Source organism: Nocardia sp. NPDC087230 (assembly GCF_044744725.1).
GTDB classification, from domain to species: Bacteria; Actinomycetota; Actinomycetes; order Mycobacteriales; family Mycobacteriaceae; genus Nocardia; species Nocardia canadensis.
Map to the genome: position 1 here is coordinate 1 of NZ_JBIUYV010000016.1, position 56978 is coordinate 56978.

54 protein-coding genes and 1 tRNA gene (1 of these 55 running past the window's edge) are annotated in these 56978 nt (G+C 71.1%); 21 read left to right on the forward strand and 34 right to left on the reverse strand.

Annotation, left to right across the window (positions count from 1 at the left end; all coding sequences use genetic code 11):
* Nucleotides 1-151: 151 nt before the first annotated feature.
* From ACIO52_RS30740 to ACIO52_RS30750, 3 genes are all read right to left on the reverse strand, one after another.
* Nucleotides 152-1309 (reverse strand): branched-chain amino acid ABC transporter substrate-binding protein, encoded by a 1158-nt coding sequence (locus ACIO52_RS30740; protein WP_218716852.1) that lies wholly within the window; start codon nt 1307-1309, stop codon nt 152-154.
* A gap of 272 nt (nt 1310-1581) precedes the next feature.
* On the reverse strand, nt 1582-2199 hold the full coding sequence (locus tag ACIO52_RS30745) for an ANTAR domain-containing response regulator (RefSeq protein ID WP_218716853.1): 618 nt from the start codon (nt 2197-2199) through the stop codon (nt 1582-1584).
* 237 nt (nt 2200-2436) lie between these two features.
* Nucleotides 2437-2523 (reverse strand) — tRNA-Leu (locus ACIO52_RS30750).
* A gap of 112 nt (nt 2524-2635) precedes the next feature.
* Between ACIO52_RS30750 and ACIO52_RS30755 the strand changes: the two genes are divergently transcribed.
* The 3 genes from ACIO52_RS30755 to ACIO52_RS30765 all read left to right on the forward strand — a co-directional run bounded on the left by ACIO52_RS30755 (nt 2636) and on the right by ACIO52_RS30765 (nt 4448).
* Nucleotides 2636-3145, forward strand: a complete 510-nt coding sequence (locus ACIO52_RS30755) for a monooxygenase family protein (protein ID WP_316574070.1) — start codon at nt 2636-2638, stop codon at nt 3143-3145.
* 185 nt (nt 3146-3330) lie between these two features.
* The gene (locus tag ACIO52_RS30760; protein WP_218716855.1) at nt 3331-3948 is read left to right on the forward strand and encodes a low molecular weight phosphatase family protein; all 618 of its coding nucleotides are present in this window, start codon (nt 3331-3333) and stop codon (nt 3946-3948) included.
* 131 nt (nt 3949-4079) lie between these two features.
* Nucleotides 4080-4448 carry a hypothetical protein gene (locus ACIO52_RS30765; protein WP_308248380.1) on the forward strand — a complete coding sequence of 123 codons (369 nt, stop codon included), beginning with the start codon at nt 4080-4082 and terminating at the stop codon, nt 4446-4448.
* 7 nt (nt 4449-4455) lie between these two features.
* On the opposite strand, the gene ACIO52_RS30770 is transcribed toward ACIO52_RS30765, so the two are convergent.
* From ACIO52_RS30770 to ACIO52_RS30820, 11 genes are all read right to left on the reverse strand, one after another.
* Nucleotides 4456-5364 carry an acyl-CoA thioesterase II gene (locus ACIO52_RS30770; RefSeq protein WP_308248381.1) on the reverse strand — a complete coding sequence of 303 codons (909 nt, stop codon included), beginning with the start codon at nt 5362-5364 and terminating at the stop codon, nt 4456-4458.
* 2 nt (nt 5365-5366) lie between these two features.
* Nucleotides 5367-6785 carry a pyruvate kinase gene (pyk, locus tag ACIO52_RS30775; RefSeq protein WP_218716857.1) on the reverse strand — a complete coding sequence of 473 codons (1419 nt, stop codon included), beginning with the start codon at nt 6783-6785 and terminating at the stop codon, nt 5367-5369.
* Nucleotides 6786-6928: 143 nt separating this feature from the next.
* A complete protein-coding gene (locus ACIO52_RS30780; protein WP_255587146.1) occupies nt 6929-7600 on the reverse strand; it encodes an amino acid ABC transporter permease in 672 nt (223 codons plus the stop codon).
* A 3-nt stretch (nt 7601-7603) separates the two neighbouring features.
* Nucleotides 7604-8356, reverse strand: coding sequence for an amino acid ABC transporter substrate-binding protein (locus tag ACIO52_RS30785; protein ID WP_402648877.1), 753 nt, complete (start codon nt 8354-8356; stop codon nt 7604-7606).
* A gap of 167 nt (nt 8357-8523) precedes the next feature.
* The gene (locus tag ACIO52_RS30790) at nt 8524-9066 is read right to left on the reverse strand and encodes a TM2 domain-containing protein (protein ID WP_342801716.1); all 543 of its coding nucleotides are present in this window, start codon (nt 9064-9066) and stop codon (nt 8524-8526) included.
* Between the two features lie 224 nt (nt 9067-9290).
* Complete coding sequence (gene lgt, locus ACIO52_RS30795; RefSeq protein ID WP_402648800.1) at nt 9291-10442, reverse strand: prolipoprotein diacylglyceryl transferase; 1152 nt, start codon at nt 10440-10442, stop codon at nt 9291-9293.
* Between the two features lie 191 nt (nt 10443-10633).
* On the reverse strand, nt 10634-11446 hold the full coding sequence (gene trpA / locus ACIO52_RS30800) for a tryptophan synthase subunit alpha (RefSeq protein WP_218716860.1): 813 nt from the start codon (nt 11444-11446) through the stop codon (nt 10634-10636).
* Nucleotides 11443-12705 carry a tryptophan synthase subunit beta gene (gene trpB / locus ACIO52_RS30805; RefSeq protein WP_316574066.1) on the reverse strand — a complete coding sequence of 421 codons (1263 nt, stop codon included), beginning with the start codon at nt 12703-12705 and terminating at the stop codon, nt 11443-11445. The genes trpA and trpB overlap by 4 nt, the downstream gene beginning before the upstream one ends.
* On the reverse strand, nt 12702-13523 hold the full coding sequence (gene trpC / locus ACIO52_RS30810; protein ID WP_218716862.1) for an indole-3-glycerol phosphate synthase TrpC: 822 nt from the start codon (nt 13521-13523) through the stop codon (nt 12702-12704). Before trpC ends, trpB begins: the two co-directional genes overlap by 4 nt.
* Before the next feature lie 124 nt (nt 13524-13647).
* Nucleotides 13648-14337: a TIGR02234 family membrane protein gene (locus ACIO52_RS30815; protein WP_218716863.1), complete on the reverse strand. Its 690-nt coding sequence runs from the start codon at nt 14335-14337 to the stop codon at nt 13648-13650.
* A complete protein-coding gene (locus ACIO52_RS30820; protein ID WP_218716864.1) occupies nt 14334-15872 on the reverse strand; it encodes an anthranilate synthase component I in 1539 nt (512 codons plus the stop codon). Before ACIO52_RS30820 ends, ACIO52_RS30815 begins: the two co-directional genes overlap by 4 nt.
* A gap of 134 nt (nt 15873-16006) precedes the next feature.
* On the opposite strand from ACIO52_RS30820, the gene ACIO52_RS30825 reads away from it, so the two are divergent.
* The 6 genes from ACIO52_RS30825 (at nt 16007) to ACIO52_RS30850 (ending at nt 21128) form a co-directional block, all read left to right on the forward strand.
* Nucleotides 16007-16282, forward strand: coding sequence for a hypothetical protein (locus ACIO52_RS30825; protein WP_218716865.1), 276 nt, complete (start codon nt 16007-16009; stop codon nt 16280-16282).
* Between the two features lie 118 nt (nt 16283-16400).
* Nucleotides 16401-16871: a peroxiredoxin gene (locus ACIO52_RS30830; RefSeq protein WP_218716866.1), complete on the forward strand. Its 471-nt coding sequence runs from the start codon at nt 16401-16403 to the stop codon at nt 16869-16871.
* A 61-nt stretch (nt 16872-16932) separates the two neighbouring features.
* Nucleotides 16933-17502 carry a permease gene (locus ACIO52_RS30835; protein ID WP_218716867.1) on the forward strand — a complete coding sequence of 190 codons (570 nt, stop codon included), beginning with the start codon at nt 16933-16935 and terminating at the stop codon, nt 17500-17502.
* A gap of 77 nt (nt 17503-17579) precedes the next feature.
* Nucleotides 17580-18758, forward strand: coding sequence for a 4-hydroxybenzoate 3-monooxygenase (locus ACIO52_RS30840; RefSeq protein WP_402648806.1), 1179 nt, complete (start codon nt 17580-17582; stop codon nt 18756-18758).
* A gap of 14 nt (nt 18759-18772) precedes the next feature.
* Nucleotides 18773-20443, forward strand: a complete 1671-nt coding sequence (locus ACIO52_RS30845) for a methyltransferase (RefSeq protein WP_218716868.1) — start codon at nt 18773-18775, stop codon at nt 20441-20443.
* A gap of 217 nt (nt 20444-20660) precedes the next feature.
* Nucleotides 20661-21128, forward strand: a complete 468-nt coding sequence (locus ACIO52_RS30850) for a MarR family winged helix-turn-helix transcriptional regulator (RefSeq protein WP_218716869.1) — start codon at nt 20661-20663, stop codon at nt 21126-21128.
* Here the strand turns inward: ACIO52_RS30850 and hisI are convergent.
* Together hisI and ACIO52_RS30860 are read right to left on the reverse strand one after the other, a co-directional pair.
* Nucleotides 21125-21469, reverse strand: coding sequence for a phosphoribosyl-AMP cyclohydrolase (hisI, locus tag ACIO52_RS30855; protein ID WP_218716870.1), 345 nt, complete (start codon nt 21467-21469; stop codon nt 21125-21127). The genes ACIO52_RS30850 and hisI overlap by 4 nt on opposite strands.
* Nucleotides 21466-22788 carry a CdaR family transcriptional regulator gene (locus ACIO52_RS30860; protein ID WP_218716871.1) on the reverse strand — a complete coding sequence of 441 codons (1323 nt, stop codon included), beginning with the start codon at nt 22786-22788 and terminating at the stop codon, nt 21466-21468. Before ACIO52_RS30860 ends, hisI begins: the two co-directional genes overlap by 4 nt.
* Before the next feature lie 134 nt (nt 22789-22922).
* On the opposite strand from ACIO52_RS30860, the gene ACIO52_RS30865 reads away from it, so the two are divergent.
* From ACIO52_RS30865 to ACIO52_RS30895, 7 genes are all read left to right on the forward strand, one after another.
* A complete protein-coding gene (locus ACIO52_RS30865; protein WP_402648811.1) occupies nt 22923-23681 on the forward strand; it encodes an ABC transporter ATP-binding protein in 759 nt (252 codons plus the stop codon).
* On the forward strand, nt 23678-24478 hold the full coding sequence (locus tag ACIO52_RS30870) for an ABC transporter ATP-binding protein (RefSeq protein ID WP_402648814.1): 801 nt from the start codon (nt 23678-23680) through the stop codon (nt 24476-24478). The genes ACIO52_RS30865 and ACIO52_RS30870 overlap by 4 nt, the downstream gene beginning before the upstream one ends.
* Nucleotides 24475-25353, forward strand: coding sequence for a branched-chain amino acid ABC transporter permease (locus ACIO52_RS30875; RefSeq protein WP_218716873.1), 879 nt, complete (start codon nt 24475-24477; stop codon nt 25351-25353). The genes ACIO52_RS30870 and ACIO52_RS30875 overlap by 4 nt, the downstream gene beginning before the upstream one ends.
* Nucleotides 25354-25412: 59 nt before the next feature.
* On the forward strand, nt 25413-26387 hold the full coding sequence (locus ACIO52_RS30880; protein WP_308248382.1) for a branched-chain amino acid ABC transporter permease: 975 nt from the start codon (nt 25413-25415) through the stop codon (nt 26385-26387).
* The gene (locus ACIO52_RS30885) at nt 26377-27627 is read left to right on the forward strand and encodes an ABC transporter substrate-binding protein (RefSeq protein ID WP_218716874.1); all 1251 of its coding nucleotides are present in this window, start codon (nt 26377-26379) and stop codon (nt 27625-27627) included. Before ACIO52_RS30880 ends, ACIO52_RS30885 begins: the two co-directional genes overlap by 11 nt.
* A 66-nt stretch (nt 27628-27693) precedes the next feature.
* Nucleotides 27694-28443, forward strand: a complete 750-nt coding sequence (locus ACIO52_RS30890; protein ID WP_402648819.1) for a hypothetical protein — start codon at nt 27694-27696, stop codon at nt 28441-28443.
* 85 nt (nt 28444-28528) lie between these two features.
* A complete protein-coding gene (locus ACIO52_RS30895) occupies nt 28529-29686 on the forward strand; it encodes an acyl-CoA dehydrogenase family protein (protein WP_218716876.1) in 1158 nt (385 codons plus the stop codon).
* A 41-nt stretch (nt 29687-29727) separates the two neighbouring features.
* Here ACIO52_RS30895 and ACIO52_RS30900 read toward each other — a convergent pair whose 3' ends face one another.
* The 5 genes from ACIO52_RS30900 to ACIO52_RS30920 form a co-directional block, all read right to left on the reverse strand.
* The gene (locus ACIO52_RS30900) at nt 29728-30666 is read right to left on the reverse strand and encodes a TIGR03564 family F420-dependent LLM class oxidoreductase (RefSeq protein WP_402648823.1); all 939 of its coding nucleotides are present in this window, start codon (nt 30664-30666) and stop codon (nt 29728-29730) included.
* A 176-nt stretch (nt 30667-30842) separates the two neighbouring features.
* Nucleotides 30843-31658 carry an imidazole glycerol phosphate synthase subunit HisF gene (hisF, locus tag ACIO52_RS30905; protein WP_218716878.1) on the reverse strand — a complete coding sequence of 272 codons (816 nt, stop codon included), beginning with the start codon at nt 31656-31658 and terminating at the stop codon, nt 30843-30845.
* Nucleotides 31659-31663: 5 nt separating this feature from the next.
* Complete coding sequence (locus tag ACIO52_RS30910) at nt 31664-32485, reverse strand: inositol monophosphatase (RefSeq protein ID WP_316574062.1); 822 nt, start codon at nt 32483-32485, stop codon at nt 31664-31666.
* A gap of 8 nt (nt 32486-32493) precedes the next feature.
* A complete protein-coding gene (gene priA / locus ACIO52_RS30915; RefSeq protein ID WP_218716880.1) occupies nt 32494-33225 on the reverse strand; it encodes a bifunctional 1-(5-phosphoribosyl)-5-((5-phosphoribosylamino)methylideneamino)imidazole-4-carboxamide isomerase/phosphoribosylanthranilate isomerase PriA in 732 nt (243 codons plus the stop codon).
* 76 nt (nt 33226-33301) lie between these two features.
* Nucleotides 33302-33904 (reverse strand): maleylpyruvate isomerase family mycothiol-dependent enzyme, encoded by a 603-nt coding sequence (locus ACIO52_RS30920; protein ID WP_255587157.1) that lies wholly within the window; start codon nt 33902-33904, stop codon nt 33302-33304.
* 237 nt (nt 33905-34141) lie between these two features.
* Between ACIO52_RS30920 and ACIO52_RS30925 the strand changes: the two genes are divergently transcribed.
* The 4 genes from ACIO52_RS30925 (at nt 34142) to kstD (ending at nt 39529) form a co-directional block, all read left to right on the forward strand.
* Nucleotides 34142-35404, forward strand: coding sequence for a DUF2786 domain-containing protein (locus tag ACIO52_RS30925; RefSeq protein ID WP_402648828.1), 1263 nt, complete (start codon nt 34142-34144; stop codon nt 35402-35404).
* An 80-nt stretch (nt 35405-35484) separates the two neighbouring features.
* The gene (locus ACIO52_RS30930; protein WP_402648831.1) at nt 35485-37068 is read left to right on the forward strand and encodes an alpha/beta hydrolase; all 1584 of its coding nucleotides are present in this window, start codon (nt 35485-35487) and stop codon (nt 37066-37068) included.
* A 157-nt stretch (nt 37069-37225) separates the two neighbouring features.
* The gene (locus tag ACIO52_RS30935; protein ID WP_316574059.1) at nt 37226-37819 is read left to right on the forward strand and encodes a helix-turn-helix domain-containing protein; all 594 of its coding nucleotides are present in this window, start codon (nt 37226-37228) and stop codon (nt 37817-37819) included.
* Nucleotides 37820-37849: 30 nt separating this feature from the next.
* On the forward strand, nt 37850-39529 hold the full coding sequence (gene kstD, locus ACIO52_RS30940) for a 3-oxosteroid 1-dehydrogenase (protein ID WP_342802027.1): 1680 nt from the start codon (nt 37850-37852) through the stop codon (nt 39527-39529).
* Nucleotides 39530-39560: 31 nt separating this feature from the next.
* Here the strand turns inward: kstD and ACIO52_RS30945 are convergent, their stop codons facing one another.
* The 12 genes from ACIO52_RS30945 to ACIO52_RS31000 form a co-directional block, all read right to left on the reverse strand.
* The gene (locus ACIO52_RS30945; RefSeq protein WP_218717281.1) at nt 39561-40055 is read right to left on the reverse strand and encodes a nitroreductase family deazaflavin-dependent oxidoreductase; all 495 of its coding nucleotides are present in this window, start codon (nt 40053-40055) and stop codon (nt 39561-39563) included.
* A 58-nt stretch (nt 40056-40113) separates the two neighbouring features.
* Nucleotides 40114-40746 (reverse strand): imidazole glycerol phosphate synthase subunit HisH, encoded by a 633-nt coding sequence (gene hisH / locus ACIO52_RS30950; protein ID WP_218717282.1) that lies wholly within the window; start codon nt 40744-40746, stop codon nt 40114-40116.
* Nucleotides 40743-41357 (reverse strand): imidazoleglycerol-phosphate dehydratase HisB, encoded by a 615-nt coding sequence (hisB, locus tag ACIO52_RS30955; RefSeq protein WP_030203827.1) that lies wholly within the window; start codon nt 41355-41357, stop codon nt 40743-40745. The genes hisH and hisB overlap by 4 nt, the downstream gene beginning before the upstream one ends.
* 17 nt (nt 41358-41374) lie before the next feature.
* Nucleotides 41375-42502: a histidinol-phosphate transaminase gene (locus tag ACIO52_RS30960; RefSeq protein ID WP_218717283.1), complete on the reverse strand. Its 1128-nt coding sequence runs from the start codon at nt 42500-42502 to the stop codon at nt 41375-41377.
* The gene (hisD, locus tag ACIO52_RS30965; protein ID WP_218717284.1) at nt 42499-43836 is read right to left on the reverse strand and encodes a histidinol dehydrogenase; all 1338 of its coding nucleotides are present in this window, start codon (nt 43834-43836) and stop codon (nt 42499-42501) included. The genes ACIO52_RS30960 and hisD overlap by 4 nt, the downstream gene beginning before the upstream one ends.
* A gap of 164 nt (nt 43837-44000) precedes the next feature.
* Nucleotides 44001-45599, reverse strand: a complete 1599-nt coding sequence (locus ACIO52_RS30970) for a serine/threonine-protein kinase (protein ID WP_316574056.1) — start codon at nt 45597-45599, stop codon at nt 44001-44003.
* Nucleotides 45600-45687: 88 nt separating this feature from the next.
* On the reverse strand, nt 45688-47382 hold the full coding sequence (locus tag ACIO52_RS30975) for a penicillin-binding transpeptidase domain-containing protein (protein WP_402648880.1): 1695 nt from the start codon (nt 47380-47382) through the stop codon (nt 45688-45690).
* 93 nt (nt 47383-47475) lie between these two features.
* Nucleotides 47476-49536 (reverse strand): acyltransferase family protein, encoded by a 2061-nt coding sequence (locus tag ACIO52_RS30980; RefSeq protein ID WP_316574055.1) that lies wholly within the window; start codon nt 49534-49536, stop codon nt 47476-47478.
* Nucleotides 49537-49690: 154 nt separating this feature from the next.
* Nucleotides 49691-50563: an arylamine N-acetyltransferase gene (locus tag ACIO52_RS30985; RefSeq protein ID WP_342801512.1), complete on the reverse strand. Its 873-nt coding sequence runs from the start codon at nt 50561-50563 to the stop codon at nt 49691-49693.
* Between the two features lie 82 nt (nt 50564-50645).
* Nucleotides 50646-51638: an alpha/beta hydrolase family protein gene (locus ACIO52_RS30990; protein ID WP_402648837.1), complete on the reverse strand. Its 993-nt coding sequence runs from the start codon at nt 51636-51638 to the stop codon at nt 50646-50648.
* A gap of 139 nt (nt 51639-51777) precedes the next feature.
* Entirely contained in the window at nt 51778-52767 is a 990-nt protein-coding gene (locus tag ACIO52_RS30995; RefSeq protein ID WP_402648839.1) for a TAXI family TRAP transporter solute-binding subunit, read from the reverse strand.
* Nucleotides 52768-52817: 50 nt separating this feature from the next.
* Nucleotides 52818-54920 carry a TRAP transporter fused permease subunit gene (locus ACIO52_RS31000; protein ID WP_218717287.1) on the reverse strand — a complete coding sequence of 701 codons (2103 nt, stop codon included), beginning with the start codon at nt 54918-54920 and terminating at the stop codon, nt 52818-52820.
* Between the two features lie 191 nt (nt 54921-55111).
* Between ACIO52_RS31000 and ACIO52_RS31005 the strand changes: the two genes are divergently transcribed.
* Entirely contained in the window at nt 55112-56293 is a 1182-nt protein-coding gene (locus ACIO52_RS31005) for a winged helix DNA-binding domain-containing protein (RefSeq protein ID WP_402648842.1), read from the forward strand.
* Between the two features lie 137 nt (nt 56294-56430).
* Here ACIO52_RS31005 and ACIO52_RS31010 read toward each other — a convergent pair whose 3' ends face one another.
* Nucleotides 56431-56978: the 3' portion of an aminoglycoside phosphotransferase family protein gene (locus ACIO52_RS31010; protein WP_218717289.1), read on the reverse strand. The gene runs 223 nt beyond the window's last position; 548 of the gene's 771 nt are visible here — the last part of the coding sequence; its start codon lies beyond the right edge, outside the window — the gene reads right to left on this strand; its stop codon occupies nt 56431-56433.

Here is a 56978-nt window from a genome sequence, read left to right on the forward strand (position 1 = left end):
GTCCCGCCCCCCGCCGTCGGCTTCCACCGCCCCCCCCCCGCCCCCCCGCCCCCCCCCCGGGGGCCCCGGGGGGGGGGGGGGGGCCCGCGGCGGGGGGGGGGGGGGGGGGGGCCCCCCCCCCCCCCCCCACCGCTACACGCTTTCGTGGGGACTACTTGACCTGGTACATCCAGATCTGGATGTTGGCCAGCTCGCCGGTCTCGCCCCACTTGTACTGGCGGGCGACGCCGGTGCCGTCGTAGTTACGGACGTAGTCCAGGAGCTCGGCGCGGGTCAGCTTGCCCGAGTCGATGCCCTTGAGCAGGATCGTGGTCAGGTCGTAGCCCTCGACGGAGTAGACGCCGGGCGCCTGGCCGTTGAGCGCCTTGTACTCGGTCGCGAACTTCTCCGGCGCCGGGCTGCACGGGCACGACAGCAGCGCGTCCTTGGACGAACTGCCCGCCTGCCGCACGAACTCGGGGTCGTTGCTGCCGTCGGCGGAGACGAAGGTCGCGGTCACGCCGCCGGAACGCAGCTGCTGCACGAACGGCGCCGCCTCCGCGTAGTAGCCGGCATAGAAGATCGCGTCGGGCTTGGCGGCGGACAGCTTCGACACCGCGGCCGAGAAGTCCTTGTCACCTTCCTTGACGCTGACCGCGCAGGAGGCGTCGGCGGCCGGGCCCGCGGCGGTGATGAACGCCTGCGCCAGACCGGCACCGTAGTCGGTGTTGTCCTGCACGACGCAGATCTTCTTGTAGCCCTTCTCGCCGGTCAGGTAGTTCGCGACGGCCGGGCCCTGCGAGTTGTCGTTGCCCAGGCCGCGGAAGAAGGTCTTCCAGCCGTTCTGGGTCAGCGTCGGGTTGGTGGCCGAGGCGGTCAGCGTGGGCATGCCCGCCTCGCTGAGGATCTGGCCGGTCGCCTTGGTCTCGCCCGAGAAGGTCGGGCCGACCAGCGCCACGATGCTGGGATCGCTGACGATCGTCGGGATCACCTGGCTCGCGATCTGCGGCTTACCCTCGGTGTCGAACTGCTTGACCGAGACCTGACAGTCCGGGTTGGCTTTGTTGTGCTTGTCGAGGGCGAGCTTGACGCCGTCGATGATATTGATGCCGAGCGCGGCGTTGCCACCGGTCAGCGGGCCCGCCATCGCGATGGTCTGGGGCGCGCACTTGGCCTTGCCGTCGCCCGCGGGGTCGGCGGCCGTGCCCGCGTCGGTCGCCGCGACAGCCTTGCCCTGGGTGTCGAGCTGGACGACCGGCTGGATGGAGAGATCGGTGTTGCCGCCACCGCCGCCGTCGGACGACTTGTCGCTGCATCCGGACAACACCAACGACGCGGCAGCTCCGATTACCAGAACTCCTCGCGTCGAACGACTGCGCCATGTCGAACTGAGCACGTCTCACCTCTATGTCCTGTGCTCCCCGGGGTCACCGAGGGGGCCGACCACGTTCAGCCCGGACAGAACATATCGCCGGTTTGTTAGATCCGCATCACATTCGCATCATGTCGGACGCTCCGTGTCCAGTCGTAGTTCACATTATTGTTTCGCTTACGTAAAGTTTTTCGGCTTTCGACGCGAGACACGGAGCGGCGCGTTCCAGCTCACTGCGGGGTGAGGTTCTCCAGCACGACTTCGGCGACCGCCTTCATGGTCGTGCGGCGGTCCATCGCGGTGCGCTGAATCCATTTGAACGCCTGCGGCTCCGACAGTCCCTGGGTCTGCATGAGCACACCCTTGGCACGCTCGACCAGTTTGCGCGTCTCCAAACGATCCGACAGATTCGCGACTTCTGTTTCCAGCGCGGTGATTTCGTGGAAACGGCTCGCCGCGAGTTCGATCGCGGGCACCAGATCGGATTTGGTGAACGGCTTGACCAGATACGCCATGGCGCCCGCGTCGCGGGCCCGCTCGACCAGGTCGCGCTGACTGAACGCGGTCAGGATCACCACGGGCGCAACACGTTTCGACGCGATCTCGGCGGCGGCGTCGATTCCGTCGCGGCGCGGCATCTTGACGTCCATGATCACCAGATCGGGGCGCAGCTCCTCGGCGAGCTCGACGGCCTGCTGCCCGTCGCCCGCTTCACCGACTACCTCGTAGCCCTCTTCCTTGAGCATCTCCACGAGATCCATCCGGATGAGGGCCTCGTCCTCGGCGACGACGACACGCTTGGCCGCGGCCTCACGCGTGGCGCCAGCGCCCCCTGCATTCGTGCTCATGGTTCGACCCCTCTGGATTCCGATGCCTGTCGATCACACCACGACAGACGACGGCACCGGGCGAGCCGGCCGAAAAACCCGTCGTGGGTGACCGAGTGATGTAAAGAGTACCTTTCGCTTCCGCACAGAATGCATTGAGCGGTCGGAAACCGCCGGTGAACGCAAGCGCGGAGACATCGCGCACACCCCGCGACCGATACTCCCCCGCGGAGCGCGGCCGATGCCGCGCTTCCGCCGTGGTGCCGAGTGTGGGACTCGAACCCACACGTCCTTTCGGACAACGGTTTTTGAGACCGTCGCGTCTGCCAGTTCCGCCAACCCGGCGCACCGCGGTCACTATAGCGTCTCGGCGCGCCGGGAAGCGAACCGCCGGTCGAACCGCACGCACGCCCACGTCGTAGTACCGGCAGAGCGGGCACGGCAGAAGGGCGCGGACATGCGGGTGAACAGGATGACGGTCGATCTGGACGCCTACCCCGACCTGGTGATGATCCTGCTCGGGATGCGGGTGCGCACCCCGCGCGGGATGCTGCGCCTGCTCGGCGTCGGCCCCAAGCTCTACCGCTCCCACGCCGACCGCCCCGACGGCCTGATCCTGCACGAAGACGTGGTCTGGTCGATGCTGCCGCCGCACTGGGGCGCCCGGCAGTACTGGCGCGATCTGGATTCGCTCGAGCGCTGGACGCGCTCGGACCCGCACCGGCAGTGGTGGCGGGAATTCCTGCGCGACTCCGGCGGCACCGGCTTCTGGCACGAGGCCTACTTCCGCCGCGGCGGCATCGACGCCGTCTACGACGACATGACCAGGCCGACCGGCCTGGCCGCGTTCGCGCCCGCCGTCCCCGCGCGCGGCCGGATGTTCTCCACCCGGGGCCGGGTGCACGGCGACCCGCCCGCCGTGCCGCCGGTTATTACCGAATCGAATTATTATGACGCGAAGGAGTGATCGTCGACACATATCATCGAGAGGTTTCCAACCCCTATCTCGCGGGTATCACGGTCACACACAACAGATTTGCGCATTGCGATTCATGTACAGCATTCAACCGCGAGGTGAATAAGTAGCACCGCGTCTGTGATGGTTACAATTCCAGCCTTCTGCGCGACAATCGACCCGATTACGGTGTCGGTATGCACGTGCTGTTCGTCTGCAACTCCAATGTCTGCCGGTCGGTGATCGCCGAACGGCTCACCCGGGCGTTCGCGGCGGACAACGGCCTGACCGGCCTGACGGCGGAGAGCGCGGGCACCCGGGCCCTGGTCGGATTTCCGCCCGAACCGCTGGCCGCGGAGACCGTGGCAGGCCTCGGCGGCGACCCCAGCGGATTCAAGGCCCGAAAGCTCAAGCCCGAGATGGTCGATCGCGCCGATCTGGTGCTGACGATGACCGAATCGCTGCGCGACCAGGTCGGTGAGCTGGCCTTCGGGGTCGCGCCGCGCACCTTCACCCTGGCCGAGGCGCATCGGATCGCCAAGGTCACCGGCGCGAAATCCATTGCCGCCCTGCACCGGGCCCGTAACGACCTGGCCTATGTCGGCCGGGAGAACATCGCCGACCCGATCGGGCTGTCCCCCGAGGCGTTCCTCGAGGTCGGCGACCGGATCGCCGAACTGCTGTTCCCGCTGCTGGCCGCGCTGGCGCCGCACGAACAGGACCAGGTCAGCGCGGACGCGCGGCCCGGGCTGGTCATCGAGCCCGCCCCGGCCCGGCCGCTCTCGGCATTTCTGGCCGCGCAGCGCGGACGCTGAACGCAAGGCTGTTCGCCGGGCCGTCGACGGTCTAGACTTCGGCGGACGTGGAAGTTCCCCTTGCAGGTTCGACACACGACAGGACTGGAGACTTGCCGAAACGCATTTCGGATGTTTCGCTCCATGTGTATGTGACCCCGGAAATCCTCGACCGCATCGTCACCAGTGTGCGGACGGTTCTCGACGACCATCTCCAGGACCGCGAGGTCTTCGCCTGGCGCTTCACCCTGCCCGTCGACGCCGCCGATCCACTCCATCGAGAACTCGAATCACAGTGGCGCCGAACGCATCCCGGCGCCGAGCCGGAAGGCGAAGCAACGTTCGAGATCGCGCTGAGCCTGGTCGGCGAGCCGGCCGATCTCACCGATGCCGACATCGCCGACCTCGAGCACGGACTTGCCCTGGCGGTGTACGGCGCGGCCACCCAGGCCGTCCCGTTCGCGCTGCGCGCGGATCAGCGCACCGACCTCGAATGGGAACTCGACGTCGAGCGGCGCTGACCCTCGCTCAGCGGGCCGGGAAGTGCCGGATGACGCCTTCCTGGACGGTGGTGGCGAGCAGTTCGCCACTGCGCGAATAGAACCGGCCCGTCGCCAGTCCGCGCGAGCCGGCGGCCACCGGCGATTCGGTCGCGTACAGCGTCCAGTCGTCGAAGCGGAACGGGCGATGGAACCAGATCGAGTGATTCACCGTCGCCGCGAGAATCCGGTCCAGTCCCCACGACAAACCGTGCGTGGTGATGATCGAATCCAGCACCGTGGTGTCGGAGGAATAGCCGAGCGCGGCCACGTGCAGCAGCGGATCGTCGGACAGCGCGCCGTCGGTGCGCATCCACACGCGGTTGTGGTTGAGCTTCTCGCCGGTGCCCTTGAGAATCCACGCCGGATCGTTGGTGTAGCGCATGTCGATCGGGTGCGGCGCGTTGATGAACATCTCCAGCTTGTCCTCGAAGCCGGCGAAGCTCTCCTCGATCCGGGGCAGTGTCTCCGGATCGGGCACCTGGGGACCCTCGTGGGAGTGCTCGAGACCCTTGCCCCAGTCCTGGAAGGCCGCCAGCATGACGAACAGCTCCTGGCCGTCCTGGCTGGCGGTCACCGTCCGGTTCGCGAGCGCGCGGCCGTCGCGGTGCCGCTGCACGTGGTATTCGATCGGCTTCTTCACGTCGCCGCCGCGCACGAAGTGCGCGTTGATCGCGTGCAGCGGCCGCTCCCCGGCGGTGCGTCCGGCAGCGACGATCGCCTGCGACACCAGCTGCCCGCCGAAGGTGCGGCTCCACACCTTCTCGGGATGGTTGCCGAGGAAGACGTCCTCGCCGATCGGTTCGAGGTCGAGCAGGTCGAGCAGCACCCGCAGATCGGGTGACGGCTCGCCCTGCACGGTCGCGGCCTCGATCGATCCGCCTGCCGAACTACTCACGACTAGTGGTCCTCCTCGCCGATGCGATGAACGTGGATCAGGTTGGTGGAACCGACGGTACCCGGCGGGGAACCGGCGACGATGACCACCAGGTCGCCCTTGCGGTACCGATCCATCGACAGCAGCGCCTGGTCGACCTGATGGATCATCGCGTCGGTGCTGTCCACCATCGGCACGATGAAGGTCTCGGTGCCCCAGGTCAGTGTCAGCTGGCTGCGCACCTCCGGCAGCGGGGTGAACGCCAGCAGCGGCAGCGGGGTGTGCAGCCGGGCCAGGCGGCGCACGGTGTCACCGGACTGGGTGAAGGCCACCAGCGCCTTGGCGTTGAGCCGCTCGCCGATGTCGCGGGCCGCGTAGGAGATCACGCCGCGCTTGGTACGGGGAACGTGGGTCAGCGGAGGGACCCGGTTCGTCTCGGACTCCACCGCGGTGACGATGCGGCTCATGGTGCGCACCGCGTCGATCGGCCAGGCGCCGACCGAGGTCTCGCCGGAGAGCATCACCGCGTCGGCACCGTCGAGCACCGCGTTGGCGACGTCGGAGGCCTCGGCACGGGTCGGGCGGGAGTTCTCGATCATCGACTCCAGCATCTGGGTCGCGACGATGACCGGCTTGGCGTTCTCGCGCGCCATCTGGATGGCCCGCTTCTGTACCAGCGGCACCTGCTCGAGCGGCAGTTCGACACCCAGATCACCACGGGCGACCATCACCGCGTCGAAGGCCAGCACGATGGCCTCGAGGTTGTCGATCGCCTCCGGCTTCTCCAGCTTGGCGATGACCGGCACCCGGCGGCCGACCTTGTCCATGATGTCGTGCACGAGTTCGATGTCGGACGGTGAGCGCACGAACGACAGCGCGATGAAGTCCACGCCCAGTTTCAGGGCGAATTCGAGGTCTTCGATGTCCTTCTCGGACAGGGCGGGGACCGACACGTCCATGCCGGGCAGCGACAGGCCCTTGTTGTTGCTCACGGGGCCGCCCTCGGTGACCCGGCAGACGACATCGTTGCCGTCGATGCTCTCGACCGTCAGGCCGACCTTGCCGTCGTCGACGAGCAGGCGGTCACCGGCCTTGGCGTCCTGGGCGAGCTGCTTGTAGGTGGTGGAGACGCGGTCGTGGGTGCCGTCGACATCGTCGACGGTGATCCGCACCTGTTCGCCGTTGGCCCAGGTGGTACGGCCGTCGGTGAACCGGCCGAGGCGGATCTTGGGGCCCTGTAGGTCGGCGAGGATGCCGACCGCGCGGCCGGTCTCGTCCGAGGCCGCGCGGACCATCTTGTAGTTGTCGGCGTGGTCGGCGTGCTCGCCGTGGCTGAAGTTCAGCCGGGCGACGTCCATGCCGCTTTCGACGAGTTCCCGAATACGGTCCTGGGTGGCCGTAGCCGGTCCGAGGGTGCACACAATCTTCGTCCGTCGCATCACACGGCAAGCCTAGTACTCCCCCGCCTCCCCGCGTACTTCGCCGGTCGGGGGTGTAAGCCCCCTGGCCGACCGGACCGCCGGATATCGGCGGAGCAGGGCGTGGCGTTCCCGGCGAGTTACCCCGGTGTTCACGAAATCGTTTGTCACCGAACGGCGACGTGCCTGGACAGCCTGGTCTCCAGGCGGCTCTGGCCGAAGCCCAGGATGAGGCAGATCACCCAGTAGTAGAGAGCCGCGACGCCGTAGAGGGCGAAGAAGTCGAAGGTCGGCGCGGCCGCCAGCTGCGCGGTGCGCAGTAGTTCGGTGACCAGGATGGTCGAGGCCAGCGAGGTGTCCTTGACCAGCGAGATGAGCGTGTTCGACAACGGCGGCACCGCGATCCGGGACGCCTGCGGGAACACCACGTACCAGAGTGTCTGCGGGTAGGTCATGCCCAGCGACTCGGCCGCCTCCCACTGCCCCGGCGCGACGCTCATGATCGCCGAGCGCACCACCTCCGCGGCGTAGCCGCCGACATTGAGGCTGAACGCGATCACCGCGGCCGGGAACGGATCGATGACGATGTCGAACTGCGGCAGCGCGTAGAACACGATGAACAGCTGCACCAGCAGCGGGGTACCACGGATGATCGAGATGTAGAAGCGGGCGGGCAGCGACAGCGCCCGCTTCGACGACATCCTGGCCAGCGCGACACCGACCGCGATCGCCAGCCCGATGACGAAACTGATCGCCGTCAACGGCAGCGTCGCGGTCACCGTGGCCTTCAGCATCGGCCACAGGTTGTGCCAGATCAGCTCCCTGGTCGCGGGATCCATCCGCTATTTGCTGACGTCGGTGCCGAAGTACTTCTCCGACAGCCTGGTCAGCGTGCCGTCGGCGCGCAGCTGTTCGAGCGCCTTGTCGATGTCGGCGATCAGGGCGGCGTCGTCCTTGCGGGCGGCGAAGGCCTGCTTGCTGGTCTCGCCGGTCTTGCCCGCGATCTTGATGCCGGTGTCGCCGGTCTTCTTGGTGTACTCACCCACGGCGAGGGTGTCGTTGACGGTCGCGTCGACGCGGCCCGCCTTCAGCAGCTGTACCGCCTGCACGAACCCTTCGACCGCTTCGACTTTCGCGCCGGCGCCCGCGGCGACCTTGCCCCAGTTGCTGGTGGCCGACTGCGCGGTGGTCTTGCCCGGCAGGTCCGCCAGCGAGGTGATGGTGGTGTTGTCGGACTTGGTGACGATCACGCCCTCCGACGTCGTGTACGGCTGCGACAGCGAGTACTTGGCGGTGCGTTCGGGATTGACGGTCACCTGGTTGGCGACCAGGTCGAAGCGCTGGGACTCCAGCCCGGCGAAGATCGAGTCCCAAGGCGTCTGCACGAATTCGACCCGCTTGCCGAGCTTCTCACCGATCGCCTGGGCGACCTCGACGTCGTAACCGGTGAGGGTGCCGTTGTCCTGATAGCTGAACGGCGCGTAGGTGCCCTCGGTGCCGACTTTCAGCACGTTCGGGTCGGCGTCGGACGAACAGGCCGACAGACCCGTCGCGGCGACGACGGCGAGCACGGCGGCGGCAAGCAGTTTGCGCACGGACATCCCTTTCTCCGCTGCGCGCATCGGGCACGCGCAGGCCAAGCGACGCTACGGCGCCGCGCTGGACCGACACAGAGTATCGCTCACGGTGAGCGCAATCCCGGCCGGGAAACACGAAACGGGTACTCCGCGGACGCGGAGTACCCGTTTCTGGTGCGTAGCGATCAGTCGCGCAGCGGACGGCCCTGCGCGTCGGGCACCTTGCCGGTGAGCATCATGATGCCGTCGATCAGCGGCCAGATGGCGCCGATGCCACAGGTCAGCCAGACCACGGCGATCTGGGCGATGCCCAGACCGGTGTAGCCCAGGTAGAAACGACCGACGCCGAAGCTGCCGAGGAAGATCTCGAGCAGACCGGCCATCAGCTTCTGCTTGTCCGAGAACGGGACACCGTACATGTCGCGGCCGTACGGCGCTTCCGGATCGGCCGGGTTGTAGCCCTGCGGCATGCCGCCGTAGGGCGCGGCGCCGTAGGCGGGCTGCGGCTGGGCGTACGGGTCGGCGGGCTGGCCGTACTGCGGCTGCGGCTGACCGTACTGCGGCTGGCCGTATCCCGGCTGCGGCTGCTGCCCGTAGCCGGGCTGCTGCGCGTACGGATCCGAGGGCTGGCCGTAGGCAGGCTGACCGTACTGCGGCTGGGCGCCGGAGTCGGGCTGCTTACTCAGGTCGGGACCGTACTGGGGATTGGGGTTGTAGGGGTCGGTCACTCATGTCCTCCATCATTCGTGCGGGTACCCGTCGTGGCCCCCGGCCAGTGGCGATCGGCCGAACGGCGGTGCGCCCGCGACGATCACCGGCCATTGTGGTCATAAGGACCGGCCGTTGTCTCCTCGGGTACCACACGAACGGTCCGCAGCACTCGTAGGCAGTATCGCGACGGGCGCCCGGAATGTTGCCGGACGCCCGTTCACTTCGTACGAGAGGTCGCTGATCAGGCCTTCTTCGCGCCCGACTGCTGTGGCTCGGCGGTGTCTGTCTGCTCGCCGGCGGCGGCGGTGTCCGATTCGACCTTGTCCGGCGCCGGCTCGGCGGTGTCCGAGGCAGTGCCGGCCGCCGCGTCCTTCGATTCCTCCGCGTCGGTGGTCTCCACGTCAGCGGCCTTCGCCTCGGCCGAAGCCGTTGCGGCAGTGGACTTGTCGAGCTCGACGGCGGCGTTGTCGGCCGCGCCCGCGGCCCGCAGCGCCGAGAACTGCCACGGCCACGGCCGCGGCTCGCCACCGGGCTGCAACTGCGCGGGTGTCTCACGGCCCTTGGTCGCCAGCGCGAAGTAGGCCATGGCGCCGAGGAAGACCAGTGCGGCGGTGAACGAGTTGATCCGGATGCCGAGGATGTGGGTGGCCTCGTCGTTGCGCATCAGCTCGACGAAGAAGCGGCCGAAGCTGTAGCCGGCCACGTAGAGCGCGAACAGGCGGCCGTGGCCGATCTTGAAACGCTTGTCCAGTTGCACCAGCAGCACGACGACCAGCACGTTCCACACGAGCTCGTACAGGAACGTCGGGTGCACGACCTCGAGCACCCGCCCGGTCGAGACCCCGTTCATCATGTCCCGCGCACCGGTCTCCGGGTCGAACCGCTCGTAGATCTCGAGACCCCACGGCACCTCGGTGGTGCGGCCGTAGAGCTCCTGGTTGAAGTAGTTGCCGAGGCGGCCGATCGCCTGCGCGAGCAGCACGGCGGGCGCGATGGCGTCACCGAGCGCGGGCAGCGGGATCTTGTAGACGCGGCAGCCGATCCAGGCGCCGATGCCGCCGAGGAACACCGCGCCCCAGATGCCGAGGCCGCCCTGCCAGATGTAGAGCGCCTCGATCGGGTGCTTGCCGGGGCCGAAGTACTTCTGCCAATCGGTGGCCACGTGGTAGAGCCGGCCGCCGACCAGGCCGAACGGCACCGCGAACATCGCGACATCGAGGACCGCGCCCTGCTGACCGCCGCGCTGTTGCCACCGGCGCTCGCCCCACCAGATGGCGACGACGATGCCGAGGATGATGAACAGCGCGTACGCCCGAAGCGGGAAGGGTCCGAGGTGCCAGACACCCTGCGGCGGACTCGGAAGGTAGGCCAGGACTGAGTTCACGGCCCCCACGTTAGTTCAGTGCCGTACCGGCGAGTGACTGTGACCCTGACGGCGGTGGTCGTCGACATGACAAGGCCACCGCGCCGGACCCGGATACGACCGAGCACAACACAGTTGCGCAAGGACTTGGATAACTCACCGGGGACGGGCTGCGCCGGCTCCCGCCTGACCGCCGGCCGCGTGGCCGTCCGACCCCGCGCCTAGATCTGGCCAGAAGTCGCGGAGAGGCGGGACCGCACGCCGTCGGCGAGCTCGCTGGTCAGGGCGCGCACCGCGTCCAGGCCCTCGGCGGCGGCCGAGACCAGCGCCGATCCGACGATCACGCCGTCCGCGTAGGCGGCGATCTCGGCGGCCTGGGCCCCCGAACGCACACCCAGGCCGACCCCGATCGGGATGTCGGAGTGCGCGCGGATGCGGGCGCACAGCGCGGGCGCGGCCGAGGAGACCACGTCGCGGGCACCGGTCACGCCCATGGTCGAGGCGGCGTAGATGAATCCGCGCGAGGCCTCGAGCGTCTTCACCAGGCGTTCCTCGGTCGAGGACGGCGCGACCAGGAAGATGCGATCCAGGTTGTGGGTGGCCGAGGCGATGAACCAGTCGTCGGCCTCGTCCGGAATCAGGTTCGGCGTGATGATGCCCGCGCCGCCTGCCGCGGCCAGGTCGCGCGAGAACTTGTCGACGCCGTACCGGAGCACCGGGTTCCAGTAGCTCATCACCACGGCTTGACCACCGGCGTCGGTGATCGCCTCGACGACGGAGAACACGTCGCGCACCCGCACGCCACCGCGCAGCGCCTGCTCGGCGGCGGCCTGGATGGTGGGTCCGTCCATCACCGGATCGGAGTAGGCGACGCCCACTTCGACGATGTCGCAACCGGATTCGACCATGGCCCGGCAGACCTCGATGGACCCGGCCAGATCGGGGTAACCCGCCGGCAGGTAGCCGATCAGGGCGGCCCGGTTCTCGGCACGCGCGGCCGCGAAGGTGTTGGCCAGGCGGGACTGCTGACTCACTGGGCGTTCTCCTCGGCGGCGTCGTCGTCGAACAGGCCGAACCAGTGGCCCGCGGTGTCCATGTCCTTGTCGCCGCGGCCGGACAGGTTGACCAGGATGATCGCGCCTTCGCCGAGCTCCTTGCCGAGCTTCAGCGCACCGGCCACGGCGTGCGCGGACTCGATCGCCGGGATGATGCCCTCCGAGCGCGACAGCAGCAGCAGCGCGTCCATCGCCTCGGTGTCGGTGATCGGCGCGTATTCCGCGCGGCCGATGTCCTTGAGGTGGGCGTGCTCGGGGCCGACGCCCGGATAGTCCAGACCGGCCGAGATCGAATGCGACTCGATGGTCTGGCCGTCCTCGTCCTGGAGCAGGTACGAGTACGCGCCCTGGAACGCGCCCGGGGTGCCGCCGGTGAAGGTGGCCGCGTGCCTGCCGGTCTCGACGCCGTCGCCGGCCGCCTCGTAGCCGATCAGCCGCACACCCGCGTCGGGGATGAAGGCGTGGAAGATGCCGATGGCGTTGGAGCCGCCGCCGACGCAGGCCACGACCGCGTCGGGCAGCCTGCCGACGCGCTCGGTGATCTGCTGGCGCGCCTCGATCCCGATGATGCGCTGGAAATCGCGCACCATCAGCGGGAACGGGTGCGGCCCCGCGGCGGTGCCGAAGCAGTAGTAGGTGTCGTCGGCGTGGGAGACCCAGTCGCGCAGCGCCTCGTTGATGGCGTCCTTGAGGGTCTGCGAACCGGTGGTCACCGAGACGACCTCGGCGCCGAGCAGCCGCATCCTGGCCACGTTCAGGGCCTGGCGGGCGGTGTCGACGGCGCCCATGTAGATGACGCAGTTCAGGCCGAGCAGCGCGCACGCGGTGGCGGTGGCCACGCCGTGCTGGCCCGCGCCGGTCTCGGCGATGACGCGGGTCTTGCCCATCCGCTTGGCGAGCAACGCCTGGCCGAGCACGTTGTTGATCTTGTGCGAGCCGGTGTGGTTGAGGTCCTCGCGCTTGAGGAAGATCCGCGCGCCCCCGGCGTGCTGGGCCAGGTTGGCGCACTCGAACACCGGCGACGGACGGCCGGTGTAGTCGCGCTGCAGCCGATCGAGCTCGTCGAGGAAGGTGTGGTCGGAGCGGACCTTGTCGTACTCGGCGGTGACCTCCTCGATCACCGCCATCAGCGCCTCGGGGACGTGCCGTCCGCCGTAGACGCCGAAGTGGCCGCCCGCGTCGGGCTCGTAGTCGCTGTGCTGGGCGACGCCCGCACTGGCCTGGGGCAGCGCGGTCACCGGATGCTCCGCCGGGCCGGCTTCGGGCAGGACGGATGGGTACCGGCGGTCACCAGCTCCGACACCGCGGCGCGCGGGTTACCGCTGGTCACCAGGCCCTCGCCGACGAGCACCGCGTCGGCGCCCGCGCCGGCGTAGGCCAGCAGGTCGGCGGTGCCGCGGATGCCGGACTCGGCCACCCGGATGACCTCCGAGGGCAGGCCGGGAGCGATCCGCGCGAACACGTCGCGGTCGACCTCCAGGGTCTTGAGGTTGCGAGCGTTGACACCGATCACCGACGCGCCCGCTTCCAGCGCGCGATCGGCCTCTTCCTCGGTGTGTACCTCCACGAGAGCGGTCATGCCCAGTGATTCGGTGCGGTCGATCAGCGAGGACAGCACGTCCTGCTCGAGCGCGGCCACGATCAGCAGGATCACATCGGCGCCGTGGGCCCGGGCCTCGTGGATCTGGTACGGGCCGACGACGAAGTCCTTGCGCAGGACCGGGATGTTCACGGCGGCGCGGACGGCATCGAGATCGTCGAGCGAACCACCGAAACGCCTGCCCTCGGTGAGCACGCTGATGATGCGCGCGCCGCCGTCTTCGTAGGCCTTGGCCAGGACGGCCGGATCGGGGATGTCGGCCAGCGCGCCCTTGGAGGGGCTGGCACGCTTCACCTCGGCGATGACACCGATCCCGTCCTCGTGCAACGCGGCGTTCGCGTTCAGCGGCGCCTTGGCGGCGGCCGCTGCGGCTTTGATCGCCTGAAAATCGAGGAGGGCTTCGCGAGCGGCAACATCCGCCCGAACCCCGTCGAGAATCGAGTCGAGTACCGTCATCTGGCTCGAATCCTTTCTGGGGAGACGAACTTCTCACCTGAGAGTCCCCTCAGGCGCTGTCTCACCGATGCTTGACAACAATAAATGGCTGCCGCGCGTGTCACTGCGGCGGGGGTGCCGGGGGTCACGGTGCGCGGCCGGGCGACTTGTCGTCGCCGTCCGGCCCCTCGGCGGTGTCGGTGGGATCGGTGCCCGCGTCGAGCGCGTCCCACAGCACCCGGTCCGACAGCGGCGCGGCGGCGCCGGTCTCCTCGCGCTGCTTGCTCACCTCCGCGCTGGCGTCGGCCCGGCGGAACACGGGGTTGTCGTACTTGCCGGACAGCTGCCCACTGCCGTCGCCGCGGCGGGTCAGCAGCACCCCCGCGATCAGTGCCAGCACCGCGGCCACGATCGACAGCAGCGCGGGCCCGATATGCGCGTCGGCGCCGCTGACGACCGCGCGCACCGGCAGCTCGGCCAGGGTGCCCGCCCGCTCCGCGGTCCGGCCCTCCCCCACGACCAGCGCGAACCCGGGCACCGCCGCCACCGCGGCGACGACCGCGACCACCACGCCGAGCAACTGCCGCAGCGCCCCCTTCACCGCGAACACCGCGGCGATCGAGGCGACCAGGACCAGTGCCAGCGGGGTGAGCGCACCGAACCAGGTGGCGCCGTCGAGCTCGTCGGTGCGCGGTTCGGTGAGCCCGTCGGCGGAGTGCACCGTCACCCAGGTCATCCGCGACGAGGCCCAGAGCCCGGCCGCCGCCAGCGCCAGCAGCGCCACCGGGACGATGGGCTTGGCCGCTTTCGCGGTGTCGGCGGGCGCGTCGGTCACGAGCCGCCGTCCTCGTAGGTCCGCAGGGTCTGCGCGGCCGCGATCGCCTTGAGCACCGCCATCGCCTTGTTGCGGGCCTCGGTGTCCTCGTAAACCGGGTCGGAGTCGGCGACCACGCCCGCGCCGGCCTGTACGTAGGCGGTGCCGTCCTTGAGCAGCGCGGTGCGGATGGCGATGGCGGTGTCGGCGTCCCCGGCGAAGTCGAGGTAGCCGACGACGCCGCCGTAGACGCCGCGCCGGGTCGGTTCGAGTTCCTCGATGAGCTCCATCGCCCGCACCTTCGGCGCGCCGGACAGCGTGCCCGCCGGGAAACAGGCCTGCACCGCGTCGAGCGCGATCTTGCCCTCGGCGAGCCGGCCGGACACCGTCGAGACCAGGTGCATGACGTGGCTGTAGCGCTCGACGTGCCGGTACTGGGTGACCCGCACCGTGCCGGGGCGGCAGACCCGGCCCAGATCGTTGCGGCCCAGATCGACGAGCATCAGGTGCTCGGCGTTCTCCTTGTCGTCGGCCAGCAGATCCTTCTCCAGCAGGATGTCGTCCTCGGCGCTCTGCCCGCGCCACCGGGTGCCCGCGATCGGGTGCGTCGTGGCGACGCCGTCCTTCACGGTGACCAGCGATTCGGGACTGGAGCCGACGATGGAGAACGCGGTGCCGCCGTCGCCGTCGGGGATGTGCATCAGGTACATGTACGGGCTCGGGTTCGACGCCCGCAGCATCCGGTAGACCGCCAGCGGCGAGCCGGTGTAGTCCATCTCGAAGCGCTGCGAGAGCACCACCTGGAACGCCTCGCCCGCCTCGATCTCCTTGATCAGGCGGCGCACGCCCACGCCGAACTCCTCGGTGGTGCGCCTGCGCAGGTACTCCGGCTCGGGCCGGTCGAAGACCGACACGGTCGACGGCGCCGGCGCGGCCAGCGCGGCGGTCATCCGGTCCAGCCGGGCGACGGCGTCGTCGTAGGCGGCGTCGGCGTTCTCGTCGGTGCCGTTCCAGTTCACCGCGTTGGCGATGAGGGTGATCGCGCCCTCGTGGTGGTCGAACGCGGCCAGGTCGGTGGCCAGCATCAGCACCAGTTCGGGCAGTTGCAGATCGTCGGTGGCCAGCTCGGGCAGCCGTTCGATCCGGCGCACGGCGTCGTAGCCGAGGTAGCCGACCAGGCCGCCGGTCAGCGGCGGCAGACCGGGCAGCCGTTCGGTGCGCAGCAGTTCGAGGGTCTCGTGCAGCGCGCGCAGCGGATCACCGCCCGAGGGCGCGTCGGCGGGGACGGTGCCGAGCCAGGCGGCCTCGCCGTCGACGACGGTCAGCGCCGACGGACTGCCCGCGCCGATGAACGACCAGCGCGACCACGAGCGACCGTTCTCGGCGGACTCGAACAGGAAGGTGCCCGGCCGGTCGTCGGCCAGCTTGCGGTAGGCCGAGAGCGGAGTCTCGGAGTCCGCCAGCACCTTTCGGGTCACCGGGACCACCCGGTGCTCGGCGGCGAGCACCCGGAACTGGTCACGGGTCGTGGTGGTTGATGTCGACGCGCCCTGCATTTCCCCATCATCCCAGGCGGGTCGCGACACCTGTGCGCTGACCCGACCCCGGGATGCGACAAGGGGTGATCGGCATCACTACACTCGCGCGCGTTCCATGTCGCATGCGGTATCCCCCCTTTCCGAGAGGAGCAATGTTGTACCCCTCGCACCAGGGCGCTCAGGACGGCCGACTCGCCGCCCCGTCGCAGCAGCACTACGGTCCCGGCCAGCTGTCCGCGGCGAGCGCGCTCACGTCGTTCGTCACCTACGCCAAAGAGATGCAGGATCTGGACGAGAAGACCTATCCGGACGAGTACGCGGCACACCGCGACCGGATCCGGCAGCTCGAGCCGATGCTGCGCGTGCACGGCATCCTCGACGTGATGGAGATCCGCAACCCGGAGATCGCGGCCCTGCTCAAGCGCTAGGCACCGTTCGACGGGTGCGGTCCGTCGGGGGCGGTGCCGGTCGATCGGGACATGGTCCCCGTTCGCGTCAGCGTGCGGGGATCTTCCGTACACCCGGCCCGGTCGATAGGGTCGCATCATGCAGCCAGGCCAGCGCGCTCCGCAGTTCGAGCTCCCCGATCAGTCCGCCCAGCTCCGCACGCTCGACGGCTTGCTCGCCGACGGTCCACTCGTGCTGTTCTTCTACCCGGCGGCCAATACCCCCGTGTGTACGGCCGAGGCCTGCCACTTCCGCGATCTGAGCGCGGAGTTCGCCGCCATCGGCGCCTCCTGCGCCGGCATCAGCACCGACAGCACCGAGGTGCAGGCCGGATTCGCCACCAAGCAGCGACTGGACTACCCGGTGCTCTCCGACGCCGACGGCGCGGTGGCCGCGGCCTTCGGCGTCAAGCGCGGGCTGCTGGGCAAGCTGGCCCCGGTCAAGCGGCACACCTTCGTCATCGACACCGACCGGACCATCCTGAAGGTCGTCACCGGCGAACTCCGCGCCGCCGTGCACGCCGACGAGGCGCTGGCCTTCCTGCGGACCCGCGCCACCGCCGCGGAGTAACCGGCGAAACGCCGGGCGCCGGATCGGCGTCCGGCGTCCCGGCCGCCTCTACGCTGGGGAGATGACAACCGGCGAGGTGCAGTCGAACGGTCAGAAGTCCACGGCGACCGTGTGGCGCAACCGGGCGATCATCACGGTCGCCACGGCCGTCGTCCTGGTGATCGCCTATCTCATCCTGTCGTCGTTCATCCCCCGCTGGTGGGCGCAGCGCCTGGCGAGCGTTGTACACGGCAGCTTCACCCAGGGCATCTGGTGGGGCCTGGTCTACGGCCTGGTGTTCACCCTCGCTCCGCTGCTGCTGGTGCTGCTGGCGGTGCGCGTGTGGAAACGCAAGGGCGGCAAGTTCATCGCGGGCGCCTCGGTGATCATCGCGCTGCTGCTGGCGGTGCCCAACCTGATGACGCTCACGATCGTGCTCGGCGGCAACAACGCGGCGCACGCGGGTCAGCGCATCCTCGACGTCGACGCACCCGCCTTCCGCGGCGCCTGCCTGGTCGGCGCGATCGTGGCGGGGTTGATCTTCCTGCTGGTGCTCGCCCTGATGGGCAAGCGCGGCCTCACCCGGCGCAAGGCCGCCAAAGCCGCCGACACCGCGCCCGCTCCGACCGCGCCGATCCCCGGCGAGCAATAGCTTTTCCCGAATAATCCCAGCAACACGCCACCGCGGCGGACGCCCGGCGCCGCCGCGGTGACCTAAGCTCCGTTCCCATGCCGATCGGGAGCAGCGAGTCGACCTCGGTCCTCGTGCTCGGCGCCGGTCCGGCCGGCCTCGTCCTCGGCAACATCCTGCGCGCGGCCGGGATCGATGTGCTGATCCTGGAACGGCGCGACCGCGCGCACATCGAGCAGCGCGCCCGTGCCGGTTTCCTGGCTCCCGCCGGTGTCGCGGTGCTGGCCGAGCACGGACTCGACACCGGCTTGCGCACCGGCGGCCGCACGCACCACAGCTGCGAGTTCCGCAGCGGCGACGGCCGGATCGAGCTGTCCTACGACGAGCTCGGGCGGGGCGAGGTGCACACCGTCTACCCCCAGCAGCGGCTGGTCACCGATCTGGTCGCCGAGTACCTGCGACGCGGCGGCGAGCTGCGGTGCGCGACCACCGCCGAACGGATCGGGGACGAACCCGGCGAGCGGCCGTGGGTGCTGGCCCGCACCGCGGACGGCGAGAGTCACCGGATCACCGCGCGCTACCTGGTCGGATGCGACGGCGCGCGCGGCGCGGCCCGCCGCGCCGTGCGCGGCCCGCGCTCCACCCGCGACTACGCCATCACCTGGCTCGCGCTACTGGCTCAGGCCCCGCCGACGACCGACACCGTCGCCTACGGCGTCCACCCCGACGGCTTCGCGGGCCAGATGCCACGCAGCCCCGAGGTGACCCGCTACTACTTGCAGTGCGCCGACGAGGACGCCCTGCGCTGGAGCGAGGACCGAGTCTGGAGCGCGCTGTCGACCCGGCTGCGCGCCGACCGGTACGGACCGTTGCGCACGGGCCCGATCCTCGAGCGCGGACTGGTCCGGTTGCGGTCGGAGATCCTCGACCCGATCCAGCAGGGCCGGCTGTTCCTGGCGGGCGACGCGGCCTCCACGATCAGCCCGGCCGCGGCCAAGGGCGCCAACCTGGCCATCCTCACCGCGCGCTCGCTCGCCGCGGCCCTGATCGCCGCGGTCGATCACGGCGACGAGTCCGCCCTGCGGCGGCACTCGGCCGACTGCGTCCCACGCATCCGGCGCGCGCACGAGTTCTCGCACTGGATGATCGGCCTGCTGCATCCGCCCACCGGTCCGCACGCGGGCTTCGATCGCGAGCTCCAGCAGGCCCGGCTGCACAGCCTGGCCACCTCACGACCCCATCAGGACTTCTTCGCGGAGAACTACGTCGGTATCTGAATCCAGGAGGACGCGTGACCCGCTCGCCGGCAGTGCAATCCCGGATCGACCCGCTCGATGACGACCGCGTGGCCGCGGCCGCGCGGTTCGTCGGAACCCATGACACCGACAGCGTGCTCGCCCGGCTGCTGCCCCGGCTCAGCGAGGCCGAACGCGGGGCGATCGCCGATCGCTGCCGGTTCGCGCACGCCGCGGTCATGGTGTTCCCGCCCGACCTCGCCGCCCTCGACGACCTGCTCGCGACGCACGGCCTCACGATCGACTCGAACGAGCCCAGCGTCGTGGTCCGGCAGCGGGTGGCGGCCCGCCACGGCCTCGACCCCCAGCGGGTGCCGGTGCGGATCGTGCGCGCGGCGCTCCCCGCCGCCGACGGCACACCCTGCGCGCTCGAGATCTTCGCGCTGCCCGCCGCGCCCGCCGAGGTGGCCGACCTCGAGCGCGCCGAGGCGCACGAGGCCCACATCGCGCTGGCCACCGGGCCCGTCGACCCCCTGACCCTGGCCGGGCTGCGCGCGCTGCTCACCGGGCCGGGCGGGCTGCGCCCCGACCACGGTGGCTACAACGACCGCGAGGACGCCACCAGCTTCTATTTCCGCAGGCCGGGCGCGCGGACCGACCGGCGGGTGGAGCTGTATGTCGCCGGTGCGCATCCCCGCGAACTCGCCCGGCACACGAGCGAATCCGCCGATCCCGCGACGCGGCTGCTCGGGTTGCTCACCGGTGCCTGGGCGACCCAGGCGCTGGCCGTCACCGCCGGGTCCGGCATCGCCGACCGGCTCGCCGAGACGCCGGGCGGACCGCTCGGCGAGCTCGCCGCCGCGACCGGGACCGACTTCGACGCGCTCACCCGGCTGTTGCGCTACCTGGCCCAGCTCGAGATCGTCGAGCCGCTCGGCGCGGGCTACACGCTCACCGAGACCGGCAGGCTGCTCGCCGCCGGCGCCCAGCCGTCGCTGCATCCGCTGGCGTGTCTCTACGGCGGCGCGTTCTACGAGTCGTTCGGCGAACTCGGCTACGCCGTGCGGACCGGCCGGACGGCCTTCGACCACCACTTCGGCAGGCACCATTTCGAGTATTTCCGGGCCGACCCGGAGCGTGCGAGCCTGTTCGATCGGGCCATGGCGGCGAGCGCGTCGATCTTCGGCCAGGTCGCCGGGCTCGTCGGGACCGCCACCGCGCGCACGGTGGTCGACGTCGGCGGCGGCACCGGCGAATTGCTGGCACGCGTGGTCGCGGCGAACCCACAGCTGCGCGGCATCCTGTTCGAGCGCGAGTCCACCCTGCCGCGCGCGCGGACGACCTTGGCGGCGGCGGGCTGCCTGTCGCGCTGCGAATTGGTGGGCGGGGACTTCTTCACCGCCGAGGTGCCGACCGGCGGTGACATCTATCTGTTGTCGCGGGTCCTGCACGACTGGGACGACGCGGACTGCCGCGCGATCCTGCGCGGGTGCGCCGCGGCGATGTCCGAGCACGCCCGGCTCTACATCGTGGAACGGCTGCTGCCCGAGGACGGGTCCCGGTCCCTCGCGCCCGCCTGGGACCTGCACATGCTGTGCAATGTCGGCGGGCGCGAACGCACCGTCACCCACTATCGCGCGGTACTGAAGTCGGCCGGGCTCGAGCTGATCGGGCACGACGAGCTGCCGCTGGGGTTCGCGCTGCTGCACGCGCGCCACGCCGACTGAGCGGACGCTCCGCGCCGGGTCCGGCCGCACCATCGGTGCGCGCGGGCCCGACAGCGGCTGGGGCGACGGGCTTTTCGCGATACGAGGTCGGCGATGCTGTGAGTGACCTCACGACCGCGGCCAACTCGCGGACGCCACAGCGACGTCGTGGCAAACTCGGTTCGGTGCGTGCCCCAGTACACCCGCCCTGTCGTTCGGCCGCGAGACAGTGCCGGCGATGACCCAGTGGCTCGACCCCGTCGAACAGCGTGCCTGGCAGGCGATCGTGGCGCTCATGGCCCGGATCCCGGGTGCGCTCGATACGCGGCTGCAGCGCGAGGCCGGGCTGACCCATTTCGAGTTCCGGGTGTTGAGCCTGCTCTCCGAGGAAGCGGGCCATCGCCTGCAGCTGAGTGATCTCGCCCACAAAGCAAATGCGTCGCTATCGCGACTGTCGCATGTGGTGTCGAAGCTGGAGCGGCTGGGCTGGGCCCGGCGCGACTCCACCGCGGGCAGGCGCGGGGTGCACGCGGTGCTCACCGACGCCGGATTCGCGAAGGTGCTCGCGGCCACGCCGGGCTACGTCGAGGCCGTGCGCCGGCTGGTGCTCGACGGACTCGACGCCGAGCAGACCGCCCAGCTGGCCGAGCTCGGGGAAACCCTGTCGGCGCGGCTGAACAGTGTCCTGGCCGAGGACGGCGACTAGTCGGCGGCCAGCAGCACGTCGGTGTCGAAGCAGGTGTGCGTGCCGGTGTGACAGGCCGCGCCCTCCTGGTCGACGATCAGCAGGATCGTGTCGCCGTCGCAGTCGAGCCGCACCTCGTGCACGTACTGGGTGTGGCCCGAGGTCTCGCCCTTGACCCAGTACTGCTGACGCGACCGCGAGTAGTAGGTGCCCTTGCGGGTCGCGATGGTCCTGGCCAGCGCCTCGTCGTCCATCCAAGCCATCATCAGCACGTCACCGGTCGACTTCTCCTGGGCGACGGCGGCGACCAGACCCGCGTCGTTGCGCTTGAGGCGTGCGGCGATGGCGGGATCGAGGCTCATGCCTCGTTTATAACAGCCGTACCGGAACGCGCCGACTGCCCGGTCTGCAGCTCGATCGCCACCAGCAGTTCCACCAGGTCGTTGACGCTGCGCACATTGCGGCCGGTCAGCTCCTGGATCCGCCCGAGCCGGTACTTGGCGGTGTTGAGGTGGATGCGCAGCGTGTCGGCGGCTTCGCGCAGGTTCATGTCGGCGGCGGCGAAGGCGCGGATGGTCTCGGCCAGCGAGCCGCCGCGGGCGCGGTCGTCGGCCAGCGCGGCGCCGATGCGCGGGTCGACCAGCTGGCGGGTGGTGTCGTCGGCGCGCAGCAGCAGGTACCGGAACGGCGTCAGCTGCGGGAGCGCGAGCACGCCGCCGTCCTCGGGCAGCAGCGCGAGCGCGGCCTGGGCCTGCCGGTAGGCACGCGGGATCTGGGCGACCTCGGTGACCGCGGTGCTCACCCCGACCGCCAGCGCGATGCCCTCGGCGGCGAGGTCCTCACGCATCGCGCGCAGTCGTTGGCACAGCTGCTCGGCCGAACCGTCGCGCCCGAGCGCGGGAATCGCGACGATCTCGCCGCCGCGCACCACCGACAGCGTGCGCAACCCGTTGACCCCGACCCGCGCGGCGGCCGCGGACACCAATTGCCTTGTCTCCCCGAGCCCATCGGCGGAATCGGCGCGCGCAGAACCATCCAGCACCACGGCGGTCACCACGACCAGCGGGGTGGTGCGGTCCGCGCCGATCCCGTGCGCGGTGGCCACCGACAGATGCGGGCCGCCCGCGGGCAGGGTGCCGTCGAGCAGCGTGTCCATCAGCGCCTGGCTGTCGCGGCCGGACTCGGCGGCCACGTACTGCTGGAACTCCAGGTAGGCGTCGGTGGCCTGGGTGCTGATCAGGTCGGTGTAGCGGGCCAGCGGACCGGCCAGCGAGAGCACGGCCTCGCGGCCTGCCTCGGTGTCGCCGGCGTGGGCGAGCAGCGATTTCCAGATGGCGCGCTGTCCCAGCCGGAACGCGGCGATGTAGTCGACCAGCGGCAGGCCCGAGCGCGCCCGCCGGGCGGCGGCCTGCCGGGCGTAGGTGACATCGGCCGGGGTGACCCGCTTGCGTTCGAGCAGCGCGCCGAGCCCGGTGCGGCTCAGCCGGGCCAGCTGGTCGTGCACGTCGGCGAGGAAGCCGGGGTCGGCGGTGCCGTAGCCGGGCAGCTCGGTGCGCAGCTTGGCCATCACGTCGTCGGCGATGTCGTCGGCGTGGTCGTAGGCGCATCCGACGATCCGCGCGCGCTCGGCGTGCACCGGATCCGAGTTCGACGCGGTGAGCAGATGTGATCCAGCCGACATGTCCGGGGAGTTTGCATGTCCGATTTACCGGTGTCAACCGCCGGGCGCCCTGTCCGCAGCGGACGAGAGCGTGCGCCGAAATTGGTCCGCAACGTCCGATGTGGCTCGTGACCTGCGAACTTACTGTTCGTCGCATGCTCGAGATAACCAACCTGACGGTGCGCTTCGGCGGCATCACCGCGCTGCGGGAGGTCGGGTTCGCGGTCGCTCCCGGGGAGATGGTCGGCCTGATCGGACCGAACGGCGCGGGCAAGACCACTCTGTTCAACTGTCTGACCCGGCGCCACCGGCCGACGTCGGGCACCCTGCGCTACCGCGAGACCGACCTGTCCACGGTCCGGCCGGACGCGCTGGCCGGACTCGGGATCGCCCGGACCTTCCAGAACCTGGGCCTGTTCCCCAGGCTCTCGGTCCGCGACAACGTCCTGGTCGGCGCACATCATCGCGCCCGCGCCGGTTTCGTCTCCGCGGGCTTACAGCTGCCGAAGGTCCGCCGCGAGGAACGGGCGCTGCGCGCCGAAGCCGACGAGCTGCTCGACCGCCTCGAGCTGACCGCGGTGGCCGACCATCCGGCGGCGGGCCTGCCGTTCGGCACCCTCAAGCGCATCGAACTGGCCAGGGCGCTCGCGGTCCGGCCCCGGCTGTTGCTGCTGGACGAGCCGGTCAACGGTCTGAGCCACGGCGAGGTCGACGAGTTCGCCGAGCGCTTGCGCGCCCTGCAAGCCGATCTCGGCCTGACCGTCGTCGTGGTCGAACACCACATGGGGTTCGTCATGGGCACCTGCGATCGGGTGGTGTGCCTGGAGTTCGGTCAGGTCATCGCCGAGGGCGAACCCGAAGCGGTGCAACGGGATCCGGCCGTCATCCGCGCCTATCTAGGCGTGGCGGCATGAGCGGTCAGCGGCCGGAGGCGGCAGCGGAGCCTGACCACGGAGGCCGCCCGAGCATCCCGAAGGGGTCCGGCACGAGCGAGTTCCTTTCTGTCACCGACCTGCACGCCGGTTACGGTGCGGCGAAAGTCCTGCACGGCGTGAGCTTCTCGGTGCCGCAGGGCGCGGTGTGCGCGATCCTCGGGCCCAACGGCGCGGGCAAGACGACGCTGCTGCGGGCCCTGTGCGGGATGGTCAAGGTGCGCGGCACCCTGCGCCTGGACGGCACCGAGGTGACCGGGCGCGCCCCGGAGGCGATGGCCCGGCTCGGCGTCGCCCACGTGCCCGAGGGCCGCGGCACCTTCACGCCGCTGACGGTCGAGGAGAACCTGCGTCTGGGCGCCTACACCCGCCGCGATCGCGCGGGCACCGAGGCCGACCTGCGCCGCATCTACGACTACTTCCCGATCCTGCGCGACAAGCGGCGCGAGCCGGCGGGCGGGCTGTCGGGCGGCCAGCAGCAGATGCTCGCCATCGGCCGGGCGCTGATGCTGCGGCCCCGGGTGCTGCTGCTCGACGAGCCCTCGCTGGGCCTGTCCCCGCTGGTGACCCAGGAGCTGTTCGGGATCGTGCACACCATCAACGAAGAGGAACGCACCACCGTGATCGTCGTCGAGCAGAACGCTCATCTGGCCCTCGGCATCGCCCATCGGGCCCATGTGCTCGAGTCCGGGCGCATCGTGTTGTCCGGCACGGCCGCCGAGATCAGGGCCGATGACCAGGTCACCCGCTCCTACCTCGGAATCCGGGTGCGGCCGTGACCGACTTCGTCCAGCAGCTCGTCGAGGGACTCTCGGCGGGCGCGATCTACGCCGGTCTCGCCCTGGCACTCGTGCTCATCTACCGGTTCACCGGAATCGTCAACTTCGCCCAGGGCGAGCTGGCCATGTTCTCGGCGTTCCTGGCCTGGCAACTGAGCCAGACCATGCCCTTCTGGGCGGCGCTGCCGCTGACCCTGGCCATCTCCTTCGTCGCGGGCATGCTCATCGAACGGGTGGTCATCCGTCCGGTCGAGGGCGCGCCCGAGATCACCCTGGTGATCGTCACGGTCGGCCTGTTCTTCACCGTGCACGCGGTGGCGGGCTGGATCTGGTCCTACCAGGTGAAGTCGTTCCCGAATCCGTTCCCGGACGGTGCGCTGCGCACCGCCGGTGTCAGCGTCGGGTACGGCAGCCTCGGCATTCTCGCCGTCGTCGCGGTGGTGATGGGACTGCTGTACCTGCTGTTCCGCTTCACCGGGATCGGCCTGGCCATGCGCGCGGTGGCCTGTCATCCGCAGTCTGCCCGGCTGGTCGGCATCCGGGTCGGCACCGTGCTCGCGCTCGGCTGGGGGCTGGCGGCGCTGGTCGGCGCGGTCTCCGGGGTGCTGTCGGCGCCGCTGCTGTTCCTCGAACCCAACATGATGGGCGGCGTTCTCATCTACGCCTTCGCGGCGGCCACGCTGGGCGGCTTCGACTCCCCCGGCGGCGCGGTGGCGGGCGGCCTGATCGTCGGCGTCGCCGAGACCCTCACCGGCGCCTATGTCGACGCGATCGGCACCGAACTCAAGATCGGTGTGCCACTGGTGATCATCCTGGGCGTGCTCCTGCTGCGCCCGCAAGGTCTGTTCGGACACGCGGCGGTGGAACGGGTATGAGCGAGCTGAAGACTGTATCGAAGCCGACGACTTCTGTTGCGCCACCGGCGACTTCGGTCGTGAGTCGCCTCCGTTGGCCACTGATCGCCACCGCGGCCGTCGTTCTACTGGCCTGCGCGGCGCCCTTCCAGCTGGTGCCATTCCACACCTTCCAGCTGGCCATGGCCATGGTCTACGCGGTCACCCTGCTCGGGTTGAACCTGCTGGTCGGTCACACCGGCCAGATCTCGCTGGGGCACGGCGCGTTCTTCGCGGTCGGCGCCTACACCGCCGCGGTGGCGATGCAGCGCTGGGACCTGCCGTATTTCGCGACCGTCCCGCTCGCGGCGGCGGTGACCTTCGTCCTCGGTTTCGCGCTCGGCATCCCGGCGCTGCGGCTGCGCGGACTGTATCTGGCGCTGGTCACCCTCGCGATCGCGATCTTCCTGGTCCCGCTGCTCAAGCGGTTCGACGGCCTGACCGGCGGTTCGATGGGTCTGACCGTGGACAAGCCGGTGCCGCCCACGTGGACCGGGCTGGCCGAGGACCAGTGGCTGTACTTCCTGGCGCTGGCGACCACCGTGATCGCCTTCGTGCTGGTCGCCGGGATGCTGCGCTCACGGGTCGGCCGCGCGCTGCACGCGGTGCGCGACAACGAGATCGCCGCCGAGGTGCTCGGGGTGAACCTGGCCCACTACAAGACCCTCGCCTTCGCCTGGAGCGCCCTGCTCGCCGGAGTCGCGGGCGCGGTCTACACGTGGGTCATCGCCTTCGTCTCCCCCGACTCGTTCGCGCTGACCCTGTCGGTGACGCTGCTGGCCGGCCTGGTCGTCGGCGGACTCGGCACCACCTGGGGCCCGGTGCTCGGCGGGTTGTTCGTGATGTTCGTGCCCAGCTTCGCCCAGGACGTCAATCAGGCGGCGCCCGGCGTCATCTTCGGACTGCTGATCATCGCGGTCATGTACCTCGCGCCCACGGGCCTGGCCGGACTCACCGGCCGGCTGGCGCAACGGCTCGGACATCTGGTTCGGAAAGGGAGAACACATGCGCACTAAGGCGATCCACGCCCTCGGGGTGGCGGCGGCGCTGCTCGCGACGCTCACCGCGTGCGGCGGCCGCGGCGAGGAGACCGGCTCCACCGCCGTCGGCGACTGCCGGGGCCAGCAGACCGTCGGCATCACCGACACCACCCTCAAGCTGGGCGGGGTGTACCCGCTGTCGGGCCCGGCCTCGGCCTACAGCGAGGTGCCCAAGGGCATCAAGGCCTACTTCGACTACGTCAACGCCGAGCAGGGCGGGATCGCCGGACGCAAGGTCGAGTACCTGGTGCGCGACGACGGCTACCAGCCGCCCAAGACGGTCGAGGAGACCCGCAGGCTGGTCGAGCAGGATCAGGTGTTCGCGGTCTTCCAGACCCTGGGCACCGCGACCTCGTCGGCGGTGTGGGACTACCTCGGTCAGCGCAAGGTACCGCAGGTCTTCGTGGCCACCGGCGCGACCAAGTTCGGCGCCGACGCCGAGCACCCGTGGACGATCGGCTGGCAGCCCAGCTACCGCACCGAGGGATTGGCCTACGCCCAGTACGTCAAGACCCAGCGCCCGACCGCGACCGTGGCCGTGCTCTACCAGAACGACGACTTCGGCAAGGATTTGCTCGCCGCGTTCACCGAGGGCGTCGCGGGCAGCGGCGTGAAGGTGGTCGCCCAGCAGAGCTTCGAGGTCACCGACCCCACCGTCGACCCGCAGGTCCGCAACCTGGCGAACTCGAAAGCCGATGTGCTGCTGAACTTCTCGACGCCGAAGTTCGCCTCGCAGGCACTGGCCGCCGACGTGCGCAACACCGACTGGAATCCGCTGCACGTGCTCACCCAGGTGTCGAACACCATGGCCACCCTGCGGCCGGTCGGCTTGGAGAACGTGCAGGGCGCGGTCAGCGCCGCCTTCCTCAAGGACCCGGCCGACCCGCGCTGGACCCAGGACGCGGGCATGCAGACCTACAAGACCAAGCTGGCCCAGTACGCGCCCGGCGCCGACCCGGAGAACCAGCACGCGATGGCCGGTTGGGCGATGGCCGAGAGCTTCCGCAAGACGTTCGAGTCGGCGACGTGCCCGACCCGCGAGGGCCTGCGCGAGGCGATGCGCTCCCTCGACAACGTCGGCGTGGACCTGCTGCTGCCCGGCATCAGCATGAAAACCGGTGCGAGCGACGGCTATCCGCTCGAAGCCGTCGGCATCCAGACCTTCGCGGGCACCCACTGGTCGCTCACCGACGGCCTGATCGACACCGGAAAGTAGCCCCCCAACGTTCCGCGGTTCGCCGCGAAACCCCCGAAGTACACCCCCGATCGATGAGGATCACCGATGAAGATGTCCACCACCCTCGCGACCGCCGCCCTGACGGCGCTGGCCCTGTGCGTCGGCACGGGCACCGGCCACGCCGACCCGGCGTCGCAGACCGATGTGCACTACGAGGTCAGCAGGCAGGGCGACGCCGCCGTCGTCACCACCACCGACGGCAAGCTACAGATCGTCGGCGATCAGCTGGTGCTCACCACCGGCGCCGACGTGCCGGTCGCCGCGCTGCCGCTGTCCTACCGGATGGACGACAAGCTGTTCCCGATCGCCGCCACCATCGACGGCGGCAAGGCCACCCTGACCCCCTCGCGCGAGGGCGCCACGCCGGTGGCCGCGGCGACCGAGCTGGTCAGCACGGACGCCGCGGTCAAGCAGGTGGCCGAGTCGTTCACCCCGCGTGACCAGGCGGCCCTCGGCGCGTTCAGTCAGCGGGTCGGCATCGGTGGCGCGGTGGCCGCGATCGTCGGCGCGGTGATCGGCGGCGGGGTCGGCTGCCTGGTGGGTGGCGCGGCCGGGGCGACCATCGCCAGCCCGGTGATCGTGCTGCTGGTGCCGTGGGTCGGCGCGACCGTCGCCGGGTGTGTGCTCGGGGCGGCCACCCTCGGCGCGGTCGGCACCATGGTCGGGCTGATCACGGTCGGCGGCCCGCTGGCGCTGTTCTCGGCCTACCAGTACTTCTCGACGATCACCGCGCCGTGCCCGCCCGAGCTCGGCGCGTACTGCAAGGATCCCGCGGTGCCCGCCCCCGCGAAGTAGTCCGTCCCACCGCTTCGCCGGTCCGCCCGATCCACGCTCGGGCGGGCCGGCTCGTGGCCGTTCGCAGGCCGGTTAGGAATCCCGTATGCACAGGACAGTTCTCGATGCCGAGCACGCCGCGTTCCGGGCGTCGATGCGCGCGTTCATCGACGCCGAGGTCGTGCCCAGCTTCGGCAAGTGGTACGACGACGGCCAGGTCCCGCGCGAGTTCTATTACCGGCTGGGCGAACTCGGCGTCTTCGGGCTGGAGGCGCCGGTCCGGTTCGGCGGGGCCGGGCGTACCTCGTTCGGCTTCCGCACCGTGCTGGCGGAGGAGATCGCCAGGGCGGCGGTCTCGTTCGGCGGGGCGAGCGTCCATGTCACCCGGTGTCTGCCGCTGGTGACCGCGCTGGCCACACCGGCGCAGCAGGCGCGGTGGTTGCCGGGCATCGTCACCGGCGACACCATGTTCGCGCTGGCGGTGGCCGAACCGGGCACCGGCTCCGAGCCCGCGGGCATGCGCACCACCGCGCCGCTGTCGGTCGACGGGTCCACCTACGTGGTGAACGGCTCGAAGACCTACGTCGCCGGTGGTGTGCACGCCGACCGGGTGATCGTCTGCGCGCGCACCGCGGCGCCCCGCCCCGACGACCCCGCGCACGGTCTGTCGCTGCTGGTCGTCGACACCGCCGCGACCGGGTTCCGGGTGGGGCGCAGGCTCGACACGCTGGGCCGCAAGCTCAGCGGCACCGCCGAACTCACCTTCACCGATGTGCGGGTGCCCGCGGCCGACGTGCTCGGCGCGCCGCACCAGGCCGTCGCCCATCTCGCCGGGCAACTGCCCAGGGAGCGTCTCGGCATCGCCGTCGGCGCCTACGCCCAGGCCAAGGCCGCGGTCCGCTTCGCGCGCAAGCACACCGCCGAGCGCATCGCCTTCACCCAGCCCCTGTCGGCCTTCCAGAACACGAAATTCGAGCTGGCCGCCTGCCAGACCGAGGTCGACGCCGTCGAGGCGGTCGTCGATCGCGCGCTGGCGGCGCACGATCGCGGCGAGCTCGGCGACGCGCACGCCGCGTCGGCGAAACTGTTCGCCACCGAGACCGCGGGCCGGGTGATCGACCGGTGCCTCCAATTGCACGGCGGCGCGGGCTATCTCACCGATTCCCCGATCGCCCGGCTCTACGCCGACCACCGCATCGATCGCCTGCAGGGCGGCACCAGCGACGTCCTGCGCACGATCATCGCCACCGGCATGGGCCTGTAGCCGGCCGCTGTCCGGGGCGATTCGGCCACCGCCGCGGTTGGTCAGCGCGCCCGGTTGAGCTCGCCGAGCAGTCGCCAGGTGCGCTGCTGGTCCTCGGGCGTGGTCAGGTCGGTCTGCGAGAACACCACCTCGGTCGCGCCCGCCGCGAAATAGTCGGCCACCCGCGCGGCGACGATCTCCTCGTCGCCGTACACCACCAGCTCGGCGGCCCGCCGCGCGCCGGACAGCTCGATTACCCGGCGATACGACGGAATGCTGTCGTAGAAGGCGGTTTTCGCCTCGGCGGCGGCACGGGCGGCGGCCGCATCCGCAGTGACCACGCCGGGGACCAGGACGACCACGCGCGGCCGCGGCCTGCCCGCGCTCGCCGCCGCGGCCGTCAGCGGCGCGACGATGTGCTCGGCCAGCGCCTCGGGCCCGACCAGGAACGGCAGGGTGCCGTCGGCCAGTTCGCCGGTGGCCGACAGCGCCCGCGGTCCCATCGCCGCGACCAGCACCGGCACGGTGGGGGTGGCGCCCGCGACGGCGGCGGGCATCGGCGTGGCCGCGGTCAGGGTCTCGCCCCGGAAGTCGACCGCGCCGGTGTCGAGGATCGAGCGCAGCGCGGTGAGGAATTCGCGCAGCCGCGTCGCCGGACGATCGAACGGGCCGCCGAACGCGCGCTCGGACAGCGCGCGGGCGCCCAGACCCAGGCCGAGGGTGAACCGTCCGCCGGTGGCCGCCTGCGCGGTCTGCGCCTGACTCGCCACCAGCAGCGGATGCCTGCCCGGCACCGGCACCACCGAGGTGCCGACCTCGATCCCCGGGACCTCGCGGCCGATCACCGCCGCCACCAGCAGCGAGTCGTGCGAGAAGGTCTGGCCGAGCCACACCGAACTCAGTCCGGCCGCGGCGGCGCTGCGCCCCAGGTCGACGGCCGCGTCGACGGCATTGGCGGAATGGTCGAGGGCGAACGGGGACAACGCGATTCCGATGCTCATCCGAGGATCAACCCGCGCGGCAACGGATTTCATCGCATTCAGCGCACGCCGATTTCCACTGCACCCGAGCGCGCGGTCACGTCCTCGCCGCACGCGGTTCGGACCGGGCGCCCCGCGCGCGGCCGCGACCTCGGCGAACCGCGATCCCGACCGGTCACCCGCGCGCGGACACGATCTCAGCGGACGGTGATCCCGTCCGCGCGCATGGCGTCCTTGACCTGGCCGATGGTGAGATCGCCGAAGTGGAACACGCTCGCGGCCAGTACCGCGTCGGCCCCCGCGTGCACGGCGGGCGGGAAGTGCGCGACCGCGCCCGCGCCGCCGCTGGCGATGACCGGCACCCGCACCGCGGCCCGGACCGCGGCGATCATCGGCAGGTCGAAGCCGGCCTTGGTGCCGTCGGCGTCCATCGAGTTCAGCAGGATCTCGCCGACGCCCAGTTCGGCGCCGCGGATGGCCCATTCGACCGCATCGATGCCGGTGCCGCGCTTGCCGCCGTGGGTGGTGACCTCCCAGCCGGAGGGGGTGTCGGGCTGACCGTCGGGCACGGTGCGCGCGTCGACGGAGAGCACGATGCACTGCGAACCGAACCGCTGCGACATCTCCGAGAGCACCTCGGGGCGGGCGATGGCGGCGGTGTTCACCGACACCTTGTCCGCGCCGGCGCGCAGCAGCCGGTCGACGTCGGCGACGGTGCGCACGCCGCCGCCGACGGTGAGCGGGATGAAGATCTGCTCGGCGGTGCGGGTCACCACGTCGAGCATGGTGCCGCGATCACCGGTGGAGGCGGTGACGTCGAGGAAGGTGAGCTCGTCGGCGCCCTGGGCGTCGTAGGTGGCGGCCAGTTCCACCGGGTCGCCCGCGTCGCGCAGGTTCTGGAAGTTGACGCCCTTGACCACCCGGCCCGCGTCGACATCCAGGCACGGGATCACCCGGACGGCCAGCGTGCTCGGCGCCGCGGTGTCCGGCCGTTCGTCGGTGCGCGGTGTCATGGTGTTCAGCCTCGTTCCTCTTCGCTGACCGTGCAAATCATTTCCAGGAGTTCCTCGTGGACGCCGGGGGCGGCGGCCAGCACCGAGCCCGAGGTGATCGTCCACGGCGCGCCCGCCAGATCGGTGACCACGCCGCCCGCGGAACGCACCAGCGCGACACCGGCCGCGTTGTCCCACGGATGGTGCCCGAACACGACCGCGCCGCCGAGCGCGCCGGAGGCGGTGAACGCCAGGTCGATGCCGGTGGCGCCGTGCATGCGGACCCGCGAGGAGAGCCTGCTCAGCGCACCGAGCAGGTCGAACCGGAACTGACCGGGGATACGCCCGGCCGAGTCCACGTTGAACGCGCCGAAACCGATCATCGCCTCGGCCAGCTTGCCGGGTTGCAGCGGCGGCAGCGCGACGCCGTCGAGGTACACCGGGCCGCCCTGGATCGCCGCGTACCGGCGGCCGAGCAGCGGCAGCCAGGTCAGGCCGATCACCGGTTCGCCCTCGTGGACGAGCGCCAGCAGGGTGCCCGACATGGGGTGGCCGGAGGAATAGTTGAAGGTGCCATCGATCGGGTCGAGCACCCAGGCCGTGCCGGAGGTGAGCGCCGGGCCGCCGAATTCCTCGCCGTGCACCGCGATCCCGGTGCGCTGCTGGAGGTCGGCGGAGATGGTGCGCTCCAGCTCGAGATCGAGTTCGGTGGCGAAGTCGTTGCGGCCCTTGGTGACCGCGCTCGGCGCACCGATGCCCTCGACGAAACGCGGGACGACCCCATCCAGTACCTGGGTGGCGATGGCCAGCAGGTCGGTCAGTTCGGCGGTGCTCGGTGCGGCGGTCATCGTCGGTGTCAGCGCACCGCGGCCAGGGCCTCGGGCAGGGTGAACCGGCCCGCGTACAGCGCCTTGCCGATGATCGCGCCCTCCACGCCCTCCTCGGCCAGGCCCGCGATGGCGACCAGGTCGTCGAGCACCGAGATGCCGCCGGAGGCGACGACCGGGGCCTCGGCGGCGTTGGCGACCTCGCTCAGCAGTTCCAGGTTGGGGCCGGTCAGCGTGCCGTCCTTGGAGACGTCGGTCACGACATAGCGCGCGCAGCCGTCGCGTTCGAGGCGTTCGAGCGCCTCCCACAGGTCGCCGCCGTCGGTGACCCAGCCGCGACCGCGCAGCCGCCATTCCCCGTCGATCTGCTTGACGTCGAGCCCGACCGCGATCCGGTCGCCGTACTCGCCCAGTACCCGCGCGCACCACTGCGGGTTCTCGATCGCGGCGGTGCCGATATTGACCCGCGCGCACCCGGTGGCCAGCGCCGCTTCCAGGGAGGCGTCGTCGCGGATGCCGCCGGACAGCTCGACCTTGACATCGAGTTCCCCGACGACCTGGGCGATCAGGTCCCGGTTGCTCCCCTTGCCGAAGGCGGCGTCCAGATCCACCAGATGCACCCACTCGGCGCCTGCCTGCTGCCACGCCAGTGCCGCGTCCCGGGGCGACCCGTAGCTGGTTTCGCTACCGGCCTCTCCCTGCACGAGGCGCACGGCCTCCCCATTGGCGACATCGACGGCGGGCAACAGCACAAGACTCACGGGATCAGACTAGTAGGTCCGGACTGTCGATCTCCGCACCGGTCCACGCCCCTGAGGCCCGTGTCACGTCGCGGGTTCAGCCGCAACGGCGCCGGAGTTCGGGGACGCCACCGCCGGTGAGCTCGTCGAGGACGGCGGCGCGGCCGACCACGGCCAGGGCGATGGCCTCGCCGGGGCCGCGTACCTCGGGTCCGTCGCCCCAGGCCCAGTCCACGTCGGTGGCGATGAAACGCAGGCCCTTGGTCCGCTTGCCCGGGAACGCGAACGGGTCCGGGTAGGACAGCACCGCGATCAGCCGATCGGGGGCGATGACGCGCGGTCGGCGCAGTGGCCGCCGGATGTCTTGCTGATGCACCAGCAGGTCCGAGAGCATGAGCCGCGGCGAGAACCGCGACAGCCGACCCGACTCGTGCTCGAACATGTGCACCAGCTGCGCGGTCGGCAGTTCGGCGAACGACGCGGCGAGCGCGTTGTTGATCCGATCGACCGAGCCGCGATTGCGCGCCGCGGCGGCCGCGTAGTCGAGGGGACCGAGCGTGTCGGTGAGCAGATGGCCGACCACGTCGCGCACCCGCCACCCCGCGCACAGCGACGGTGTCTCCCACTCCCGCTCGGTCAGTCCACGTAGGAGTTCGATCAGCTCGGCCCGTTCCGCGGCCAGCATCCCCCGATAGCTCATGCCCATCACTGTAGGTCGCCCTCCGGCGTCGCAGCCCCCGATTCCGGTGCACGACAGCGAAATACATTCCGACGGGTCTGTCTCCCGACGGCCCCGCAATCGACGGGCACACCGGGGCGCGGCCCGTGGTCACCCGCCCGGCGCGACGCCTGGACAATGGGACGATGGCCGCCGGTCGGCCGCATCGTGATCGCGCGCCGCCGACCGGCGCCACCGAGGAGAGGACGCCCGAACACCGTGGGCAAACAGAATCGGCGACGCCGCACCGGACGCCGGGCCGGGCCGACCACCGGACCGGTGCTCGACGCCGAAACACTGGCCGACCCGGCGCGGCTCGCCGAGGCGATCGCCACGGCCGCCGGGGCGGCGGCCCAGGGCGACGCCGCCGGGGTGCGGCGGTTCGTCGCGCAGCTGGCCGGCACGGGTCCGGTGCGCCCGGAGGTGGCGGCGGGTGTCGAGTCGGCGGGTCGCCGCATCATCGCCCACGCCTTCGACTTCGGCTGGCTGCCGGGGGACGTGCACCAGGCCGCGCGCCGTCGCCTCGACGAATTCGCGGTCGGCTATCTGACCGATCTGATGGCCGATCACCGCGCCCGGTTCGCCGACGACACCGTGGACGAGATCTGGCAGGCCCAACTCGACGAACTCGGCGCCACCGTCTGGTGGACCCCACCGCACCTGACCGCCTGGGCCGACCGCGCGCTGCTCACCGGCGCCGAAGCGGTGACCACAGTCGTCGCAGCGCTCGGGCTCCTGCTGCGACTGCCGAAACTCGAGCCGATCCGGCCGCTGCCCGGCACCGCGCGCCGGCACCGGACCGCGCAGCACGACGTGGACGCCAAGGCGCTCGGCCGGGTTCGCGGCCTGCTCGCCAAGGCCGAGTCCACCGCCTTCCCCGAGGAGGCCGAAACCCTCTCGGCCAAGGCCCAGGAACTGATGACCAAGTACGCGATCGACCGTGTGCTGCTGGAGACTCCCACCGTCGACAGCGACCTCCCCGGCGCGCGTCGCCTCTGGCTCGACACCCCTTACACCGAGGCCAAGGCCCTGCTCATCGACCTGGTGGCCCGGGCCAACCGGTGCCGGGCGATCTTCGTCGCCGACTGGGACTTCGTCACCGTCGTCGGCGAGGACCCCGACCTCGACGCCGTGGAACTGCTGTCGACCTCCCTGCTCGTGCAGGCCACCCGGGCCATGATCGACACCCCGTCGGCCGCGGCCGACTCCCGTTCGCGCGCCTATCGCAAGGCCTTCCTCACCGCCTACGCCACCCGCATCGGCGACCGCCTCACCACCGCCGCGGCCACCACCGTCGCCGCGTCCCCCGACCCCACCACCTTGCTTCCGCTGCTGGCCTCCCACGACCTGCGCGTCGAACAAGCCTTCACCACCTATTTCCCCACCACCCGCGCCCGCGGCATCACCATCCGCAGCGCCGAGGGCTGGGACGCGGGCACCGAGGCCGCCGACCGCGCCCGGCTGGGCGACCACCGACCCTGATCGACCGGGGCGGTATCAGGGTTTCGCCTCCGTCGAACGGGTGACGACAGCGCGCCCACCACCTCGTGAAGATGATCGGTATGGTCACTCCGAAATCGATCGTCTGCGGTGTCCTGATCGCGCTGGCGACCGTCCTCGGCGGCTGCGTCGCCGCCGAGCGGCCGAACCACTCGGCCGCCACGGTCGCCGAGCTGGTGGCGCAGGCCGATGCCGTGCCGACACCCAGGATCGACTGGGCGCCGTGCGCGGAGGAACCGCTGCGGGGCAGCGAGTGCGCCCGGGTGGCGGTGCCGCTGGACTACGCCGATCGCACGGGACAGCACCTGGAACTCGCGGTGGTGCGCCAGCCCGCGCGCGACCCGGCGCACCGCATCGGCACCCTGTTCACCGCGGCGGGCGGACCCGGCGGCTCGGGCCTGGCGTGGGCGGCGAAAGGTGAGCTGTTCCCCGGCGAGCTGAGCAGGCGATTCGATGTCGTCACCTTCGACCAGCGCGGGGTGGGACGCAGTTCCGCGGTGCGCTGCTTCCCGGATTCCGGTGCGCAGCGAGAGTTCTGGCGCACCCTGGCCCTGCCGCCGGTCGACGCCTTGCAGCAGAGCGCCACCGAGGACGCGAGCCGGCGACTCGCGCAAGGGTGCCTGCGCCACGACGGCGCGCTGATCGCTCACCTGACCACCGTGGACGCCGCCCGCGACCTCGATCTTCTCCGCCGCGCGGTCGGCGACCAGCGCCTGACCTACCAGGGCGGTTCCTACGCCGGCTACCTGGGCACTGTCTACGGCGCCCTGTTCGCCGACCGTGTTCGCGCCCTGCAACTCTCCTCGATCCTCGACCCCGTCTCCTACACCACCGACACCCGCGCCGGCATCGAGGCGACCGCGCTCGGCACCGAGGAGGTGCTCGGCGAATTCCTGCGCCTGTGCGCGGCGGCCGGGCCGCAACGCTGCGCCTTCGCCACGGGCGCGTCGTCGGCGGCCGAGCTGCGCGCCCGCGACACCGCCCTGCTCGACCGGGCGAAGACGACGGGCCTGCACGTCGGTCAGGGACCGACGACCGTGTCGGTGACCTACAGCGAGGTCGTCGGAGCCCACGCCATGCTGCTGTACGACGCGGCCCAGGGCTGGCCCGCGCTGGCAGCACTGCTGGCCGAGTTCGAGCGCGGCCCCGCCGGGAATCCCGCTGTGGTGCACCAGGTCCTGAGCGCGATCGGATCGACGGGCGACTTCCTGGATTCCTTCGTCGCCATCTCCTGCGCCGACAATTCCCTTCCCCGGCAACCGCAGCGCTGGCCCGAATTCGCCGCCGAATCCGCCGACAGCGCGCCGGTCTACGGCCCGTTCTGGCTCTACCTCCGGCAGCCGTGCGCCACCTGGCCCGCCCCCGCCGACGGCTACCCCCAGCGCTACACCGGCCCGTGGACCCAACGAGCCGCCGTTCCCCCGCTGCTGTTCAACAACCGTTTCGACCCGGCCACCCCGCTCACCGCCGCCCAGCACGCCGCCGAAGCCATGGGCGAGGCGCGGTTGGTCGTGGTGACCGACGGCTACGGCCACGAACCGGCCGGCGACTGCGTCACCGACCTCACCCGGCGCTATCTCATCGAGCTGCGACTCCCGGAACCGGGCACCACCTGCACGGCCGGCCTGGTGCCGTTCACCGGATGACGCGGTCGCCGAGACCCCCGGCCGCCCGGACTCCGTGCGGCGAAGGCGATTTCTAGCCCACGCGCTCGATCGACACCAGCAATCTACTTGACAGTCTCTGTCACTTAGCTAGATACTGTCGACAGACGGAACAGTCAGGCGAGCACGGAGGTGTGGGGTGTCCTTGCGGGAGAGGCAGCGGCGGCAGGTGCGGGCCGAGATCCAGCACGCGGCGTTCGCGTTGTTCGCGCGGTCCGGATTCGACGAGGTGACCACCGAGCAGATCGCGGCGGCGGCGGGGATCTCGCCGAGTACCTATTTCCGGCACGTGCGCAGCAAGGAGGATCTGCTGCTCGACCCGGTGCGGGAGGGAGGCGCCGGGATCGCCGCCCTGCTCGAGGGCCGCCCCGAGGCGGAACCGGCGGATACCGCACTGGCCCGAGCGATCCTGGACCGCTCGACCGCGTTGGGCACCGAGGAGCTGGAGCAGTGGCGCGCCGCCTTCGCCACCGCGCCGCATCTGCTCGACCGCGTCGCGCTGATCCCGCCGGATCATCGGGCGCGACTGGTCGAGCTGGCCGCGCAGCGGATGGACACCGACCCGATCACCGACAGCCGCCCCGGGCTGCTGGTGCACCTGATGCTCGCGGCCGCCGAGTTCGGCTATCTCCAGTGGTTGCGTAGCGCGCACAACCCCTCGGCCTCGCTACCGGTCTGTGTCGAAGCGGCGGTGGCCGCGGTGCTCGACGACCGCTGGCGAACCCCGCGCTGACCCCCGCCGTATCGGACAGAAGAGGCAACAATGCAGCAGGACAGCGTGATTCCCGAGACGGTGGATGTCGTGGTCGTCGGATCGGGCGCGGCGGGCATGGCTGCCGCGATCACCGCGGCCCACCACGGCCTGACGGTCGTGATGGTCGAGAAGGCGAGCCGCTGGGGCGGTTCGACAGCCCGCTCCGGCGGCGGGGTGTGGATTCCGGGCAACGCGGCGCTGGGCCGACGGTCCTCGCCCGACGACATCGACGACGCCCGCGCCTACCTCGCCGACATCGTCGGGGCGGACGTCGCACCGGAGATGATCGACACCTACCTCGATCGCGGGCCCGCGGCCTTCGAATTCCTGGCCCGCCACGCGCCCTTGGCGATGCGCTGGGTTCCCGGCTACAGCGACTACTACCCCGAAGCACCCGGCGGTCGAGCCGGTGGCCGATCGGTCGAACCGAAGCCTTTCGACGCACGCGGTCTCGGTGACGAGCTGGCCACCATGGAGCCCGACTATCTGCGGGCCCCCCGCAATGTCGTGCTGACCCAGGCCGACTTCCGGCAGATCCATCTGGGGCTGCGCAATCCGCGCAGCCCGTTGCGGGCGGCCAGGATCGGGGCTCGCTGGCTCGGCGGCGCGCTGCGCGGGCGGCATCTTCTCGCCCGTGGCCAGGCACTGAGCGCGATGCTGCGCCTGGGGATGCGTGACGCCGGAGTGCCGCTGTTGCTGGATACCGCCCTGGTCGAACTGGCCGTGGCCGATGACCGCGTCGTCGGGGCCGTCGTCCGCCGCGACGGCGCCGAGCGGGTGATCAGCGCGCGGCGCGGGGTGATTCTGGCCTGCGGCGGTTTCGAGCACAACGCCACGATGCGCGCGCGATACCAGCGCGAGCCTATCGGCACCGACTGGACCGTGGGCGCGGCCGCCAACACCGGGGACGGCATCCGCGCCGGTCAGACGATCGGCGCGGCCACCGCCTTCATGGACGACGCCTGGTGGGGCCCGTCGATCCCGCTACCTCGCACGCCGTTCTTCTGCGTCTCCGAACGCAATCTTCCCGGCAGTCTCATCGTCAACGACCGCGCGGAGCGGTTCATGAACGAATCCCTGCCCTATGTCGAAGCCACCCATCGCATGTACGGCGGCCGGCACGGCCGCGGCGAGGGCGCGGCCGAGAATCTGCCCGCGTGGCTGATCTTCGACCAGCGCTACCGCAACCGCTATCTCTTCGCCGGCCTTCCCCCGCGCGCGCCTCTGCCCCGGCGCTGGTTCGATGCCGGCATCCTCACGCGCGCAGACACCGTCGGCGCACTCGCGGACAAGATCGGGGTACCGGCCGCCAGCCTGTCCGCCACGATCACCCGGTTCAACCACTTCGCCCGCACCGGCGTCGACGCGGACTTCGGCCGCGGCACCAGCGCCTACGACCGCTACTACGGCGACCCCCGCCAACGCCCGAACCCCAACCTCGGCGCCCTCGACACCGGCCCCTACTACGCCGCCCGGCTCGTTCCCGGCGATCTCGGCACCAAGGGCGGCCTGCGCACCGACACGCACGGCCGCGTCCTGCGCACCGACGGCACCACCATCGACGGCCTCTACGCCGCGGGCAACACCAGTGCGCCGGTCATGGGACACACCTACGCAGGCCCCGGGGCGACCATCGGTCCCGCGATCGTCTTCGGCCATCTCGCCGCGGTCCACGCCGCCACCGCCTGATCGGCGGCGGACCGGCGACCCACCCGCCCGTTCAGCGGGTGGGCTCGCGCGGCTCGAGGACGACGACGGGGATTTCGCGGTCGGTCCAGGCCTGGTAGTGCTCGAAGTCGGCGTAGGCATCGACGAGCAGGGGCCACAGCCGGGCGCGTTCCCGCGGGTCGGCGGTTCTGGCGCGGACCGGGCGACGGTCCCGGCCGATCTGGACGTGGGTATCGGGGGTGGCGCGCAGATTGTGGTACCACTGCGGGTGTTTGGGCAGTCCGCCCTGAGAGGCGACGACGATGACGTCGGCGCCGTCGAGGAGGTAGAGCAGCGGCGTGGTGTACTCGACGCCGGACTTGCGGCCGCGGTGGTCGAGCAGCAATGTCGGGACCGGCTTGCGGAACCCCGCGCCGACCCGCCATTTCCCGCCGATCCGACCACCGGTGCGTCGGTAGACCCACACCTGGGTCTTGCCCATGATCTTGAAGATCGTGGGCAGACGCGGGGAGTCGAGGTGTTTCGGGCGCGGCGGTACTGCGGTCATCCAACGACCATACACACCGACCCCAGTGTGTATGGTTCCAAGGGGCGTCGACCTCCGACTACAGCGACCCGAGCCAGTTGCGCAGCAGCTGGGCGCCCGCGTCGCCGGACTTCTCCGGATGGAACTGGGTGGCCGAGAGGGCACCGTTCTCGACGGCGGCCAGGAACGGAACGCCGTGTTCGGCCCAGGTCAGCTTCGGGGGCGCGATGTGCTCGTTCTCCGGCAGTTCCCACTGCTGGGCCGCGTAGGAATGGACGAAGTAGAAGCGGGTGTCGGCGTCGAGCCCGGCGAACAGGGTGCTGTCGGCGGGGGCCTTCACCGTGTTCCAGCCCATGTGCGGCAGGACCGGCGCGTCGAGGCGAGCGACCGTGCCCGGCCATTCGCCACAACCCTCGGTCTCCACGCCGAACTCCACGCCGCGATCGAACAGGATCTGCATCCCCACACAGATCCCGAGTACCGGACGACCACCGGCCAGCCGCTGGCCGATGATGCGCTCACCGCGCACCCCGCGCAGCCCGGCCATGCACGCCGCGTACGCGCCGACCCCGGGGACGACCAGCCCGTCGGCGGCCAGCGCGGCCTGCGGATCGGCCGTCACCTCCACCTGCGCGCCCGCGCGCACCAGCGCGCGCTCGGCGGAGTGCAGATTGCCGGAGCCGTAATCGAGCAGGACGACCTTCGCACTCACAGCACGCCTTTCGTGGACGGGACGCCGCTCACCCGCGGGTCGATCTCGACGGCGGCCCGCAGTGCCCTGGCGACAGCCTTGAACTCGGCCTCGGTGATGTGGTGCTGGTCGCGGCCGTAGAGCACCCGCACGTGCAGCGCGATCCGCGCGTTCTGCGCGATCGACTCGAAGACGTGCTTGTTGAGCACCGTCGAATACGACGCGCCGGGCCCCGCGCTGGGAATGATGGTGTGCACCAGGTGTTCCGGCTCGCCGGTGAACACACAGTACGGCCGCCCCGACACGTCGACGGCGGCGTGCGCGAGGGTCTCGTCCATCGGGATGAACGCGTCGCCGAAGCGGCGGATGCCCTTCTTGTCGCCCAGGGCCTTGCCCAGCGCCTGGCCGAACACGATCGCGGTGTCCTCGACCGTGTGGTGCGCCTCGATCTCGATGTCGCCCTCGGCCCGCACCACGAGGTCGAACCCGCCGTGCTGGCCCAGCGCGGTCAGCATGTGGTCGTAGAACGGGACACCGGTGGAGATCTCGGTCTGCCCGGTGCCGTCGAGGTTCAGTTCCACCAGGATCGACGATTCCTTGGTGACGCGCTCCACCCGCGCTGTTCTGCTCATCTCGTTGCCTCCAGCGTTCAGTGGGTCAGGTCGGTGGCCGCGATGTCGGCGCTCACCCGCAGGAACTCGTCGTTCTCCGCGGCGAGACCGACGGTGGCGCGCAGGTAGCCGGGGATGCCGACGTCGCGGATGAGCACCCCGGCGTCGAGGTAGTGCTGCCAGGCGCGCGCGGCGTCGGTGAACCGGCCGAACAGGATGAAGTTGGCGTCGCTGGGGATCACCGCGAAACCCTGCGCGGTCAGCGCGGCGGCGACCCGGTCGCGCTGGGCGGCCAATTCCGCCACGCTGCCGAGGGTTTCGTCGGCGTGGCGCAGGGCCGCGCGGGCGGCGGCCTGGGTGACCACCGACAGGTGATACGGCAGCCGGACCAGCAGGATCGCGTCGATCACGGCGGGCGAGGCGGCCAGGTAGCCCAGGCGACCGCCCGCGAAGGCGAAGGCCTTGCTCATGGTGCGGGTGACCACCAGCTTGGTCGGGAACCGGTCGATCAGCGTGATCGCGCTCGGCGCCGCCGAGAATTCGCCGTACGCCTCGTCCACGACGACGATGCCGGGCGCCGCGTCGAGGATCCGCTCGAGCTCGTCGATCGGGATGCTGTGCCCGGTCGGGTTGTTCGGGCTGGTCACGAACACCACGTCGGGTCGGCGTTCGGCGATCTGGGCGACGGCGTAGTCGATGTCGAGGGAGAAGTCGCCGCTGCGCTTGGCCTCGATCCACTCGGTGTCGATGCCCTCGGAAATGATCGGGTGCATCGAGTAGGAGGGCACGAAACCCAGTGCGCTGCGGCCGGGTCCGCCGAAGGCCTGCAGCAGCTGCTGCAGGATCTCGTTGGAGCCGTTGGCCGCCCACACGTTCGCGGCGTCGACGGGGACGCCGGTCTGGCGGGTCAGGTAGGCGGCGAGGTCGGCGCGCAGGGCGACGGCGTCGCGGTCCGGGTACCGGTGCAGGTCGGCGGCGGCCGCGCGCACCGATTCGGCGACGTCGTCGATCAGCGCCGTGCTCGGCGGATGCGGGTTCTCGTTGGTGTTGAGCTGCACCGGCACGGTCAATTGCGGTGCGCCGTAAGGCGATTTGCCGCGCAGGTTGTCGCGCAGCGGCAGCTGATCCAGGGTCGCCGAGGCGCCGGGCACGGTCGGAGTGCTCACGACAGGGCCTCGAAACGCGCCTGCACGGCCTGCCCGTGCGCGGGCAGATCCTCGGCGTTGGCCAGGGCGACGACGTGCCCGGCGACGTCCTTCAGCGCCGCCTCGGTGTACTCCACGATGTGGATGCCACGCAGGAAGGTCTGCACGCTCAGTCCCGAGGAGTGCCGCGCGCAGCCCGCGGTGGGCAGCACGTGGTTGGAGCCCGCGCAGTAGTCGCCCAGGCTGACCGGCGCCCACGGCCCGACGAAGATCGCGCCGGCGCTGCGCACCCGCGCGGCGACGGCGGCGGCGTCGGCGGTCTGGATCTCGAGGTGCTCGGCCGCGTAGGCGTCGACGACGCGCAGGCCCTGGGTGATGTCGTCGACGAGGACGATCCCGGACTGCTTGCCGCTCAGCGCTTCCCGCACGCGGGCGTCGTGCTTGACGACGGTGAGCTGGGCGTTGAGGGCGGCGTCGACCGCGTCGGCCAGTGCCACCGAGTCGGTGACCAGCACGCTGGCGGCCAGCACATCGTGCTCGGCCTGGCTGATCAGGTCGGCGGCCACGTGCACCGGGTCGGCGGTGGCGTCGGCCAGGACCGCGATCTCGGTGGGGCCCGCCTCGGCATCGATGCCGACCAGGCCGCGGCACAGCCGCTTGGCGGCGGTGACGTAGATGTTGCCGGGCCCGGTGATCAGGTCGACCGGCGCCAGTGCGGCGCCGTCGGTGTCGGTGCCGCCGTAGGACAGCAGCGCCACGGCCTGCGCGCCGCCGACCGCCCACACCTCGTCGACGCCGAGCAGCGCGGCGGCCGCCAGGATCGTCGGGTGCGGCAGACCGCCGAACTGGGCCTGCGGCGGCGAGGCCACCACCAGCGACTCCACGCCCGCGGCCTGCGCCGGGACGACGTTCATCACGACCGAGGAGGGGTAGACGGCATTGCCGCCGGGCACGTACAGCCCGACCCGCTCGACCGGCACCCACTTCTCGGTGACGGTGCCGCCGGGCACCACCTCGGTGACGGTGTCGGTGCGGCGCTGATCGGCGTGCACCTTCCTGGTCCGCTCGATCGCGACCTCGAGCGCGGCCCGCACGGCCGGATCCAGCTCCGCGAGCGCCTCGGCCAGTTTCGCGACGGGCACGCGCACCACGTCCGGGCGCACACCGTCGAACTTCTCGCTGTAGTCCAGCGCGGCCTCGGCGCCCCGGTCGCGGATGTCCTCGACGACCGGCCGCACATGATGCAGCACCGAGTCCACGTCGACTCCTCCGCGCGGCAGCGCGGTGCGCAGCTCGGCAGCGGAAGGAGTACGACCGCGCAGATCGACGCGGGCGAGCTCGATGCGGGGAGTCATATCGGGGTGCAGTCCTGTCTGTGCTGGGCTCAGGTCAGGTACCAGCCTATCGGTCGCCCGCCACCGCATTTCCGGCAGATCCCGCCGAAGACGACGGACCCGGCGGGGTCACCCCCGCCGGGTCCGTGCTCACTTCGTCGTTCGCGGGGCGAACCGCGCCGATGTCAGCGGGTGTCGCCGTCGATGCGCAGACTGCCGCCGGAGTTGACCACGCGCATGACCATCGCCTTGGTCTGGCCGTTGATGGTGATGCTGGCCAGGCGCATGTCGGTCGAGCCGTCGGCGTTGTTGCCCTTGACCGCGGTGATGCTGGCGAAGGTGTCGACGGTGCGGTCGTTCCAGTACTCCCGGAACGCGGTCTCACTGCCGTAGACCTTCTGCGCGGCCGGGGTCAGCAGCGACCAGGAACCGGCCGGATTGCTGAAGAAGTTCTCCACCAGCAGGCCGGCCGAGCCGATGTCGACGGTGCCGACGTTGGCGGTCTGTCCGAGCGCGACCGGAGCCGCGCTGCTCGACGCCGGACCGGCCGAGGCCTGCACCGAGGTCGACGGATTCGCCTGCACCTGCGGGGAATTCGAGTCCGAGCTGTTCAGGGCGCTGACCGCGACGGCGATCGCGGCGACCACCGCGCCGACACCGGAACCGATCAGCACCGCACGGCCCTTGCCCGCCTGCTTGCGCGGCAGCGGCGCGGGCTGGGCCGCGGTCGGCGGGTGCGCGGCCGTGTCGTGGCGCGCGGGCGGACGCGGATTCGACCGGATCTGCCGGGTGGTCGCGGTGGACGCGCCCGCGTGCGAGGTCCGGTTGCCGGACTGCCGGATGACCTGGGTCGCGGCCGCGGAATTGCGGCGGCCGTAGGCCTCGCTGGCGGGAACGAACCCGGCGGGCACCGCGTCGGCGTCGGCGAACGCGGCCAGCGCGTCGCGGGCCTCGGTCATCGTCGGCCGGTCCAGCGGGTCCGGGCTGAGCAGGTCGAGCAGGAAGTCGGTCGCCGGGCCCGCGTTGCGCGGCTCGCGCACCTGGCCGTTGGCCGCGGCGTAGAGCACCGCGAGCGGGTTGGCGTTGGCGCCGTAGGGCGGCTCGCCCTCGAGCGCGTGGAACAGGGTGGCGCCGAGCGCGAACACGTCGGCGGCCGGCGTCGGATCGGAGCCGCGCGCGACCTCGGGCGCCAGGTAGGCGGCGGTACCGCAGATGAGACCGGTCTCGGTGAGGGTGACGTCACCGGCGGCGCGGGAGATGCCGAAGTCGGTGATCTTCACCTCACCGTGGTCGCCGAGCAGGATATTGCCCGGTTTCACGTCCCGGTGCACCAGGCCCGCCTGGTGGGCGGCGATCAGCGAGGACGCCACCTGTTCGCCGATGCGGGCGACCTCGGTCAGCGGCAGCGGACCCTTCTGCCCTAATTCGGCAGCCAGGCTGACGGACTTGAGGTACTCCATCACCAGGCACGGATCACCGTTGTGCTCGGTGATGTCGAAGACCACGATGGCATTGGGATGCTGGAAGCGTGCCGCGTTGCGGGCTTCCCGAATCGCACGCTGACGCAGGACATCCCGCTCACCCTCGGGCAGGCTGGGCTTGATGTGGATCTGCTTCACAGCCACGGAGCGTTGGAGGCGTTCGTCGACAGCGCGCCATACAACGCCTGTGCCGCCGCTACCAATACGCTCGACCAGGCGGTAATGCTCCGCGATCTTCTGACCGGTATCGATGGCGCCTACTCCGAACCTTCTCGAAATTGTGACATCCCGCGTATTGACCATGGATATGGTCCGTCGACGAGTGTAGCTGGCCCGGTGTGGACCGCGTGCGGCAGCGTGGGTATTGCTCGCCCACAGAGCGTGACATAGATCATCGTTTGGCTCTCAGCATCCGTCCGGCCGCTTCGACGGCGGGGCCCGAGCTGCCCGCGTCGGCCACGAAGACAGCGAACGCGAGATCGCCGTCGATGCCGACGAACCAGCCGTGCGCGTGCTTGTCGTCGAGATATTCCGCGGTGCCGGTCTTGCCGAGCAGCCCTGGGATATCGCGCAGCGCGGTGGCGGTGCCCGCGGTCACCGTCTCGCTCATCATGGTCTCTATCTGCGACGTCACGTTCGCGGGCACCGGCGCGGAGGCGCGGTCGGCGGTGCCGGGACGCCCCCGCACGATGGCGGGCGCGGGCGCGGAACCGTGCGCGAGCGAGGCGGCGACGAGCGCCATCCCGAACGGCGAGGCGGTGACGCTGCCCTGGCCGATGCTCGACTCGACCTGCTGGGCCGGATTCTGCGCGGGCGGAACCTTCCCGGTGACAGTCGTCAACCCGGGTGTCACATAATCCACGCCCAACCCCAGCTGCGCGGCCGCCGCGGTGAGCCCGTCGGCGGGTAATCGCACGCCCAGCTCGGCCATCGTGGTGTTGCAGGAGCGGGCGAAGGCGGTGTGCAGCGGCACCTGTCCGAGATCGAAGCCGTTGTCGTTGGGAATCGTGCGGCCCTCGATGGTCGCGCGGCCGGGGCAGGGCAGCACCGTGTCGACGGTGACCCCGCCCGCCTGCAGCGCGGCCGAGACGGTGACGGTCTTGAAGGTCGACCCCGGCGGGTAGAGGCCGGTGAGCGCGATCGGGCCCTGGGCGTCGGCGGGCGCGTTCTGCGCGACGGCGAGCACCTCCCCCGTCGACGGGCGCAGCGCGACGATCGCGGCGGGCTGCTCGATCGGGGTCAGCGCGGCTTCGGCGGCGTTCTGCAGGTCGATGTCGACGGTGGTGGCGATGTCGGCGGTCGGGGTGGCGTCGGGGCCGGCGATGCGCTGGGTGCCCTCGGCGGTCTGCGCGCGCACGGCCCAGCCCGCCGCGCTGTCGGCCTGCTGCTGCCACAGTTCGGCCAGCCCGGCGGTGGTGGGTCCGGCCAGGCTCTTGTCGACGGTGAGCAGCCGGGTCTGCGGCGCGAGCGTCACCCCGCGTACCCCGGTCAGCGCCTGCTGCACCGGGGCGATGTCGGCCGCGCGCAGCGCGACCGCGACCACCGGTTTGCCTTGCGCCGCGGCCAGATCCGCCCGCAGCGTGGCCTCGGTGACGCCCTGCGGCGCGAGCAGCGCGGCGACCGCGGGCAGGTCGGCGTCCGGGGCGACGTTCACCAGCGTCACCACCTGCTCGGTCATCAGCTCACCGCCCGAGGCGTCGAGCACCCGCGCGGGTTTCGGGTAGACGGGGCTGTAGCTGAGCGGGCCGAGCTCCAGGCCGGGCGCGACCGTGGTGGGGTTCCAGGTGATCTTCCAGCCGTCGGCGTCGGTGGCGGCGCCCGTGCTGGTGTAGGTCCACTCGTCGCGGCCCTCGGGGCCGAATTTCCACGTCGATTCGAGGGTGAAGGTGGTGTCGTCGGTGGCCGAGACGCGGACCGAATCGGTCTTGCCGAGGCTGTCGAACAGGGTGGTCAGCGTCGCGCGGGCCTGCTCGGGCGCATCGGTGAGCGCCGCGGCGGCGGCCGCGTCACCGCTGCTCAGCGCGGCGGCGAAGGACTCGGCGACGGTCTGCGGCTGGTCCGGTCCGGACGAGCACGCGACGGGCATCAGGGCGAGCGCGAGGAGCAGGACCGGTGTCTTGCGGGAGAGGCGCACGCGACCGAGGGTAGCCGGATTCGCGGTGCGCGGAGGAACCTCGCGCTACCACCAACCGGTGATCGCCCCGATCTGACGGCCGAGTTCGGGCGCCAGCGAGCGCGCGTAACTGGCCGTGAGGTGGTGTTCGTCGCGATAGATGAGCACATTGCCCTCGACCACGCGACAGCGTTGCGGTCGGCAGACGGCATCGGAGAGGTCGAGCAGGTAGACGTTCGGGTAGCCGGCGGCCGGTTCCTCGGCCGGGTCGCGGGCATCGAGAGCGGCGGCGCGATCGAGCCCGCAGCTGTCCGGATCGCCGCGGTGGGCCAGGCAGTCGGTGGCGCGGTAGAGCACGCCGTCGCGGCGCAGGCGCGGAGTGTCGCGCAGCGCAAGCACATTCAGGCCGCGATCCTGCAGGGCCGACCACACCTCCAGGTATTCGCCGGGCACTTCGTCGCCGAGGCCGTCCTTGCGGTAGCGCGTGGACAGCGTCAGTACCCAGTCCGGCGGCTCCGCGGTCAGCCGGTCGAGCACCTCCTGCGACCACTCGTGGCACTCGGGAAACGGCCATTCGGCATAGGACGGCTGGTCGGCCAGGGTGACCGGACAGCCCTCCTTGAGATAGGAGATCACCCGGATGCCGTGTTCGGCGCCGAGCAGTTCCAGCGCGGGAATCCAGTGCTCGGAGTGCGATCCGCCGACGACCGCGATCGACCGGGCCGCGTCGGGGTCGCCGTAGACGCAGGTGCGGACCTCGCGGTTGGGGGTGATGCAGCCGTCGGTCGTCGGCGGCGGGGTGTCGGCCTGGCCTTCGAACACCGTGGGGCGCATCGGTTCCGGCGAGTACTCGGCACCGGAGAGCAGCGCGGCCGCGCCCGGGTACCGCGTGGAGTCCAGCGCCTGCGGGGGCACCGCCGGGTTGGCCCGCAGCACGACCTGCCAGCCCACCGCCGAGACCAGCACGGTGACGGCGAGCGCGGTGACCAGCGGGCCGGTCAGGCGGTGCCCGCCCGCCGCGCTCGTCTGCCCGGTGGGCGGCAGCCGCAGCGGCGTCTCGATCAGCCGGGTCGTGAGGGCGGCCAGCACCAGCGAGATGCCGATCACCACCAGCCCGTCGACGAGCCCGGCGTGCGCGCGGCCGGTCTCGGCCAGATAGAAGATCAGGATCGGCCAGTGCCACAGGTACAGCGGATAGGCCAGCGCCCCGAGTTCGGTACACACGCGCCCGGCCAGCAGCCGGTTCGGCCACGCGGTCACCGTCGCGGCGCCGAAGCCGGAGGCGATCACCAGGCAGGCCGCGGCCACCGGCCACAGCGCCGCGACGCCGGGAAACTGGTTGGCGCCGTCGAACATCGGGCCGCACGACAGCACCATCAGCAGGCCCGCCGCGGCCGCGAGACCACGCAGCGCGCGCGGCACCCGCAGGGCGGGCGCGGCGACGGCGAGCGCGGCGCCCGCCAGCAGCTCCCAGACCCGCGCGATGCTGTCGTAGTAGGTCCACGCCTGGTGCTGCGCGGTGCCGAACGCGGCGTACCAGAACGAGAGCAGGCCCAGCCCGGCCAGCGCGACCAGCAGCGTCGGGCGACCGGCCGCGCCGCGACGGCGCAGCCACGCCCACCCCGCGAGGACGGCGAGGATCGCCAGATAGAACTGGCCCTGCACCGACATCGACCACAGATGCTGCAGCGGGCTGACCGAGGGGTCGGGCGCGAGATAGTCGAGTTCGGCCGTGGCCAGATACCAGTTCTGCACGTAGAACATCGAGGCCAGCGTCTGCGCCGCGGTCTCGCCCAGCTGGGTGTAGGGCCGCAGCGCCACGGTGGCGACCGCGATCGCCGCCAGGACGACGACCAGCGAGGGCATCAGCCTGCGCGCGGTCCGGCGCGCGGTCGCGCCCGCGGCCACCCCACCGCGCCGTTCGACGCCGCGGACGACCGCGCCGGTGAAGAAGAATCCCGACAACACCAGGAACACGTCGACGCCGCCGGACACCCGGCCCGCCCACACGTGGAACGCCACGACCAGCGCGATCGCCAGACCGCGCAACCCGTCCAGATCCCGACGCCGGACCGCCGGACCGGCGAGCGGTCCGGACTGGATTGTCGCCTCCGGCTGAACCGGCAACGCGGATTGCACCTTCGGCACCAACGACCCCACAGATTCGTTTCCCTACCCCACAGCGCGGGGGTGTGTTTCCCGGCAAGTAACCATCAATTTGCCGTAGCGACACCGTGGAAGCAAACCGCCGAGCCGTGCGCGGGGCCGTCGATGTGAGGGGTCAGTCGACGCGCCAGGGCGCGGTCACCAGGACCGCGGCGTCGGTGTCGTCGAGGTCGATGTCGAACACCTCGGTAAGGACTTTCGGCAGGTCGGTGGGGTCGAGGTCGCGCGCGGACCAGGTGCCGTCGGGGTATTCGGTGGTCAGCGTCAGGTCGTCGAGGACGTGGTGCACGTCGGGCCGGAAGCGCTGCACGAACGGCCGGGTGGTGAACGGCGAGCGTGGCGAGGTCGACACGAAATGGTTGCCGACGGCGTAGTCGATCCGGTACTGCGGGTCCAGGGTGAACGCGTAGCGGTCCTGCCAGCCGTCCCGGGCGAACTGGTGCAGCACCCACAGGTCGGCGCCCAGTTCGCCGGTGCGGCGTTCGAGCCGGAAGCGCCACCGGCCCAGCGTGAATTCGCCGTGCTCGTCGGTCAGTTCGAACGGCGCGAGCGGCCCGGCGCCGAAGCCGACGTCGCAGATCCACACTCGCGCGTCGTCGTCGGTGGTGACCCGGATCAGGGCGTGGGTGGCGGGCCGGATCGCGCCGGAGTCGAGCGAACCCATGGTCACCCGGCCGCTGAGCCCGGTGACGCCGAAGCCGAGCCGCTCCAGCGCGGCGGCGAAGAGGGTGACGTTCTCGTAGCAGTAGCCGCCGCGGCGCCGGGTCACGAGCTTGTCCTGGAGGGTGGCCAGGTCCAGCGGGATGCCGCGCCCGAGGATGATCTCGAGGTTCTCGAACGGCACGGCCGTGGTGTGCGCGGCGACCAGCGCGTGCAGGGTCCGCACGGTCGGGGTCCGTGGCCCGTCGTAGCCGATGCGCGCCAGGTAGGCGTCCAGATCCAGCTCTTCGCCCTGCCAGCGGTCGGCCCGCTGCGTCGGTTCGGTCACCGTGCTCCTCTTTCGCCTCGACAACTCCCCCCGGACAACGCACCGTGCCGGATCGGTGTTCCGCCGCGCCCGTCGACGCGGGTCAGGCGGCGCATTTCGCGCCGACGGGCGGCGCGGGCGCGGTGACCACGCCCGCCCCCACATCCACGACGTAGTCGCCGACGGCGGGCGCGAGCGGTTCGGTGCCCGCGAGCAGGCGCAGCACCACGCACCCACCCTCGAAGAACGCGGGTCCGATGTCGTGGTTGCCCGGCACGACGGCGCCGGACAGGTCGCGCCCGCTGACGACGGTGTAGAACGAGTACGGCCTGCCCGCCGCCGCCAGCGCGTCCCGCAGCTCCACACTGGTGCGGAACGGCACGATGGCATCGGCGGTGCCGTGGATCAGGAAGGCCCGGCGCATGCTCATCCGGTCGGCGAGCAGCGCGGGTGAGCGCTCGGCGTAGGCGAGCGGGCAGCCGATCGGGGTGCAGCCGCCGGCGTCGCGTTCGATCTGACGAGGCAGCGCGGGATCCACCGCCGCGCCGTCGGCCCACATCGTGAAATCGTCGGCGGGACCGTAGTTGTCGACCCAGTAGTCGAACAGTCCGGCGGGACCGTGTGCGACCGCCAGGCCGCTGGTGATGCCGCCCTGGCTCCAGCCCCACAGCACCGTGGTCGCCACGGCCGGGTGCGCATCGCGGTACCACCGGGTCGCTTCGACCACGTCGTGCCAGCCCGCCCACAGATTCCACTCCCCGGCCCGCCACGGTCCCTCGGCGCTGCGCAGGTCCATCAGCAGGATCGGCGAGCCGCCGACGAGCGCCAGCGAGGTCATGTACGGCGCGAAGTCGGCCGAGGAGCCGCCGTGCCCGTGCACCGCCACCACCAGCTGATCGTCCGAGATATCGCCCGGCGCACAGCGATACGGCTCGTACACCCGCCCGGTGGCCCGCTCGCCGTCGACGGTGATACGCACCGGGACCACGCTCACCCCCGGCGCGCACACCGGCTGCGCGACCGCGCCCGGCCCACCGACGAGCACACCACCCACCAGCACCACCACCGCCGCGACGACCCGGCCCCACTGCCTCATGCCGTGATTGTCCGCTGTCGCGGTGCGCCGGACCCACCGCACACGTCGCGACACGCAACCATAGGGGGCGGCTAGCGCACCGCGACAGCTGAGCACCACAGCTAGCTCAGCGCGCGGCAGCTCAGCACCGCATCGCGACTCAGCGCAGCGCTTCCTCCGCTCCGCGGTGCAGCTGCACCGGTGCGGTCTTGCTCGCGGTCTCGGCGGTGATGCCCTTGGCGGCCGGATTCGCCTGTTCCAGTTGCGGTTTGCGTTCCAGCAGCGTCTCGGTGAGCACACAGGCCAGGTTCGCGTCGAGGTCGTCGCGGACGACGAGCAGGTTGGGTACCACGATGGTCGGCACATCGGCGGCCAGGCCGTAGGTGGCCGCGGGGATCGGCGCGGTCTCGTAGACCGGGTTGATCTCCTTCAGCTTCGGCAGCACCCCGGTGATGTCGAGGAACCGGACCTTGTCCTTGGCGGTGGTGAACAGGTCGGTGATGCCGGGCGTCGGCAGGCCGCCGGACCAGAACATCGCGTCGATCGAGCCGTCTTTGAGCCCGTCGACGGTCTTGGTGAGGTCCAGTCGTTGGGCGGCGATGTCGCTGTCGGGGTCGAGGCCCGCCGCCTGCAGGACGCGCTGCGCGATGACCTCGGTGCCGGATTTCGGCGACCCGGTGGAGACGCGCTTGCCGCGCAGGTCGGCCAGGGAGTTGATCCCGGCCTCGGAGCGCACGATGACCTGGGTGTAGTTGTCGTAGAGCCGTGCCAGCGCGCGCACCGGCTGCGCGCTGGTGAAGCTGCCCTTGCCCGCCACCGCGTCGGCCGCGGAGTCGGCCAGCGAGAACCCGACCTGGTAGGTGCCGCCGACGACCTGCTGGATGTTCTGCACCGAGGCGCCCGTCTCGGCGGCGGTGGCCTTGACCTTGCCGTCGGTGGCGGCCGAGATCTGCTCGGCGTAGGCGTTGCCCAGCGCGAAGTACACGCCGGTGGCATTGCCGGTCGCGATGCCGATCCTGGTGTCCTGCCGCACGTCACAGGTCACCGCGCCGCCGGCGTCGGCGGTCGGGGTGTCCTGGCGTCCACCGCATCCGGTGAGCAGCGCGGCCGCGGCGGACACCGCCGCCACGGCGACCATTGTTCTGAGCATGAGGTCCCCTCTCGTCGACGGCCACGTCGCCGCCTGCTGATGTCCACGGATCACGGTGTGGCCGTGGCTGTTCGGCGTCGCCGCCGGTCGACGACGCCGGCGAGCACGGCGACGAGCAGGACCGCGAGACCGAGCACGGTCGCGGTCGGATTCGGGTAGAGCAGGATCAGGCCCGCGGCCGCGGCCAGTCCGCGCGGCACCGGTCCGATCGCGCCGATGCCGAACAACCAGCCGCCGGTGGCCGCCGCCAGCGCCGCGACGCCGACGCAGGCGGCCGCGCTCACCCACAGCACGTCGAGCAGGGCGCCGCGCCCGAGCAGGTGCTGGCCGGCGTCGGTGAGCACGAACATCAGCGGCACCAGGAACGCAGGCAGCGCGTAGCGCAGGGCCGCCCACATGGTCGGCATCGTCTTCGCGCCGGTGACCGCGGCCGCGCCGACGGCGGCCAGCGCGGTCGGCGGCGTCACCTCCGAGAGCACCGAGAAGTAGAAGACGAACATCGCGGCCGCGGGCGCGGCGACATCCAGGTCGAGCAGCGCGGGTCCGATGATCACCCAGCCGATGACGAACGAGGCCGTCACCGGCACCGCCAGCCCCAGCAGCGACAACGCGATCGCCGCCAGCACCGCGGTGGTCGCCAGTACGACGGCGGGATCGTCGGAGAGCACCGATCCGGCGCGGACCAGCAGCGACGCCAGTTGCGCGCCGAGACCGGTCTTGGTGGTCATCGCCGTGATCACGCCCGCCGCCGCGCATACCGCGACCACGGGCAGCGCCGAGCACATGCCCAGCGACAGGGTGCGCAGGGCCGCGAGCGTGAACTGCCCGGCATCGCGCGCCGACCACTCCCGCCCCGGCGCGTCGGCCGGGGATTCCGCGGCGGCGACCGACCGCGCGCGCAGAATCCGGTCGGGCACGGCCAGGATCAGCGCCAGCACCGTGGCGTAGACGACCGCGCGGGTCGCGCTCATCCCGGCCAGCAACAGCACCACGATCACGATCAGCGAGGAGAAGTGATACCCGAAGCGCCCCAGCAGCTTCCACCACGGCCTCGGCAGCGGGCCGTCGGCCAGGTCGGCGGGCGCGCGCCCCTCGGCGTGGATGCGGCGGGCGTCGATCTCGACCGACAGCAGGATGCCGAGGTAGTAGAGCAGTGTCGGGATCAGCGCCCAGCCGAGCACCGTCACATACGACACGTCGAGGTATTCGGCGACGATGAAGGCCGCCACGCCCAGTGTCGGCGGGGACAGGATCGCGCCGACGCCCGCCGCGGCCAACATGCCGCCCGCCTGTTCGGGCCGGTAGCCGGCCCGGCGCAGGATCGGCCAGGTGACCGCGCCGGTACTCACCGCGGTCGCGGTGCCCGACCCGGAGACGGTGCCGAGCAGGAACCCCGACACCACCGCCGTGCGCCCCGCCGCACTGTGCGAGCGCCGGAACAGCGAGACCGACAGATCGACGAAGAACCTCGCGGCACCGGAGAATTCGAGGACGGCGCCGTAGAGGGTGAACAACACGATGTAGCTGGCGGCCACGTCCAGCGGGGTGCCGTAGAAGCCGCTGCCGGAGTTGTACAGCGCGTCGACGATCTGGTCGACATCGAGCCCCGCGTGCGCGATCGCCCAGCTCTGCGGCAGCAGGCCGCCGTAGTAGCCGTAGGCGAGGAACACCAGGCAGACCAGCGGCAGGATCCACCCCGTGGTGCGGCGGCAGGCTTCCAGGATCAGCACGAGCAGCACCGCGCCGAACACGACGTCGACCGGGGCCAGCATGCCCTGCCGGTCCAGGAAGGCGTCGTATCCGCCGCCGCCCGCGCCGAGGGTGAACGGCAGCACCGGATACAGGCACACGACCAGGGTGACCGCGGCCAGCACCCAGTCCAGCGGCGCGGGCGCGTCGGCCCTGTCGAGCCTGCCCCAGCCGGAGCGGTAGCTCAGGAACACCAGCGGCAGCGCGATCGCCAGGAACACGACCAGGTAGTACTGGCTGCCCTGCGGCAGCGGCCGGAACACCTGCCACAACGCCAGCGCCGCCAGCGCGAACGCCACCACGCCGACCAGCCGGGCCGGGAAACCGGTGAGGGTGCGGGCCGGTCGTTCCTGGTCGTCGACGCCGAGTTCGGCCGAGGTCACGACCGGTGGCGCTGCGCTCATGAGCGCGACGATAACAACACCGGCAGGCGCCCGGCGGCGAAAACGGCGACCGGGAATTCTGTACAAAAGTGACAGAACCCCCGGCCTTCGGCGTTGTGTCACAGCACGATCCACCCGACCGCTGCGACCGGGACGGCACACTCGGCAGGCGGTGACGCGGGGATGTCGGTGGGTCCGCCTAGGATCCGCGCATGCCTTCGATCGATACCGCGCAACGCCGGGCCCGCCTGGCGACCAGGCATCGGCTCGCGCCGTCGACCCGCTCGACCGAGCCGACCGAGATCGCGCGTTCGATGGTGGTCCTGCACGCCACCGATCCGGCTACGGTCTATCTGTCGGTCGGCGCGCGCGGCGTCGACCTCACCCCGGCCCACGTGGAGCGCGCGCTCTACGACGAGCGCACCCTGGTGCGCCTGCTCGCCATGCGCCGCACCATGTTCGTCGCCCCGACCGAGCTGGTCCCGGTGCTGCAGTCCTCGTGTTGCGACGCGCTGGCGATCAAGCAGCGCAGGGCCTACGGCCGTTACCTCGAGCAGGCGGGTGTCGTGGACGGCGATGTGCAGGAATGGCTCTCCGATGTCGAGGCCGAGACGCACGCCGCCCTGCTCGCCCGCGGCGCGGCCACCGGCGCCCAGCTGAGCAAGGACGTCCCCCGGCTGCGCACCCAGATCGATACCGCGCCGGGCAAGTCGTATTCGAAGCCGACCAGCATCACCACCTGGGTGCTGGTGGTGCTCGGCGCCGAGGGCCGGATCGTGCGCGGCCGCCCCAACGGCAGCTGGACCAGCAGTCAGTACACCTGGGCTCCCGCCGAAACCTGGCTCCCCCCAGACCTTTCCCCGATCCCCGCCGCCGAGGCGCGGGTCGAGCTGGTGCGCCGGTGGTTGCGCGCGTTCGGCCCCGCCCCGGTGACCGACCTGAAGTGGTGGACCGGCTGGACCCTCGGCGAGGTCCGCACAACCCTCGCCGAGCTCGACATCGCCCACGTCGACCTCGACGACGGCACCACCGGCATCGTCCTGGCCGACGACCTGGCTCCGGTCCCGACCCCCGAACCGTGGGCCGCCCTGCTCCCCGCCCTGGACCCCACCCCCATGGGCTGGCAGTCCCGCGACTGGTTCCTCGGCCCCCACGCCCCCGCCCTCTTCGACCACAACGGCAATATCGGCCCCACCATCTGGGCCGACGGCCGCATCGTCGGCGGCTGGGCCCAGCGCCCCGACGGCGAGGTGGTCACCCACCTGCTCGAGGACGTCGGCAGCGACACCAGGAAACTCATCGACGCCGAAACCGACCGCACCACCGCCTGGTTCGGCGACATCCGCGCCATCCCCCGCTTCCGCACCCCGCTCCAGCGCGAACTGACGGCTTAGCCACCGGCGCGGCTCGCGGCTGCCCGATCCGGGGACCACACCACGTTGGGGGACGCGCACACATCCGCCCCGGTGGTGGCACGCGGCCACCGAGCGCAGCACGAAGATCAGCTGAAGACCGGCAGCCTGCACCGAAGTCAGTCGGCGGTGAGATCCAGGCGGTCGAGGACTCCGGCCAGGCCGCTGCGGACCGTCTCGGCGTCGTCGATATCGGCGCCGTAGGTCACTTCGTGCCACGGTCCGAGCTGGTGCCAGAGCAGAGCGCGGCGGCGCAGGGAGTCGGTGCGGCCGTAGGCCGTGGCGACGGCGGCGGCGAAGGCGGCCGGTGCGCCGTACAGGGGCCATGCCAGGTCGTTCGCGGCGTCGCCGAGGTGGGTATCGCCGAAGTCGATCACACCGCTGACGTGGTCACCCTCGACGAGGATGTGTTCGGGTCCCAGATCACCGTGGACGATCGTGTCCGCGGGAAGATCCCGCGCGGCATCGAGAATCGTCTGTGCCCGAGCCCGGCGAGCGGCAGGCAGCATCGGCACGACCTCGGCCCGGAACCGCCGCAGCGTCGCCTCCCGGTCGTCGCCGGTCTCGGTCGCCGAGGGCAACCCGTGCCGCACCGCCTCGGGGCCGGGGCTGTCGTGCAGGGCGCGAAGAAATGCGCCGATCGCGAGACCGTGTTCGGCAGTAAGCG

Bases quoted from the DNA above. Each gene is read 5' to 3' on its own strand.
- ACIO52_RS30780 (WP_255587146.1), bottom strand. From the start codon at position 7,600: ATGGATCCCGCGACCAGGGAGCTGATCTGGCACAACCTGTGGCCGATG.
- ACIO52_RS30890 (WP_402648819.1), top strand. From the start codon at position 27,694: ATGAAGATGTCCACCACCCTCGCGACCGCCGCCCTGACGGCGCTGGCC.
- hisI (WP_218716870.1), bottom strand. From the start codon at position 21,469: ATGAGCCTCGATCCCGCCATCGCCGCACGCCTCAAGCGCAACGACGCG.
- hisD (WP_218717284.1), bottom strand. From the start codon at position 43,836: ATGACTCCCCGCATCGAGCTCGCCCGCGTCGATCTGCGCGGTCGTACT.
- ACIO52_RS30870 (WP_402648814.1), top strand. From the start codon at position 23,678: ATGAGCGGTCAGCGGCCGGAGGCGGCAGCGGAGCCTGACCACGGAGGC.
- ACIO52_RS30820 (WP_218716864.1), bottom strand. From the start codon at position 15,872: ATGCAGGGCGCGTCGACATCAACCACCACGACCCGTGACCAGTTCCGG.
- ACIO52_RS30920 (WP_255587157.1), bottom strand. From the start codon at position 33,904: ATGAGCTATCGGGGGATGCTGGCCGCGGAACGGGCCGAGCTGATCGAA.
- ACIO52_RS30910 (WP_316574062.1), bottom strand. From the start codon at position 32,485: ATGACCGCCGCACCGAGCACCGCCGAACTGACCGACCTGCTGGCCATC.
- ACIO52_RS30900 (WP_402648823.1), bottom strand. From the start codon at position 30,666: ATGAGCATCGGAATCGCGTTGTCCCCGTTCGCCCTCGACCATTCCGCC.
- ACIO52_RS30975 (WP_402648880.1), bottom strand. From the start codon at position 47,382: ATGCCCGTCGCGTGCTCGTCCGGACCGGACCAGCCGCAGACCGTCGCC.
- trpC (WP_218716862.1), bottom strand. From the start codon at position 13,523: ATGACGGTACTCGACTCGATTCTCGACGGGGTTCGGGCGGATGTTGCC.
- ACIO52_RS30850 (WP_218716869.1), top strand. From the start codon at position 20,661: ATGACCCAGTGGCTCGACCCCGTCGAACAGCGTGCCTGGCAGGCGATC.
- ACIO52_RS30865 (WP_402648811.1), top strand. From the start codon at position 22,923: ATGCTCGAGATAACCAACCTGACGGTGCGCTTCGGCGGCATCACCGCG.
- ACIO52_RS31000 (WP_218717287.1), bottom strand. From the start codon at position 54,920: ATGAGCGCAGCGCCACCGGTCGTGACCTCGGCCGAACTCGGCGTCGAC.
- hisB (WP_030203827.1), bottom strand. From the start codon at position 41,357: ATGAGCAGAACAGCGCGGGTGGAGCGCGTCACCAAGGAATCGTCGATC.
- ACIO52_RS30825 (WP_218716865.1), top strand. From the start codon at position 16,007: ATGTTGTACCCCTCGCACCAGGGCGCTCAGGACGGCCGACTCGCCGCC.
- ACIO52_RS30885 (WP_218716874.1), top strand. From the start codon at position 26,377: ATGCGCACTAAGGCGATCCACGCCCTCGGGGTGGCGGCGGCGCTGCTC.
- hisF (WP_218716878.1), bottom strand. From the start codon at position 31,658: ATGACACCGCGCACCGACGAACGGCCGGACACCGCGGCGCCGAGCACG.
- ACIO52_RS30835 (WP_218716867.1), top strand. From the start codon at position 16,933: ATGACAACCGGCGAGGTGCAGTCGAACGGTCAGAAGTCCACGGCGACC.
- ACIO52_RS30830 (WP_218716866.1), top strand. From the start codon at position 16,401: ATGCAGCCAGGCCAGCGCGCTCCGCAGTTCGAGCTCCCCGATCAGTCC.
- ACIO52_RS30840 (WP_402648806.1), top strand. From the start codon at position 17,580: ATGCCGATCGGGAGCAGCGAGTCGACCTCGGTCCTCGTGCTCGGCGCC.
- ACIO52_RS30860 (WP_218716871.1), bottom strand. From the start codon at position 22,788: ATGTCGGCTGGATCACATCTGCTCACCGCGTCGAACTCGGATCCGGTG.
- ACIO52_RS30760 (WP_218716855.1), top strand. From the start codon at position 3,331: ATGCACGTGCTGTTCGTCTGCAACTCCAATGTCTGCCGGTCGGTGATC.
- ACIO52_RS31005 (WP_402648842.1), top strand. From the start codon at position 55,112: ATGCCTTCGATCGATACCGCGCAACGCCGGGCCCGCCTGGCGACCAGG.
- ACIO52_RS30970 (WP_316574056.1), bottom strand. From the start codon at position 45,599: ATGGTCAATACGCGGGATGTCACAATTTCGAGAAGGTTCGGAGTAGGC.
- ACIO52_RS30755 (WP_316574070.1), top strand. From the start codon at position 2,636: ATGCGGGTGAACAGGATGACGGTCGATCTGGACGCCTACCCCGACCTG.
- ACIO52_RS30990 (WP_402648837.1), bottom strand. From the start codon at position 51,638: ATGAGGCAGTGGGGCCGGGTCGTCGCGGCGGTGGTGGTGCTGGTGGGT.
- ACIO52_RS30745 (WP_218716853.1), bottom strand. From the start codon at position 2,199: ATGAGCACGAATGCAGGGGGCGCTGGCGCCACGCGTGAGGCCGCGGCC.
- ACIO52_RS30930 (WP_402648831.1), top strand. From the start codon at position 35,485: ATGGTCACTCCGAAATCGATCGTCTGCGGTGTCCTGATCGCGCTGGCG.
- ACIO52_RS30995 (WP_402648839.1), bottom strand. From the start codon at position 52,767: ATGCTCAGAACAATGGTCGCCGTGGCGGCGGTGTCCGCCGCGGCCGCG.
- kstD (WP_342802027.1), top strand. From the start codon at position 37,850: ATGCAGCAGGACAGCGTGATTCCCGAGACGGTGGATGTCGTGGTCGTC.
- ACIO52_RS30945 (WP_218717281.1), bottom strand. From the start codon at position 40,055: ATGACCGCAGTACCGCCGCGCCCGAAACACCTCGACTCCCCGCGTCTG.
- ACIO52_RS30895 (WP_218716876.1), top strand. From the start codon at position 28,529: ATGCACAGGACAGTTCTCGATGCCGAGCACGCCGCGTTCCGGGCGTCG.